Origin of the sequence: Pelomonas sp. CA6 (genome assembly GCF_022549225.1) — a bacterium.
In the GTDB taxonomy this organism is placed as follows: domain Bacteria; phylum Pseudomonadota; class Gammaproteobacteria; order Burkholderiales; family Burkholderiaceae_C; genus Roseateles.
Map to the genome: position 1 here is coordinate 1 of NZ_JAKZFD010000009.1, position 56,505 is coordinate 56,505.

47 protein-coding genes and 3 pseudogenes (1 of these 50 only partly in view) are annotated in these 56,505 nt (G+C 69.8%); 23 read left to right on the forward strand and 27 right to left on the reverse strand.

The genetic code is table 11. The features are described 5' to 3' along the window. Nucleotides 1-55 precede the first annotated feature (55 nt). The 3 genes and pseudogenes from LZ017_RS22335 to LZ017_RS15200 form a co-directional block, all read left to right on the forward strand. Nucleotides 56-136, forward strand: a pseudogene (locus LZ017_RS22335) (hypothetical protein); the annotation flags it as partial. 111 nt (nucleotides 137-247) lie between these two features. Further along, the gene (locus tag LZ017_RS15195) at nucleotides 248-8,494 is read left to right on the forward strand and encodes a hemagglutinin repeat-containing protein (protein ID WP_241397742.1); all 8,247 of its coding nucleotides are present in this window, start codon (nucleotides 248-250) and stop codon (nucleotides 8,492-8,494) included. Beyond that, nucleotides 8,491-9,315, forward strand: coding sequence for an Imm49 family immunity protein (locus LZ017_RS15200; protein WP_241397743.1), 825 nt, complete (start codon nucleotides 8,491-8,493; stop codon nucleotides 9,313-9,315). The genes LZ017_RS15195 and LZ017_RS15200 overlap by 4 nt, the downstream gene beginning before the upstream one ends. 19 nt (nucleotides 9,316-9,334) lie before the next feature. On the opposite strand, the pseudogene LZ017_RS15205 reads toward LZ017_RS15200, so the two are convergent. Both LZ017_RS15205 and LZ017_RS15210 read right to left on the reverse strand, forming a co-directional pair. Next, nucleotides 9,335-9,541: pseudogene (locus tag LZ017_RS15205) on the reverse strand (transposase); the annotation flags it as partial. Next, nucleotides 9,529-10,358: pseudogene (locus tag LZ017_RS15210) on the reverse strand (IS3 family transposase); the annotation flags it as partial. The pseudogenes LZ017_RS15210 and LZ017_RS15205, both read right to left, overlap by 13 nt. Nucleotides 10,359-10,372: 14 nt before the next feature. Between LZ017_RS15210 and LZ017_RS15215 the strand changes: the two are divergent. Continuing rightward, complete coding sequence (locus tag LZ017_RS15215; RefSeq protein ID WP_241397744.1) at nucleotides 10,373-10,852, forward strand: hypothetical protein; 480 nt, start codon at nucleotides 10,373-10,375, stop codon at nucleotides 10,850-10,852. A 199-nt stretch (nucleotides 10,853-11,051) separates the two neighbouring features. Continuing rightward, nucleotides 11,052-11,519: a hypothetical protein gene (locus LZ017_RS15220; protein WP_241397745.1), complete on the forward strand. Its 468-nt coding sequence runs from the start codon at nucleotides 11,052-11,054 to the stop codon at nucleotides 11,517-11,519. A 22-nt stretch (nucleotides 11,520-11,541) separates the two neighbouring features. On the opposite strand, the gene LZ017_RS15225 is transcribed toward LZ017_RS15220, so the two are convergent. From LZ017_RS15225 to LZ017_RS15235, 3 genes are all read right to left on the reverse strand, one after another. Then, a complete protein-coding gene (locus LZ017_RS15225) occupies nucleotides 11,542-12,120 on the reverse strand; it encodes an HAD-IIIA family hydrolase (RefSeq protein WP_241397746.1) in 579 nt (192 codons plus the stop codon). Then, complete coding sequence (locus LZ017_RS15230; protein ID WP_241397747.1) at nucleotides 12,111-12,908, reverse strand: SDR family oxidoreductase; 798 nt, start codon at nucleotides 12,906-12,908, stop codon at nucleotides 12,111-12,113. The genes LZ017_RS15225 and LZ017_RS15230 overlap by 10 nt, the downstream gene beginning before the upstream one ends. A gap of 125 nt (nucleotides 12,909-13,033) precedes the next feature. After that, entirely contained in the window at nucleotides 13,034-13,504 is a 471-nt protein-coding gene (locus LZ017_RS15235) for a hypothetical protein (protein ID WP_241397748.1), read from the reverse strand. Between the two features lie 184 nt (nucleotides 13,505-13,688). Between LZ017_RS15235 and LZ017_RS15240 the strand changes: the two genes are divergently transcribed. The 6 genes from LZ017_RS15240 (at nucleotide 13,689) to LZ017_RS15265 (ending at nucleotide 16,633) form a co-directional block, all read left to right on the forward strand. Next, nucleotides 13,689-14,216 (forward strand): hypothetical protein, encoded by a 528-nt coding sequence (locus LZ017_RS15240; RefSeq protein ID WP_241397749.1) that lies wholly within the window; start codon nucleotides 13,689-13,691, stop codon nucleotides 14,214-14,216. Nucleotides 14,217-14,289: 73 nt separating this feature from the next. Further along, nucleotides 14,290-14,559 carry a GlsB/YeaQ/YmgE family stress response membrane protein gene (locus LZ017_RS15245; protein ID WP_241397750.1) on the forward strand — a complete coding sequence of 90 codons (270 nt, stop codon included), beginning with the start codon at nucleotides 14,290-14,292 and terminating at the stop codon, nucleotides 14,557-14,559. 88 nt (nucleotides 14,560-14,647) lie between these two features. Then, nucleotides 14,648-15,094, forward strand: coding sequence for a hypothetical protein (locus LZ017_RS15250; RefSeq protein ID WP_241397751.1), 447 nt, complete (start codon nucleotides 14,648-14,650; stop codon nucleotides 15,092-15,094). Next, entirely contained in the window at nucleotides 15,091-15,585 is a 495-nt protein-coding gene (locus tag LZ017_RS15255; RefSeq protein ID WP_241397752.1) for a hypothetical protein, read from the forward strand. The genes LZ017_RS15250 and LZ017_RS15255 overlap by 4 nt, the downstream gene beginning before the upstream one ends. Further along, nucleotides 15,582-16,118: a hypothetical protein gene (locus tag LZ017_RS15260; protein WP_241397753.1), complete on the forward strand. Its 537-nt coding sequence runs from the start codon at nucleotides 15,582-15,584 to the stop codon at nucleotides 16,116-16,118. The genes LZ017_RS15255 and LZ017_RS15260 overlap by 4 nt, the downstream gene beginning before the upstream one ends. 14 nt (nucleotides 16,119-16,132) lie before the next feature. After that, nucleotides 16,133-16,633 (forward strand): DUF421 domain-containing protein, encoded by a 501-nt coding sequence (locus tag LZ017_RS15265; RefSeq protein WP_241397754.1) that lies wholly within the window; start codon nucleotides 16,133-16,135, stop codon nucleotides 16,631-16,633. Between the two features lie 59 nt (nucleotides 16,634-16,692). On the opposite strand, the gene LZ017_RS15270 is transcribed toward LZ017_RS15265, so the two are convergent. The 4 genes from LZ017_RS15270 to LZ017_RS15285 form a co-directional block, all read right to left on the reverse strand. Next, nucleotides 16,693-17,148, reverse strand: coding sequence for a PA2169 family four-helix-bundle protein (locus tag LZ017_RS15270; protein ID WP_241397755.1), 456 nt, complete (start codon nucleotides 17,146-17,148; stop codon nucleotides 16,693-16,695). A 105-nt stretch (nucleotides 17,149-17,253) separates the two neighbouring features. Further along, nucleotides 17,254-19,521, reverse strand: a complete 2,268-nt coding sequence (locus LZ017_RS15275; protein WP_241397756.1) for an ATP-binding protein — start codon at nucleotides 19,519-19,521, stop codon at nucleotides 17,254-17,256. 168 nt (nucleotides 19,522-19,689) lie between these two features. Beyond that, nucleotides 19,690-20,814, reverse strand: coding sequence for an AI-2E family transporter (locus LZ017_RS15280; protein WP_277604721.1), 1,125 nt, complete (start codon nucleotides 20,812-20,814; stop codon nucleotides 19,690-19,692). Nucleotides 20,815-20,847: 33 nt separating this feature from the next. Further along, nucleotides 20,848-21,165 (reverse strand): BON domain-containing protein, encoded by a 318-nt coding sequence (locus tag LZ017_RS15285; RefSeq protein ID WP_241397758.1) that lies wholly within the window; start codon nucleotides 21,163-21,165, stop codon nucleotides 20,848-20,850. A 453-nt stretch (nucleotides 21,166-21,618) separates the two neighbouring features. Between LZ017_RS15285 and rpoN the strand changes: the two genes are divergently transcribed. Then, nucleotides 21,619-23,046: an RNA polymerase factor sigma-54 gene (gene rpoN / locus LZ017_RS15290; RefSeq protein WP_241397759.1), complete on the forward strand. Its 1,428-nt coding sequence runs from the start codon at nucleotides 21,619-21,621 to the stop codon at nucleotides 23,044-23,046. A gap of 10 nt (nucleotides 23,047-23,056) precedes the next feature. Here the strand turns inward: rpoN and LZ017_RS15295 are convergent, their stop codons facing one another. Then, complete coding sequence (locus LZ017_RS15295) at nucleotides 23,057-23,440, reverse strand: hypothetical protein (RefSeq protein ID WP_241397760.1); 384 nt, start codon at nucleotides 23,438-23,440, stop codon at nucleotides 23,057-23,059. Between the two features lie 161 nt (nucleotides 23,441-23,601). Here LZ017_RS15295 and LZ017_RS15300 point away from each other — a divergent pair, with 161 nt between their 5' ends. After that, nucleotides 23,602-23,790 (forward strand): hypothetical protein, encoded by a 189-nt coding sequence (locus LZ017_RS15300; protein WP_241397761.1) that lies wholly within the window; start codon nucleotides 23,602-23,604, stop codon nucleotides 23,788-23,790. A gap of 399 nt (nucleotides 23,791-24,189) precedes the next feature. Here LZ017_RS15300 and LZ017_RS15305 read toward each other — a convergent pair whose 3' ends face one another. The 3 genes from LZ017_RS15305 to LZ017_RS15315 form a co-directional block, all read right to left on the reverse strand. Further along, nucleotides 24,190-24,999, reverse strand: a complete 810-nt coding sequence (locus LZ017_RS15305; protein ID WP_241397762.1) for a PRC-barrel domain-containing protein — start codon at nucleotides 24,997-24,999, stop codon at nucleotides 24,190-24,192. A gap of 74 nt (nucleotides 25,000-25,073) precedes the next feature. Then, nucleotides 25,074-25,577, reverse strand: coding sequence for a CBS domain-containing protein (locus LZ017_RS15310; RefSeq protein ID WP_241397763.1), 504 nt, complete (start codon nucleotides 25,575-25,577; stop codon nucleotides 25,074-25,076). A 45-nt stretch (nucleotides 25,578-25,622) separates the two neighbouring features. Further along, on the reverse strand, nucleotides 25,623-26,342 hold the full coding sequence (locus LZ017_RS15315) for a DUF4142 domain-containing protein (RefSeq protein ID WP_241397764.1): 720 nt from the start codon (nucleotides 26,340-26,342) through the stop codon (nucleotides 25,623-25,625). A 104-nt stretch (nucleotides 26,343-26,446) separates the two neighbouring features. On the opposite strand from LZ017_RS15315, the gene LZ017_RS15320 reads away from it, so the two are divergent. Further along, a complete protein-coding gene (locus tag LZ017_RS15320; RefSeq protein WP_241397765.1) occupies nucleotides 26,447-27,544 on the forward strand; it encodes a mechanosensitive ion channel family protein in 1,098 nt (365 codons plus the stop codon). Here LZ017_RS15320 and otsB read toward each other — a convergent pair. The 4 genes from otsB to LZ017_RS15340 all read right to left on the reverse strand — a co-directional run bounded on the left by otsB (nucleotide 27,536) and on the right by LZ017_RS15340 (nucleotide 32,272). Then, nucleotides 27,536-28,300 (reverse strand): trehalose-phosphatase, encoded by a 765-nt coding sequence (gene otsB, locus LZ017_RS15325; RefSeq protein WP_241397766.1) that lies wholly within the window; start codon nucleotides 28,298-28,300, stop codon nucleotides 27,536-27,538. The genes LZ017_RS15320 and otsB overlap by 9 nt on opposite strands. A 538-nt stretch (nucleotides 28,301-28,838) precedes the next feature. Beyond that, nucleotides 28,839-31,085 carry a trehalose-6-phosphate synthase gene (locus tag LZ017_RS15330; protein WP_241397767.1) on the reverse strand — a complete coding sequence of 749 codons (2,247 nt, stop codon included), beginning with the start codon at nucleotides 31,083-31,085 and terminating at the stop codon, nucleotides 28,839-28,841. Continuing rightward, entirely contained in the window at nucleotides 31,085-31,573 is a 489-nt protein-coding gene (locus LZ017_RS15335; protein ID WP_241397768.1) for a DUF2243 domain-containing protein, read from the reverse strand. Before LZ017_RS15335 ends, LZ017_RS15330 begins: the two co-directional genes overlap by 1 nt. A 24-nt stretch (nucleotides 31,574-31,597) precedes the next feature. Next, nucleotides 31,598-32,272, reverse strand: coding sequence for a hypothetical protein (locus LZ017_RS15340; RefSeq protein WP_241397769.1), 675 nt, complete (start codon nucleotides 32,270-32,272; stop codon nucleotides 31,598-31,600). A gap of 437 nt (nucleotides 32,273-32,709) precedes the next feature. Between LZ017_RS15340 and LZ017_RS15350 the strand changes: the two genes are divergently transcribed. The 3 genes from LZ017_RS15350 (at nucleotide 32,710) to LZ017_RS15360 (ending at nucleotide 36,067) form a co-directional block, all read left to right on the forward strand. After that, a complete protein-coding gene (locus tag LZ017_RS15350; protein ID WP_241397770.1) occupies nucleotides 32,710-33,741 on the forward strand; it encodes an SDR family oxidoreductase in 1,032 nt (343 codons plus the stop codon). Nucleotides 33,742-33,831: 90 nt separating this feature from the next. Beyond that, the gene (locus LZ017_RS15355; RefSeq protein WP_241397771.1) at nucleotides 33,832-35,037 is read left to right on the forward strand and encodes a glycosyltransferase family 1 protein; all 1,206 of its coding nucleotides are present in this window, start codon (nucleotides 33,832-33,834) and stop codon (nucleotides 35,035-35,037) included. Nucleotides 35,038-35,515: 478 nt separating this feature from the next. Next, nucleotides 35,516-36,067, forward strand: coding sequence for a phosphatase PAP2 family protein (locus LZ017_RS15360; protein WP_241397772.1), 552 nt, complete (start codon nucleotides 35,516-35,518; stop codon nucleotides 36,065-36,067). A 30-nt stretch (nucleotides 36,068-36,097) separates the two neighbouring features. Here LZ017_RS15360 and LZ017_RS15365 read toward each other — a convergent pair whose 3' ends face one another. Then, nucleotides 36,098-36,952: a DUF2334 domain-containing protein gene (locus LZ017_RS15365; RefSeq protein WP_241397773.1), complete on the reverse strand. Its 855-nt coding sequence runs from the start codon at nucleotides 36,950-36,952 to the stop codon at nucleotides 36,098-36,100. 265 nt (nucleotides 36,953-37,217) lie between these two features. Here LZ017_RS15365 and LZ017_RS15370 point away from each other — a divergent pair, with 265 nt between their 5' ends. Both LZ017_RS15370 and LZ017_RS15375 read left to right on the forward strand, forming a co-directional pair. Then, nucleotides 37,218-38,291, forward strand: a complete 1,074-nt coding sequence (locus tag LZ017_RS15370) for a HAMP domain-containing sensor histidine kinase (protein WP_241397774.1) — start codon at nucleotides 37,218-37,220, stop codon at nucleotides 38,289-38,291. Between the two features lie 95 nt (nucleotides 38,292-38,386). Next, nucleotides 38,387-39,010 carry a hemerythrin domain-containing protein gene (locus tag LZ017_RS15375; RefSeq protein ID WP_241397775.1) on the forward strand — a complete coding sequence of 208 codons (624 nt, stop codon included), beginning with the start codon at nucleotides 38,387-38,389 and terminating at the stop codon, nucleotides 39,008-39,010. 70 nt (nucleotides 39,011-39,080) lie between these two features. On the opposite strand, the gene LZ017_RS15380 is transcribed toward LZ017_RS15375, so the two are convergent. Continuing rightward, entirely contained in the window at nucleotides 39,081-41,498 is a 2,418-nt protein-coding gene (locus LZ017_RS15380; protein WP_241397960.1) for a catalase, read from the reverse strand. A 237-nt stretch (nucleotides 41,499-41,735) separates the two neighbouring features. Here LZ017_RS15380 and LZ017_RS15385 point away from each other — a divergent pair, with 237 nt between their 5' ends. Together LZ017_RS15385 and LZ017_RS15390 are read left to right on the forward strand one after the other, a co-directional pair. After that, nucleotides 41,736-41,921: a DUF6496 domain-containing protein gene (locus tag LZ017_RS15385; protein ID WP_241397776.1), complete on the forward strand. Its 186-nt coding sequence runs from the start codon at nucleotides 41,736-41,738 to the stop codon at nucleotides 41,919-41,921. A 217-nt stretch (nucleotides 41,922-42,138) separates the two neighbouring features. Further along, nucleotides 42,139-44,103 (forward strand): AsmA family protein, encoded by a 1,965-nt coding sequence (locus LZ017_RS15390; RefSeq protein WP_241397777.1) that lies wholly within the window; start codon nucleotides 42,139-42,141, stop codon nucleotides 44,101-44,103. Between the two features lie 23 nt (nucleotides 44,104-44,126). Here LZ017_RS15390 and LZ017_RS15395 read toward each other — a convergent pair whose 3' ends face one another. The 5 genes from LZ017_RS15395 to ctaD form a co-directional block, all read right to left on the reverse strand. Next, nucleotides 44,127-45,524 (reverse strand): NAD(P)/FAD-dependent oxidoreductase, encoded by a 1,398-nt coding sequence (locus tag LZ017_RS15395; RefSeq protein WP_241397778.1) that lies wholly within the window; start codon nucleotides 45,522-45,524, stop codon nucleotides 44,127-44,129. Continuing rightward, the gene (locus LZ017_RS15400; RefSeq protein WP_241397779.1) at nucleotides 45,521-46,180 is read right to left on the reverse strand and encodes an OmpA family protein; all 660 of its coding nucleotides are present in this window, start codon (nucleotides 46,178-46,180) and stop codon (nucleotides 45,521-45,523) included. The genes LZ017_RS15395 and LZ017_RS15400 overlap by 4 nt, the downstream gene beginning before the upstream one ends. A gap of 134 nt (nucleotides 46,181-46,314) precedes the next feature. Beyond that, nucleotides 46,315-46,515 carry a hypothetical protein gene (locus LZ017_RS15405; RefSeq protein WP_241397780.1) on the reverse strand — a complete coding sequence of 67 codons (201 nt, stop codon included), beginning with the start codon at nucleotides 46,513-46,515 and terminating at the stop codon, nucleotides 46,315-46,317. Nucleotides 46,516-46,525: 10 nt separating this feature from the next. Next, nucleotides 46,526-47,053 (reverse strand): DUF2244 domain-containing protein, encoded by a 528-nt coding sequence (locus LZ017_RS15410; protein ID WP_241397781.1) that lies wholly within the window; start codon nucleotides 47,051-47,053, stop codon nucleotides 46,526-46,528. Between the two features lie 3 nt (nucleotides 47,054-47,056). Then, complete coding sequence (gene ctaD / locus LZ017_RS15415; protein WP_241397961.1) at nucleotides 47,057-48,652, reverse strand: cytochrome c oxidase subunit I; 1,596 nt, start codon at nucleotides 48,650-48,652, stop codon at nucleotides 47,057-47,059. Nucleotides 48,653-48,895: 243 nt separating this feature from the next. Between ctaD and LZ017_RS15420 the strand changes: the two genes are divergently transcribed. After that, on the forward strand, nucleotides 48,896-49,759 hold the full coding sequence (locus LZ017_RS15420) for a c-type cytochrome (protein ID WP_241397782.1): 864 nt from the start codon (nucleotides 48,896-48,898) through the stop codon (nucleotides 49,757-49,759). Between the two features lie 14 nt (nucleotides 49,760-49,773). On the opposite strand, the gene LZ017_RS15425 is transcribed toward LZ017_RS15420, so the two are convergent. Continuing rightward, nucleotides 49,774-51,603: a carbamoyltransferase C-terminal domain-containing protein gene (locus tag LZ017_RS15425; RefSeq protein ID WP_241397783.1), complete on the reverse strand. Its 1,830-nt coding sequence runs from the start codon at nucleotides 51,601-51,603 to the stop codon at nucleotides 49,774-49,776. A gap of 74 nt (nucleotides 51,604-51,677) precedes the next feature. Next, nucleotides 51,678-52,244 (reverse strand): cysteine hydrolase family protein, encoded by a 567-nt coding sequence (locus tag LZ017_RS15430; RefSeq protein WP_241397784.1) that lies wholly within the window; start codon nucleotides 52,242-52,244, stop codon nucleotides 51,678-51,680. A gap of 125 nt (nucleotides 52,245-52,369) precedes the next feature. Here LZ017_RS15430 and LZ017_RS15435 point away from each other — a divergent pair, with 125 nt between their 5' ends. Further along, entirely contained in the window at nucleotides 52,370-53,899 is a 1,530-nt protein-coding gene (locus LZ017_RS15435) for a UDP-glucose/GDP-mannose dehydrogenase family protein (protein ID WP_241397785.1), read from the forward strand. On the opposite strand, the gene LZ017_RS15440 is transcribed toward LZ017_RS15435, so the two are convergent. Continuing rightward, on the reverse strand, nucleotides 53,849-56,505 hold the 3' portion of the coding sequence (locus tag LZ017_RS15440; RefSeq protein ID WP_241397786.1) for an ATP-binding cassette domain-containing protein. Its footprint extends 43 nt past the window's final position; 2,657 of the gene's 2,700 nt are visible here — the last part of the coding sequence; its start codon lies beyond the right edge, outside the window; the stop codon is at nucleotides 53,849-53,851. The genes LZ017_RS15435 and LZ017_RS15440 overlap by 51 nt on opposite strands.

Here is a 56,505-nt window from a genome sequence, read left to right on the forward strand (position 1 = left end):
CAGGGGTGGGCGCTGGCTCAGTGGTGGAAGTACCAACATCGTCGTCCAGGGGCTGCTGGACAACCAGGGCGGCAGTATCCAAAGCAATCAGGTACTGCGACTGCGTGCCGGCGCAGTGAGCAATGACGCTGGCCTGCTGGAGTCCGGCCAGGGCGTTGTGCTGGATGTACTTGGAAATCTCAGCAATCGCCAGTCCGGTCGCATCCGCTCGGGTGGCCAGCAGGCCCTGGATTTGCACGCGGGTTCGGTGAACAACAGCGGCGGTGCACTGACCAGCGATGGCGCTCTGACCCTATCAACTGGAACGCTAGACAACACGGACGGCACCTTGCTGGCCCGGCGCGATCTTGGCCTGCAAGTGAGCAGCGCAACCAATCTGCGCGGCCAGATGGGCTCACTGGAAGGAGGACTCACGCTGCATGCCCAGGGTGCCGTGGACAACACGCAGGGTAGGCTTCTTGCAGCACAAAGCCTGCAGATCGAAAGCGGTCTCTCCGGAACGGGAAGGTTGATCAACCGTCAGGGGGAGGTGGCCGCTGAGCAGGTTGACGTGGACAGCCACGGCCAAAGCGTGGACAACACCCAGGGGCGCCTTCTTGCCTCCCGACAACTGCAAGTGCGAAGCGCAAGTCTGGACAACAGCGGGGGGCTGTTGCAATCGGGAGAGGGTTTGGTTCTGCAAGCGCAGGGCGACGTGATCAATGCGCGGGACACGGGATGGAACTCGCCCCAGGGCATCCACGCTGGAGGCAGTCTCACGCTTGGTGCCATGCAGCTGACCAACGGATCCGGAGTCAGCGCGGGCAGCGAGGCTACCTTGCTGCTCGCTAGCCTGACTAACCGAGCCGAGCTGGCGGCGGTCGGGTCCATGCAGCTGACCGTAGCGGGCCAAGCGGACAATCAGAGCGGACAAATCAAAGCGCTCCAGTCGCTTGCCCTAAGGGCCGGTCAGATTCTCAACCAAGGTGGCCTCATCTACGGTGGCCAATCGACAGACCTGGGCTCGGCAGGCAACATTGACAACCGCGACACGCGCGCCTCCGACCTGGGTATCCAGGGCGGATCAATACAGATCAGTTCGCAGAACCTCGACAATACTCAAGGGCAGATCCTCGCGAATCAGGCCTTGACACTCACGGTTTCGCAATCGCTGCTCAACGACCGGGGTCAGCTCAGCAGCCAGGGGCGGCTTGTGATCCAGGAAGGGGCAGGGCAACCCCAGGCATCGACGCTGCAAGTGAGCAATGCCACAGGCCGGATGTGGGGGGCGGAGGGCCTTGTGCTTTCGGCCAAGGAATTGGGAGCCGGCGGACGCCTGGCCTCTGGGCGCGACCTGTCATTGACCGTCGCGGGTGACCTGACGATGGATGGCAGTACCGAACTGGCGGCCCAAGGCGCCGTGGCCCTGAACGCTGGTGGCGCTTTCACCAATGCGGGACGGTTGAACTTGATGGGCAATCTGGACATCAGTTCAGCGACATTCAGCAACCTTTCCGGAGCCGAACTCAGTGCGGCGCGCACGACCATCACCAGTACCGGAGCACTGCGCAATCAAGGGCTGATTGACGGCGACGTGGTGACGCTGAATGCCGCGCAGATCGTTAACGAAGGCACGGGGCGAATCTACGGGGGCGACATCGCGCTGTCGGGAGGCAGCCTGAGCAATGGCGCGCTGTCGGGCACGTCCGCCACCATTGCCGCACGCTCCAGTCTGACCGGCCGTTTCACCCAATCGGTGAGCAACACGGGGGGCGGGTTGATTTTCGCAGATGGCGCCATGAGCCTGCAGGCAGCCTCGCTTCTCAATGAGAACGCCAGCATCGAAGCCAGCCGCGGGCTGATTCTGAACATCAGTGGCGAGGCCGTGAACCGCTCCGTCTACACCGATGGTGAACTGGCAGCGATCACAGCTGCTGGGGGGCCGACCTCGGCGCTGCTGGACACGCGGGCCTTCATCAGTTCCGGTGGTGGTGCTTCCATCACTGCTGGTCGCCTGATCAACAGTGGCGCGACGATTGATGTGCGCGGCAACTTGGAGCTCGCGTCGGCTGATATTCGGAATCTGAACCCTTACCTGCAATGGCAGCTTGTTAACGGAGCATCCACTAGCGGATTTGAGTTCGGTCTCATCGGCAACACGGTTCGCTATAAGCCAGAAGATATACGCATTGTTTGGTCACCAGACAAAGTGAGGGATGGTTGGCTTGGTTATTGGAGTAGCCTAGCTCAGAGTTCATTGGTTCCCTTCATCGCGGCGTTCGAACCAGGACGAGACAACTGGTCAGCTGACACTTACAACAGAAAGTTAGTTCTGGATTCGGAGCGATACCCCTTCGCGGTGTTTGGGCGGTATTTGGGGAATTTCTCGGGTGGCGAGTACTTCGTGCGGCAAAGCAGTGATTACTATGGGCTGCCGCCAGGCTGCTCTCGCATCATCGATTGCGACTTGGTTCTGCTACCCGGGGCGCACTATGCGGCGGACGACCGCATCTGGAGTGATTTCAAGGTCACTCCCGGCGATGATGCAGCTCTGGACGCCGCGATTCAGGCCTTCTACAACGATCTGGCCAGCCGCTCATATGGTGATTTCATGGCCTATGAATTCACACGCAAGACTCAGCAGGCACAAGTTAGCCGCAGCTTGGCAGGTCGTATCGTGGTGGGCGGAAGTTTGTTCGTGCAAGGGGGGCAGATCACCAACGAAATGAGCCAGATCGTAGGCCGTGATGGCGTGGCGATCACGGGAAGCTCGGTGCGCAATGTGGCATACACCGTAACGGTCAATGAGGTGGAGTCCGGTGCTGCCTACCGCTCCTATAACGCCGGTAGCGGCAATCCTAACCGAGGTATCGGCTACGCTGCCTATACCGATAGTGTGAGCCGCACAGTGACTTTGGAGCTCCCCACGCTGGGTAGTTCGGGTAGCGGTGGTGCCGGGGTGCGGCCGCAGGATCGCTCCGACGGTACTGCCGTCACGGGAGACGGATCGGGCCAGACCCAGCTGGTACGCAATGCTGCGCAAGGGGAGGCGAGTGTGCTGCATGCGGCCCAAGCCGGTTCGGGGGGGGCTGTTGATGCCGTAGACGCCGCTGCGGGGCTCGCCCCTTCTGGCGGTGCGCTGGCCGCCTGGCGCAACGCGAGTTCTGGGACAGCACGATCCGTTGAGGCTGCGGATGCGGTAACCCCGTCCGCCGCTGCCCGGGCCGCCTGGCATAGGGCGGATACAGAAACCTCTCAGTCTGCGGTGGCGGCAGGGGCCGTAAACGCAAACACCTCGGCCCGAGCTGCGTGGCACAGTGCAGATCTCGCGTGGGGTCAGTCTCCGCAGGCGACGGACGGAGTGAATGCCGATGCCTCGGCTCGGGCCTCCCAACGCAGTTCAGATATAACCTCAGCCCAAACCGCCCAGGGTGCCAATGCAGTAAATGCTGGAGCTACTGCCCGGACGGATTGGCGCAGCGCAGGGGGGGGCTCTGCCCAGCGCGCCCAGGCCGCAGGCGCGGTCACGTCCAGTAGCTCAGCCCAGGCCACCTGGCGCGCAGCTTCGCCGGGAGCCGCTGAGTTGGCCGATAGCGCCCAAGGCGCAACGTTGCAGTTGAGCGCTGAGGCGGCTTGGCACACGGCTTCCTCCCCGGAGGTGCGGTCACCGACAGTTCGCGTTGACGATCGTGAAGTTGGAGTGCGTGCAGAGCAAGCGGCCATCACTCGCCAGCAGAACCAGGTCGTCGAACAGGCACAGGAGGGTGGCGCACCCACGAGGGTGGCGGTCGATCCGCGGTCCGCGGCCTCGGCACAGCGAGTCAAGCTGAGCGATCCTGGCCTTGCGGGTCCCTTGGTGCCTAACCCGACCACCGCGATATCGACCAGTGCGGCTGCTCGCATGATTGCGGGGCAGTCCGTTCATGCGGCGACGCCCAACTTGCAGCTGCCTGGCAACAGCCTGTTCAAGGTCCACCGCGAACCGGGCTCGCGTTACCTGGTTGAGACGGACGCTCGCTTTGCCGACTACCGTCAATGGCTGTCCAGCGACTACCTGATCTCGGCCCTGAGCTACGACCCGGCCACGGTGCAGAAGCGGCTGGGCGATGGCTATTACGAGCAACGCCTGGTGCGCGAGCAGATTGGCCAGTTGACCGGTAGCCGCTACCTGGCCGGCTACGACAGCGACGAAGCCAGCTACCGTGCGCTGATGCAGGCGGGTGCCAGCTTTGCCAAGTCTCATCAACTCACACCAGGTGTGGCCCTCAGTGCCGAGCAGATGGCGCAGCTGACCACGGATCTGGTGTGGCTGGTTGAGCAGAGCGTGACGCTGGCCGACGGCAGCACACAGCGCGTGCTGGTGCCGCAGGTCTATCTGCTGCCGCGCGACGGTGACTTGACGGCGCAAGGCGCGCTGATCGGTGGGGACCGCGTGAGCTTGGCTCTTTCCGGGGACCTGGACAACAGTGCGAACATCGAGGGCACGAAGAGCGTGGCTGTTCAGGCCAACAACATCAACAACACCGGCAGCGTGCGGGGAGCCAGCGTGGCGCTGAGCGCGCTGCAGGACCTCAAGAACCTGGGCGGGCAGATCGCGGCCGACGACACCTTGAGCCTGAGCGCCGGACGAGACATCGCCGTTGAAAGCAGCATGGCCAGCGGTCAGACCGCCACCAACCAGCGCACGGTGCTGGACCGCGTGGCGCAGTTGCAGGCAGGTGGTGTGATGTTGGTTCAAGCGGGCCGAGATGTCACGCTGCGGGCGGCGCAACTCAACCAGGGCAACGACGCCGCGCCTTTGGGTGGCCAAGGGGGCGTACTCATTCAGGCAGGACGTGATTTGCAGCTGAGCACCGTGCAGACCGCCTCTTCTCAGCAACTGCGCTTCGATGCGGACAACTACCGCAACACCGCCCAACAGCAAGACGTCGGAACCGCTATCCAGGCGAAGGGCAGCATTGCGCTGCAGGCCGGACAAGACCTGACCCTCAAGGCGGCCAGCGTCAATGCGCAAGCGGCAGTGGAGCTCAAGGCCGGTCGCGACCTGCAACTGCTGGCCGGCCAGGCCCAGGAGCACATCGAGGACGCGGCCAAACACACCCACAAAGAGTTCCTGAGCCGTACGACCACCACCAGCTATCTGAACCAGACCCAAAGCACGGCCTTGGGCAGCACCATTTCGGGCCAGACGGTGGACATTGGAGCGGCGCGGGACATGGTGGTGCTGGCTTCCAATGTGGTGTCGGACGAGGGCACGAAGCTGGTAGCCGGACGTGACTTGACCTTAGGCACGCAAACGCTGGACAACCACCGCGCCTCCAGCAGCAGCCGTGCGCAGAGCGGCATCTTCAGTTCCGGCGCGGGCGTGAGCATCGGCAAGCAAAGCCAGAGCCAAAGCGAGCAACGCCAGGTCACCGAGCAGATCGGCAGCCAGATCGGCAGCCTCACGGGCGATGTGATCCTGGGCGCAGGGCGGCAGGCCACGCTGAGCGCCAGCCAGGTGCTGACACCGCAGGGCAGCGTGGACATCCAGGCGCAGAAGGTGCTGATCCAGGCCGCGACCGAAACCGCCAGCGGCCACGAGGAGCAGCACTTCAAGCAGAGCGGGCTGAGTGTGAGCCTGTCCAGCCCGGTGATCAGCGCGTTGCAAGGTGTGGCGCAGGCGGTCGAGGGCGGCGCCAAGACCAGCGACCCGCGCATGAAGGCGCTGGCCGCGGCGCAGGCGGCGCTGAGCGTGAAGGACGCGGTGTCCAGCGTGCAGACCCTGGCCAAGAATCCCAGCGCCGGGGTGGGCTTCAATATCAGCCTGGGTTCCAGCCGCAGCGACAGCCAGACCGACACCGCCAGCACCACGGCCGTGGGCAGCAAGATTGCCGCGGGCGGCAACGTCAGCATCAAGGCCACCGGCGCCGGTGCCGACAGCACGCTGGCCGTCATCGGCAGCGACGTCAGCGCGGGCGGCAAGGCCAGCTTGAAGGCCGATGGCGCGATCCAGCTGGAAGCGGCGAAGAACACCCTCGAGCAGCACAGCCAGAACAGTGGCAAGTCAGGCTCGGTGGGCATCGGCATCAACATGGGCGGCAGCCACAACGGCGTGAGCCTCAACGCCAGCGTGAGCCAGAGCCAGGGCCGCGCCGACGGCAGCGACACCACGTGGGCCCAGACGCGCGTCAGCGGCGCCCAAGTCAGCCTGGAATCCGGCGGGGACACCACGCTCAAGGGCGCTAGCGTCACGGCCAAGCAGGTGCAGGCCCGGGTGGGCGGCGACCTCAACATCCAAAGCCTCCAGGACACGAGCCAGTACGACGCCAAGCAGCAAAGCGCGGGAGCAGGCGTGAGCGTGTGCCTGCCGCCACTGTGCTACGGGGCCAGCAGCGTCAACGCCAGCGTGAGCAGCGCCAAGGTGAAGGGGGACTTTGTCAGCGTCAGCGAGCAGAGCGGGATCAAGGCGGGTGACGGCGGCTTCCAGCTGGAGGTCCGGGGCAACACCGATCTCAAGGGCGGGGTGATCAGCAGCAGCCAACGGGCTATAGAGCAGGGCAAGAACAGCCTCCAGACGGCCAGCCTCACGGCCAGCGACCTCCAGAACCGCGACGACTACAAGGCCAGCGGGTATGGGGTGAGCGGCGGCTTGAGCAGCAAGCTGGGTGACCAGAGCAGTGCGCAGGCGCTGGGCCAGATGAGCGAGGCGGACAAGGCGGCCGCGAAGGCGGGGGAGAAGAACGCGGGGCCCAACGTGGCTCCCGGCCTGGGCCGGGCCAGTGGCAGCCAGGGCAGCGTGACGCAGAGCGGGGTCAGCGGGGCGGTGATCACCATCACCAACGAAGCCCAGCAGAAGGCGCTGACGGGCCAGGACGCCGCCACCGCAGTCGCCAGCCTCAAGCGCGAGGTGACGAGCGAGAAGGACGGTAGCGGTGCGCTGAAGAAGGCTTGGGACGGCGCCCAGCTCATGGGCGAGGTGCAGGCGCAGGTGCAGATCACACAGCAGGCGCTGCCCCGGCTGGCTCGGGAGATCGGCGATCGCATGGGGAGCCAGGCCGAGGCCCTGCGCGAAAAGGCCCGGGGCCTGCCCGACACCGACCCGAACAAGAAGAAGCTGCAGGACGAAGCGGCCAAGTACGACGAAGGCGGGGCGTACCGCGTGGCGGCGCACGCGGTGCTGGGCGGACTCGCCGGCGGGGTGGGCGGCGCACTGGGGGCGGGGGGCAGTGCGGCGGCGGCGCAGCCGCTCAACGAACTGCAAGCCGAGCTGCAAAGCCAACTGGCCAACGCGGGCATGGGTGCAGAAGCGGCCCAGGGGCTGGCCAAACTCGTGACCGGTGCCGGGGCTGGGCTGGTGGGAGGAGCCCTGGGCGGCACGGCCGGGGCGGTCGTGGGGGCGAATGCGGACTTCAACAATCGGCAGTTGCATCCCCAAGAGCGCAACCTCATCGAGAAGCTTGCCAAGGACAAGGCCGCGCGGGCTTGCAAGCCTGGTGATACCGACTGCGTGACCAGCCAAACCCGGTTCTGGACCGACACGCTGGAACGCGTGGCCAACGGACTGGTGGACGACAAGGCCAACGCCGAGAACATGGCTTACCTTGCGCAGTTGGCTAAAGCCTCCAGCGACCCCAACAGCGAAGGCGCGCGTGGCCTGCTGCAGAACTATGTCGATGCGCTCAAGACCGCGCAAGGCATGCTGACGCCCTACATGGGCAGGACCGTCACCGTCAACGGCCAGACGGCGACCGCCGATGGGAGCCCGCAGACCTACTTCAGTGCGACCGCGGCACAGAAGGCTGACCCGTACGGCAACTACTTCCTTGGCTCCAAGCCTGACTCCATCGCCCCGCTGAAGAACCTGCGCGACGAAGAACGCGTAGAGCGGTTAGGCGCCTTGAACGGGGCGGCCAAGCCGGACTACACCGCGGAGGAACTGTTGCTCGGCGGCAAGGTGGCCGAGAAGGCGATTGGCGTTGCAGGCAAACTGCTCGGCAGCGAAAGCGATGTAGCACTCGCAGGAACCGTTGAGGCTTCAAGAGGCGGCAATATCAGCGCCAGCAAGGTCACCAACGAGGGCATGCCGGCCAAACTCACGCAAGCCGAGGCGAATTTACTGAAGCAGCTCGATACGCTGCCCACCACGCAAGCACAGGGGACTTTGCGCGAATATGTGGCCGACAACTACTACTTGCGCAACGGCTATACAAGCCTGGACGGGAAATGCGGGAGCAACTGCTTTGATGGCGTGTATTTGAAAGACGGCAAGCTCTTCATTAACGAGGTCAAACCGCTCAATGCCGATGGGTCGATCAAGTTGAGTGGGCCGAGCGGAACTCTACCAACTCAAATGGACAGGGCTTGGATAGAGAGCAGAGCGAAAGAATTGGCAAACGGTACGCCAAGTCAAAGAGAAGTTGGAAACCTTATTCTGAAAGCCATGGAGCCCGGAGGAGGCGGTGTCACGCCTATCGTCACTGGCGTGAACTCCAGTGGAATCACCGTTGTTAAATTGCCTGAAATAAAGCTATGAAGCAGGAAGAATCTTTTAGGCGGCTAGATAGGATGATTGAGTACGCGAATAAATCAATGCCGCGTCTCATCGAGTACCTTCTGTCACGGCGCAGTTCTTCGCAACGTTCTCTCGCCTACATGCGCCTCGCAACAGAGCAACGCGTGCTAGCCATGAGAGCTAAGTACATTGAAGGGGACGAAGAGCAGTTTCGCCAGAACATGTACGTAGTGTGCAAGCTCGAAATCGAGTCGATTCGATTAAACGAGCAACATGCCCGATTCGAGACTGGCGCAGAGTTGTGGCATGCGCTGCTGTCTGACAGCCCTCGAATCATCGAAGCGATGGCCCGATTCGCGCCCACTTACTACGCGGAAGGTCGCCACGCCCCTTTGAACCCGCAATTCCTGGTCCACATGTGGCAACTCGCCATCCTGGGCGACTACGAGGCGCTGCAGGCCAAGGTCGACAAGCTCGCAAAGAATGGCCGCAAGCCGTGGCGCAAGGACTGCGCGGAGAGCAAAGATTTCTTCTCGTTGTTGATGCGAGGTGACAAGGCGGGCCTTGAAGCGCGGATTACGCAAGACATCAAGCTCGGCAACGACGACCCCATCACGGGCGACTTTTTTGCGTACATCGCCACCTTTGAGGCCAAGCTGTGCTGGCATAAAGGCATTGAGGTTCAGATCGACAGCCCTCGTGTGCCGATGGACCTGATGCCTGTTCGGCCCCTTGCACACTACGACGACGTGTACGACTTCCTCAAGCCCGGTTGGGTACCACCCGAGCCAGGTCTGTTGGGCAGGATCGAACGGCTTTTCGGCAGGCGGTCTCAAATCTGAAGTGCAACCCCCGGCAGTTTCAATGAATCACTGAGGTGGACTTTTGGTCGAGCACTCGCATTATCTCGACGAAGACTTGAATCGGGCTGCGCCAGTCGTGGGTGGCGCGAGGCCGGCTGTTCATATCATCAGCAATGGCGTCGAGATCCTCCTGGCTGAAGACCGACAAGTCAGTGCCCTTGGACAGGTACTGGCGCAGCAATCCGTTTGTGTTCTCGCTACGGCCATCATCAGCGCATCGGCCACGAGCTGGCTGGTCATGCTTGACTGCATGGACCACCCCACAATGCGTCGCGAGAACAGGTCCAACACCACAGCCACGTAAAGCCAGCCCTCGGCCGTCCAAATGTAGGTGAAGTCGGCCACCCACTTCTGGTTGGGCGCGTCGGCCTGGAACTGACGGTCCAGCACGTTGGCGGCAATGGCGCTGCGCTCGCCATGGTCCTGGGGTAGGCCACGCCGGCGCGGGCGGGCGCGCAGCGCTTGTGCCCGCATGAGCCGTTCAATGCGATGTAAGCCGCAGCGTCGGCCCTGCGCCAGCAGGTCATGCCAAACACGCCGTGCGCCGTAGGTGCGGTCGCTGGCCATAAAGCTCTGGCGCACCTGCGCGCCCAACTGCTCGTCGTCCAAGCTGCGCTGGCTGCGCGGGCGCGTCACCCACGCATAGAAGCCGCTTCGCGAGACACCGAGCGCCTCGCACAACAGATTGACCGGCCACGCCCCTCGGTGCTTCGCGACGAAGCCGAACTTCACATCGACTCCTTGGCGAAGAAGGCCGTGGCTTTTTTCAAGATGTCGCGCTCCATCTTGAGCTTCGCCACTTCCTTGCGCAGCCGCTCGATCTCGGCCTGCTCGGGCTTCATCACGCCCTTGCCTGGGAATGCCTGGTGCGGGTCCGCCGCCAGTTCCTTCATCCACGCTCGCAGGCGGGTCTCATGCACATCGAGATCGCGCGCGGCCTGCGCCACTGCAACGCCCCGCTCGGTCACCAGCTTGACCGCCTCGACTTTGAATTCCCGACTGAACTGCCGTCTCGTCTTCATCAACCTTCTCCGGTTTGAACTTCCACCTTACCAAGGTGTCCTTCAAACCGGCAGCAGCCCATAATGCTGCCGCCGAAGAAAAAACCGGCCGGAGGTGGATGATGTATGACTTCGAGAATGATCGCTTCTCTGACGAGGACGAGCGGCGGACTTACAAGATTATCCGCTGGTGGCTGCTCGACTGCTACTACACATATTGCCGCAGCCATCTCCACGCACGGAAGCTAGGTAAGGGTGGCGGTTGGGCGCCGGATGAGCACGAGATCGGTTACGCCTATGAGCAGTGCGAGGACTCCTTCCGTCTGCCGATTGAGCAGGTAATGTTTGAAGTTCTGGCGCTTGTGCTCAGCGGTGGGCGCGGGTCCGAAGAATACCCTCGCGCCAAGATCGCGACGATCCTGGCCAAGCACGACCTGGGGGAGATGCTAGCAACGCTGCAAGGCGAGGAGCTGAGGGAATTCACGCACGACCTGAAGTTGCTGGGGCTGATGTGATATGTCGACCGGCATACGCAAGGCAGCTTCAAAGCTTGCTCCACTCTTGCTACACGATCAAACCATATTTGGTTGAAGTAGCCGTCCCTGCCGAGGGCTAAAGTGCCAACTCAAGGCAACAGGCAAGTTTTAGATTACAGGCCAGGTTGCTCACAGCGTGGGGCCCCGACGTGAGGTCAACGAGCACAACGGCTATCACGTGCTCAAGCAAATAACCCTTGGTGAGACCAAGCTGGTGCTGCGATCGGAAGGCAGTCCGGCACCGGTGGGGTTCTCCATCAGTTCGGCGTCGCAGAACTGCGAGGGGTTTTCGGCGCAGGAGTTCGTGCGGGACAACGGGCACGGCGTGTTGCTGCCGTGGATTGCCAAGCTCACCGCTGGGCGTGGCTTCATCGACAAGTCCGTCGCGCCGGCGCAGCCCGTCCAGGTGCGGGCCTACAGTAATTGGTCCAGTGCCACGGGGACGGGAGCCCCCGGCTCGGTGGTCTCCGTCGCGGGCGGTCGTTGCGGTCCGCTGGTTCTGAAGTTCACTCCCGCTCCGAACCGGAATTACCTAGCCAGGCTGTCGTATCCCGGCGATCAATGCAGCCTGGCCATCATGGACGCCACCGACCCGGATGCACCGACGCCGGTGGACGCCGAAGCGCTCAACTGCCCGGTGCCTTGAACAGGATGGTCAGCGAACGGGCCTACCCCAGCACCAGCGCCTCCACCTCTGCCCAGTCCTGAACGCGGTGCTCCGGCTCGCGCAACGGCCCGCGCCGCCAGACGGTTTCGCCGCCGCTGTCGAAGAGCAGGCTGCGGCAGCCGGCGCGGTGGCCGGCCTCGACGTCATCCAGCGTGTCACCCACCATCCACGAGCGCGGCAGATCCAGCTGCCATCGCGCGGCGGCCTGCAGCAGCATGCCGGGGGCGGGCTTGCGGCAGCGGCAGGCGGGCGCGCCGTCCGGCCCGGGCTCATGAGGGCACAGCAGCAGGCCGTCGAGCTCGACGCCCTGTTCGGCATGCAGCCGCGCGCGCAGCGCATCCTCCAGCCGCTGGAAGTCCTGGCGCGTGAACAGGCCGCGCGCCAGGCCGCTCTGATTGGTCACCACCACCAGCGCGAAGCCGGCCCGGGCCAGCCGGGCCAGTGCCTCCGCCGCGCCGGGCATGAGGCGCAGCAGGGCCGGATTGACGTTGTAGGGCACGTTATCGACCAGCGTGCCGTCCTTGTCGATGAACAGCGCCGGACGCGACCGGGCCGCCGAGGGCGGCGCGCTCAGGGCCACGAGCTTTCACGCTGCGGCAGCACCATCAGCTCGGGAATGCAGGTGGCGGGCGGCTGTTCCAGCACATAGCGCACGGCGCGCGCCACATGCAGCGGGTCCTGCAACCGGGTTGCGTCGATGTCGGGAAAACGGTCGAGCAGGAAGGGCGTGCGCATGCCGCCGGCGATCACGGCGCAGACGCGTATGCCCTGGTCGCGCAGTTCGGCGTGCAAGGCGTGCGACAGGCCCAGCAGCCCCCATTTGGTGGCGTGGTAGGCGCTGGCATTGGGCCAGGCGCGGCGGGACGCGGTAGAGGCGATGTTGACGATCTGGCCGCCGTCGGACTGCTGGGCCATCAGCGCGGCGGCGTATTTGCTCATCACCAGTGGGCCGGACAGATTGGTGCTCAGCACGCGCAGCCAGTCCGCTACCTCCAGCTGGGCCAGCGGCGCAGTGACGTCGACGGCGGCGTTGTTGACCAAGGCGTCCAGGCGCCCGAAGTGGTGCTGCACCTGTTCCACCACGTTCTGGCACTGGGCCGGGTCGCCGACGTCCAGCGGCAGCGGCAGGGCTTGGATGTCGCGCTCGGCCAGCAGCGCCGCGCGATCCTGCGCGCGCTGCAGATCCAGATCGGCCAGCACGACCCGCGCTCCGCGCTCGCCGACGACTTGCGCGATCGCCGCGCCCAGTCCGCGGCTGCCGCCGGTGATCAGCACCACGCGGCCGCGCAGCGAGATGGCCTCGGTGTCGGCCTCGGCTGTGAAGGCGGAGGACCAGGAATCAGAATTCGAAGAATGGGAGGAGGTCATGTTGGAAAGCGGCGCTAAGCCGAGGAAAGCAAGGGGGGAGGAGCGGGGGAGGGAGGCGAAGACGAGTCGGGGCCGGGTCGGGTCGGGGCGGGACAGCGGAAGGCGGGGCGCGGCCGGACCGGCGCTCAGCGCAGTGAGGGATCCGCCGAGATCCAGCTGAGGCAGCGCAGATGGGCGGCCACGCACAGTGCGAAGCACTCGTCCCAGATGGGCTGGGCACCGCTGGCCGCGACGACGATGCCGTCCAGCCAGACGCCGCCCCACAGCGAACCTTCGTTCAACGCGAGCCGGTGCGGATACATCAGCTGCAGCAGCCGGCTGTCCATGCGGTGGCGCCAGCTCAGGCGCGCCTTTTCGCGCGCGTATTCGGCGTAGTCGACGTCCCAGCGCGCGCCGTCGCCGATCGACAGCTCGGCCAGCACCGGCGCCTCGGAGTCCTGTCGGGCGGCGGGGTCGAGCACGACCAGATGCAGCACGCCTTGCCCGCTGACCTCGGGGTCGCCCAGCCGGCTGGCGATCATGGGCAAGGCCAGTTCGATCGCGCGGCGCGCGGCTTCGGCGGTGGCAAACCGCCCTTCGCCTCGTTCGATGTCCATCATGAATCCTTGGCCGGTCGGTCCGGCGGGTCGATCGGGCTTGCAGCAGGAATTGCCGCGTCCGCCGCAATGGCGTGCCGCCCTCGTGGCAGCGATACCTGGCAAGGGACGTGCCCGCCGTCGGGCGGCGGGGCAGGCATCGCGCTTGCTGCGGCCAGGGCCTTGCCTGTTCCGGAGATCGACCATGGCCATGGACAAACCGGCGGACCCATCCGCGGTCCCTCAGCATCCCACCAGCTTTGGTGCGTTCAAGCCCGTCGGGCAGGTGCTGCTGAGCTTTGCGTCGGCGCGCGACTGGGACGCAGCCCGACAGGCGCTCACGCAGCAGGGCGGCGTGTCCGCCGAGGACATCCGCTCCTACACCGACCGCCAGATGCTGGCGCAGGTGGAGGAGGACCTGCGCCAGGCCAGTCCGATCGCGGCGCTGGGTCAGGAGATGAACCTGCTTCGGCAGCACCAGAAGCTGGCCGAGGCCGGCTACCACTGGCTGCTGGTGAAGGCGGCGGACGATGAGCGTGCCGCCCGCGTGGCGGAGCTCGCGCGCCGCCATGGCGCGCAGCAGGCCCAGCACTACGGCAACTTCATCATCGTCGAGCTGATCGAACAGCCCGCCGATGGCCGGCAGAGCGCCGAAAGCCCGGCGCGCGGCCTGGACGTTGCCAAGCCCAACGACCTGGGCGCGGACGCTCCGGACGCTTCCGGCAAGACCTGACCCTCCGTGGGCGGCGGCAGATGGCATGCCACTTGCCGGAATCGGTGGTCAATCGCAACCTGGGGTAATGACCATGAACTTCATCATTTGGCTTGTCGTCGGCGGCTTGATCGGCTGGGTGGCCAGCATCCTCATGCGCACGGACGGGCAGCAGGGCCTGTTGCTCAACGTGGTCGTGGGCATCGTTGGCGCCATGATCGCCGGCGCCTTCGTCTCGCCGCTGGTGGGCGTGCCCACCATCAATCAGGGCGTCTTCAGCTTGGGGGCGCTGCTGGTGTCGCTGGTGGGCGCGGTGCTGCTGCTGGCGGTCGTCAATCTCTTCCGGCGCGGCTCGGTGCGCTGAGCTCTGCCTGGGCCGCTCCCCGGGTGCGGCCCGCTTCTTCCGATCGTCCCTTTGTCTTTCGTTTGCCTCTCCACTTGAAAGGACTTCGATGAACAGCAACCCTAGCAGCCCCGCCCCGGGCTCGGCCTCCGGCGCCGGCCGTGCGGGCGCATCCGACCCGTCGGGCCAGCCGGCCCCCTTCCTCACCTCCGAACAGGCCGGCGCGGCCGCGGAGGACGCCACCGGCGGCACGCGCTCGTCCTCCACGGGCACCACCACCACCTCGGGCCAGCAGGCCGCCGATCTGGTCCAACGGGCCGCACAAGGGGCGCATGCCACCATTGATCGGCTGGCCAGCCAGGCGGCTCCCGCCGCCCAGCATTTGCAGAAAAGCCTGGAAGAAACCGGCGACATGCTGCACCAGCGCGCCGACCAGGCGCGCGAGATGGGGCGCGAATGGACCGAAAGCCTGCGCTGCAGCGTCCGTGAGCATCCGCTGGCGGCGGTGGCGACGGCCTTGGCCGTGGGCCTGCTGGTCGCCAGGCTGTCGCGGTGACGAACAGCAGCGCGGCACCGCCTCCCGCGCCTCCCGGCGAGGCCGACGCCTCGCCTCCCCTCGACACCGCGGCTGGTTGGCTGGGCGGGTTGCAGGCCCTGCTCGCCCATGTCCTGGGCTTGCTGGGGGATGGGCTGGACCTGTTGTCGCTGGAGCTGCAGCGCGCGCTGCGCGTGCTGGAGCGTCTGCTGTGGCTGGCACTGCTCGGCGGCGTGGCCTTTGCGACGGCCTGGCTGTTTTTCTGGGCCGGGCTGGCATCGGTCTTGTTTGATGTCGGCATGCCGCTGTCCCTGGCCTGCGCGCTGATCGTGTTTGCGAATGCGGCTCTGCTGACCTGGGCCCTGGGCCATGCCCGCCTGCTCAAGCCGCTGCTGGCGCTGCCCGCCACGCGCCGACAGCTGGGCCTCGGCTCTCGGGTGGGCGAACGCCCGGCCGCGCCGCCCGCCGCGGCTCCCGCCCCCCAACCGCCGCCCGGAGGAGATCCAAGGTGAGCAAAGACCACGCCGGCGACGGCGCTCGGCCGACCGGCCCCGGACCTCGGGGGGCCCGGGGCGGGCTGTCGGCGCTGGAACTCGAACAATGCATCCTCCTTACGGAGCTGCGCATGCTGGACCGGCGTCTGCGTATCCTGGGTCAATGGGACGCCCTGGTCCATGGGCTGGAACACCTGCTGTCGCCCCGCCGCGTGCTGGCGCCGCTGGCCTGGAGTGTGGCGGCCTGGGGCTTCTGGCGCTTGGTGAGCGGCCGCAGGCGCCGCCGCCGCCGTGAGGCCGAGGCGGGCGACGGGCCTTCATCGTCGACGCTGGCTTCCCGGCGCGGCAGTCGCGCTGGCTCTGCCTCGTCGGCCGCCGCTGAGCGGGACCTCGCCCAGGGACCGGCCGCCCTCGATGCGCTGTGGCTCGCGGCCTGGCCGCTGCTGGGCGAGCTGGTGCCGCCGCCGTGGCGCCGCCATCTGAGTCCGGAGCTGATGCGCGCGCTGCGGCAGGCCGCGCCGCTGCTGTGGGCGCGTCGCCCGCAAGACTGAGGTCGTCGCAGGCCATGCCGCCAACCCCGGACTGGGGCTCGCTGTTCGAGCTCACCGTTCATCCGCTGGAGCTGATGCTGCGTGGCAGCACCGTGTACTGGGTGCTGTTCCTGATGTTCCGCTTCGTGTTGCGCCGTGATGCCGGCTCCATCGGGCTGGCCGACGTGCTGCTGCTGGTGCTGATCGCCGATGCGGCGCAGAACGCGATGGCCGGCGAGTACCGCTCCATCAGCGACGGCATCGTGCTGGTGCTCACCATTGCGGGCTGGAACTGGCTCATCGACTGGGCCGGCTACCGCAGCGAACGCCTGCGGCGCTTCCTGCAGGCGCCGGCCATCCTGCTGGTGCGCGACGGCGTGCCGCTACCGCGCAACCTTCGGCGCGAGATGATCACGCAGGACGAGCTGATGAGCGCGCTGCATCAACAGGGGCTGGAGCGCCTGGATCAGGTGCGGCGCGCCCAGCTGGAAAGCGACGGCTCCATCAGCGTCGTGCCACGCAAGGAAGACAAATAAAAAGCCCCGGACACCTGAGACGCGAAAGGGATGTCCGGGGTGGGGCAAGCTCAGACAGGTTAGCCGTTGGTGGCCCGCGCCTGGTCGCGCAGCTGGCGGATCTGGTCGTGGTTGCGCTGTACGCCGGCCATCTGTCGTTGCACGACCAGCAGCACATCGGCGGGCAGCTGTTCCTGCAGGGCCTTGCGGTAGCGCGCCAGCGCGGCATCCTCGCCGCGCTCGCATTCCTCCAGCATGGCGAGGTCGCTGTAGCCGGTCAACGCGCCGCGCACGGCCACCCAGCCACGGTGCATCGCGCCGGTGGTGCTGCCTTCATCCTCGGCGGTGCCGCCGTGCTGGCGGACCAGTTGCTGAAGCTCGCGGGCCGCTTCGCGGCATTCGGTGGCCCGGGCTGAAAAGACCTGACGCAGGCTGGGACTGCCCACATGCTCGGAGCAGCTGAGGAATCCATACTCGCCGTCCTTGCAGGTTTCGATCAGGGTGTTCAAGGTATCGACGACATCTTTGTTGTCCATGGCGGCCTTTCGGAGTGGTTGAAGAAAGCGCCGACCGATGCCGGCGCGCTCACTCCTCCTCAGCAAACGGCATACCCGGTCGAACCCGCTCTGAGGCCTGGGTGCTCAGGTGTCCGCGCCGCGGGCAGGACGGGGTGTCGGCGCGGGAACCGGCCCCTGGCCGGCCATCGCCCGACGCAGCCCGTCCAGCAGCTGAGCCGGCGAGCAGGGCTTGCGCAGCACGATGAAGGAGGGCTCGTCCGTCAGCGCCGCGCTGTAGCCGCTGATGAGCACCGCCGGCAGCCCCGGCCGCAGCGCGCGCAGCGCGCGCACCAGCGTGGCGCCGTCCATGGCGCCGGGCATCATCACGTCGGACAGCACCACGTCGATGCCGGCGCCGGTGCCGAAGCGGCGCAGCGCGTCATCGGCGTCGTAGGCGCAGATCACCTGGCAGGAAAAGGAGCGCAGCAGGGTCGCGGTGACCCGGCTCAGATCCTCGTTGTCTTCGACCAGCAGCACGCGCACGCCGGCCAGCGCGCTGAGGTCAGGCGCGCTGGCGGCGGGCGTTGGGCCGGCCGCGCTGCCGCGCGCTGGCAGCAGCAGGGTCACCGTGGTCCCGCCGCCCGGCGGGCTGGCGATGCGGGCGCTGCCGCCGGCCTGCACGCAAAAGCCCATCACCTGGCTGAGCCCCAGCCCGGTGGCCTTGCCCATGGGCTTGCTGGTGAAGAAGGGCTCGAACACGCGCGGCAACATGTCCTCGGGTATCCCGGGGCCGTTGTCCGTCACCGCAATCAGCGCATAGTCGCCCCGGGCCAGGCCCTCGGTCTCCTGGGCGAGCGCGTCGCGGACCTCGATGCGCACGCGGCCCGTGCCGTTGATCGCGTCGCGCGCGTTCAACGCGATGTTGATCAGCGCCAGCTCCAGCTCGGCGGGGTCGACGGTGACCATGCGCGTGGCGGGCTGCAGCTCCAGGGTCAGCTCCACGCGCTTGCCCAGCACCGTCGTGAGCAGCTCGCGCAGATCCTGCAAGGTGCTGACCAGGTCCAGCGCCTGCGGCCGCACCGGCTGGCGGCCGGCGAAGCGCAGCAGGTGCTGGGTCAGGCGGCTGCCGACCTCGACCGAACGCAGGATGGCGCCGATGGGCACCTGCAGGGTCTCGTTGCTGGTGTGGCGCTGGATCAGGTGCGCGCTGTTGCTGATGACGCCCAGCAGGTTGTTGAAATCATGCGCGACGCCGCCGGTGAGCCGGCCCAGCGCGGCGATGCGCTGGCTGCGCGAGCTCAGCTGCTCGGCCTCGCGGGTGCGTTCGACCGCGTCGTTGACGCGCTGCTCCAGCTCGATGCGCGCGCGGTGCACCGAATCGCTGGCGCTGGCCAGCGCGCGCGCCACGTGGTCGCATTCGTCGATGCCGGTGGGCTGCGACTGGACCTGGCGGCCCGACTGCAGCGCCTGGGCCATCGACGTGAGATCGTCCAGCGGCCGCGTGATGCGCAGGCCGACCCACAACGCGCCGGCCAGCCCCAGCATCAGCAGCACCAGCGCGCCCATTAGCACCGGCGTCAGTGCGCGCATTTGCCCGCCCGACAGCAGCTCCCGGGGCACGGTGATGATGAAGGTCCAGCCCTGCGGCGAGGTGCTGAAGTAGGCCATCACCGGTTGGCCGTCCAGGTTTTCGCCCTGGAACAGCGCCTCGTCGTAGCGCTGCATCATCGCCGCCAGCTGGGGCGAGATGCTGCGGCCGCTGTGGCGCAGCCCACCGGGCGAGCGCGCGACCACGGTGCCGCGTCCGTCGACCACGGCGGCGGTCCAATCCGCCGGCAGGCCCTGGTGGTCGATGATCTGCTGCAATTCCTGCGGAAGAATCGTGACCAGGAAATTGGCCAGCGTACGTCCGCCGCGCTCGACCGGTTGCACGATGGCGGCGCGCATGGGGCCGCCGGTGGGATCGGATTCCAGGCCCCCGATCATGGGCCGGTCCAACAGCGGCGGCGATCCCGGCGGGCGAGGGCGCATCAGGCGCAGCGGGCCGCCTGGGCGGGGCTGGTCGCGGGTGCTGAACATCTCGAATTCCTGCGTGTTCAGCGTCACCCAGCCGTCCAGCCCCTGCATCGCGCGGCGCGCCTGTGCCTCCAGCAGCAAGAGCTGGCCGGGGTCAACCTCGGGGGCGCTGTCCAACATGCGCGACAGCGACAGCACGCGCGCGATGGTGGCGCGCTGCGCCAGTTCGCGGTCCACCACCATGGACAGCGCGCGCGCGTTGTCGCGCATGTGGCGCACCAGCAGGTCGCTGCCGTCCTGCCAGGCCTGCCAGGCGACCCACAGCGCCGCGACCATGCCGGGCAGCAGGACGGCCAGCACCAGCAGCATCAGCCGCGTGCGTATCGACAGCGTCATCGGAGGCGGCCGCCGCCCCCCTTCGCCCGGCCTGCGCGCGCTGTGTCCCGGCCAGCCCAGCCTGAGGAGCGGCAGGCGTCCCCGGTTGCTTTTCAGAGGGTCCCGTTGCGCCATCACCCGGCTTCCGTCAGCGGAGGAGTTCATCGTCACGATCACGACGCCCCAGTCCTAGGGCTGCGTGCGGCCGCATCGCAGCAGGCTGCCCAGACTCAGGGCCGGACGGGCGCTGCCCTCCAGATACAGCGCCATCACGTGCAGTTTGCGGTTGCGCCGGCTGAGGCTGCGCAGCCCAATCAGCAGCGGTACGGCGATGACCGCGCCGGCCACGCCCCACAACCAACCCCAGACTAGCACCGACAGAAAGACCGAGAGCGGGTTCATGGCCAGGCGTCGCCCGATGAACCAGGGACTGACGATGTTGCTCTCGAAAGCGTGGATGGCGAGGTAGGCCAAGGGCGGCATCAGCGCTTCCAGACCGGTGGCTCCGGCCATGGTCGCGGCCAGGGCCAGCGCGGTCATCGTCAGCACCGGCCCGATGTAGGGCATGAAGTTGAGCAGCGCCGCGACCATGCCCCACAACCCCGGGCTGGGCAGCCCCAGCCAGGCCATCGCCAGCGTGGTCACCAGGCCCACGCCCAGGTTCACCAGGGCCAGCGCCATTAGGTAGCGGCCGATGTCGCGCTGCGCCGCGCGCAGCCCGGCCAGCACCAGCGCGCGCAGGCGCGGGCGCGGTGGCAGAACCTCGATGCAGCGCGCCAGCATCCAGTGTTCGGAGGCCAGCAGCAGGTAGAGCAGGATCACCGTGGCGACGGCGGACAGCGTGAAGCGCGCGCTTTCTCCAAGCAGCGAGCCGGTGAGCGCGATGCCTTCGCTGGCCAACCTGGCCTTCACCGGATCGCTGCCCTCCGCGCTGGCGTTGCGCCGTGTGCCGGAGGCCGGGCCCAGCACCGGCAGGTCGGCGCGCCAGCGATCAATGCGCGCCAGCACCGCGGCGACCGTGCTGGGCGCGCGGTCCCACCACTGCGCGGCCGGTTCGGCGAGCAGGGCCACGACCGGGATGCTGCTGCCCAGCAGCGCGCTCACCAGCAGGGCCGCGCCCACGGCCTCGCGGATGCCGTGGCGGCGCAGCAGACGGACGGCGGGCGTCAACACAAAGGTCAGCAACAGAGCCATCACCACAGGAATGAGGAGCGCGCGGGCTTCGCGCAGAAAGAAAACCAGCGCGATCAGAAAGAGACCGCGCAGCGCCCATGCGTTGAGCAGGGCGACGCGCGGAGCATCCCTGGGTGGCAAGATGAAAGCGCCGACCTCGGGTCGCCGTCCTTCTTACTTCTCGGGAGGACGGATGACGATGTTGTTGCGGACGCTCTTCACGTCCGGCACCTTGGAGGCGATGTCCGCCGCGCGATCCTTCTCGGTCTGGCTGGTCGCAAAGCCGGACAGCTGCACCGTGCCCTTGAGCGTCTCCACATTGATGCGCATCGCGGCGACGGTCGGATCCTCGGCCATGCGTGCCTTCACGCGCGTCGTGATGGTCGCGTCGTCAACATACTCGCCCACCGAACTCTGACCGCTGGTGACGGCGCATCCCTGCATGCTCAGGGCGGCCAGCGCCATCATCGAGGCGACGAGAACCTTTTTCATGTCTTATCTCCGGAAGTTGTTTCGGGGCGCGGGTCCATCCCGCGCGCTGTCTGGGCAAACCACGTGCCCGCCGGCGGCCGGGGGGCGATCACGGGGCAGCTGTTTTTGCGGCAAGCCCTGCCGGCCGCGGGAGATTCCACGCAGACCCGGGCGGGAACAGGGGTGCACCCGTGCGCATACCGGACCAAAGAATCCCGCTACAGCCTGTTGCGATTTCAGCGGCGGCGCGATCCTGCCGGGCGTCGGTGCGGGTTGCCGGCGAGACGACAGGGCGCGCGCGCCGGAGTTCGGCACACAACTTGCAGACAGCACAGCGCCGACGGCTGCGCGCACCCTGTTGCGCGGCCGTGTCGGGAACCGGAGACCGTGCGGCCGGTTCGACGCCCGGTGCCGGCTGCGCTTGACGCACGCGGGCGCTGGGCGCTCCTGCACACGACACGAGGAGTTATCAAATTGGGAGCCCTGGAACTTCGCACCGAACACCGACAGACACAGGCCTTGTCGCCGCGCCTGCAGCATGCGGTCAGGCTGTTGCAGATGTCCTCGCTGGACTTCAGTGCCATGGTCCATGACATGGCGGGACGCAATCCCTTTCTCGAGGCCGCCGAGGCCGGCGAGGAAGGGGCGCCCGCGGTCACGCAACTGGGGGGCGAGGGGGCGCCGGCCGAGCCCGCTGAACTGCCGTCGACCCTCGAACCTCTGCTGCCGGACGACCGCGAGCTGTGGCGCACCGATGGGGGCGCCGGTGTGCGCCGCGCCGAGGATGGCGAGCTCAGCGCACTGGACATGACGCCGGTGCAGACCTGCCTGCGCGACCATCTGCGCAGCCAGCTCAACGTGCTGCGGCTGCCGCAGCGCGATCTGCTGCTGGCCACCATCGTGGCCGAGTCGGTCGACGACGACGGTTATCTGCGCACCCCCTTGGAGGAGCTGGCGCCGCTGGCCGGCCTGGACCCGGCGCCCGAGGCGGTGGAGATGCAGATCGCATTGAAGCGCGTGCAGGCGCTGGACCCGCCCGGCGTCGGGGCGCGCACCGTGGCCGAGTGCCTGCTGCTGCAGTTGCCGGGCATCGACTGCGAGAAGACGCGCGCGCTGGCCCAACGCATCGTCAGCGAGCACATCCATCTGCTCGCGGCGCGCGACATGCAGGGCCTGGCCCTGCAACTGGGCGTGACGGCGGCCGAGGCCGAGGCCGTGTGCCTGCGCCTGCGCCGCCTGGACCCGCGGCCGGGCTGGCGCTTCGAGACCACCCAGGCCGCCTACATCGTGCCGGACGTGCTGACCACCAAGGTGCGCGGGCAATGGCGGGTGCAACTCAATCCGGCGGTGATCCCCCGGGTGCGCATGAACCAGGTCTATGCCGAGCTGTTCCAGCGCCATCGCGGCAGCGGCCATGGTGAGATGGCCAACCATCTGCAGGAGGCGCGCTGGACCCTGCGCAACATCGAGCAGCGCTTCTCCACCATCCTGGACGTCGCCGCCGCCATCGTGCGGCGCCAGCGCCACTTTCTGGAGTTCGGCGCGATGGCGATGAAGCCACTGGGCCTGAAGGAAATTGCCGACGAGGTGGGCATCCATGAGTCCACCGTCTCGCGCGTGACCAACAACAAATACCTGGCGACGCCCACCGGGGTGTACGAGCTGAAGTACTTCTTCTCGCGCGCCATCGTCAGCAGCAATGGCAGCGCGTGCTCGGGCACCGCGATACGCGGGCTGATCAAGGACATCATCGACGCCGAAAAACCCGAGCAGCCCCTGTCCGACGCCGAGATCACCCGCCAGCTGTCCCGCCAGGGCCTGGTGGTGGCGCGGCGCACCGTCACGAAGTATCGGCAGATGCTGAAGATCGAATCGGTGGAACGACGACGCCAGCACGGCTGACGCCCAGGGGTCAGGTCTGATCGTCGTGGCCATCATCATCGTCGTCGTCGCTCCGGCGGGGTGACCGGCTACCACTGCCCGGCGCGTTGCCCAGCAGCTTGTGGCGCTGCTGGGCGTCCAGTCCCGGTGTGGTGTGCAGATCGGTGTCCACCTGGCCGCTGGCCAGATCGGCGGCCGCTTGCTTCATCACCTCGCGCTGAGCGACGGCGGCCGCGTCCTCGCCCATCTGGCCCGTGGAATCCGCCCCGGCGGATTCATCGCGCTCATGGGGCAGGGCCAGGTCGGCGTCGGCGGCCTCGGGGGGCGAACCGGGGGCGATGGGGCCCTTGTCCAGGACCTCGTTGACGTCGGTCTTGCCGACCTTGGGCGGCAGATGCGGTGACGATGTGGCCATGTCCCTCTCCTTGCAACCGGTCTGGGTGTGAGGAGGGCGGCAAACCGGGGGCCTGCGCGGCGCGATCCGAGTGAGGGAACACGACTTGCCTCTGCAGGTCGGCGAAGAGGGGCATGCCCCTTGTTTTCCGATTTTTCTTCACTCCATCAGAGGAGCTTCCGATGACTTCACGACATGCTTCCCGACGGTTGGGCGCGGCGCTGCTGTGCGCCGTGGCGCTGATCACCCTGTCTGCCTGCGAGCGGCGCGCCAGCGACCCGGCGGCGACCAACCGCAACGCCCCCGATTCGCCCCAGACCACGCCGGCGCCGCAGCCGCCGGCGAGTCCGGCGAGTCCGGTGGGGCCGTGAGGGCAGGTGGGTGGAGAGGGGGCGCCGTTGTGCTCTCTGCGCTGGTGCGCCTTTGCGCGGGGCGCAGAGCCCGCCGGGTCCCGGCCCGGCAGCCGGGTAACTTTTCCTGCTGGCCCAGGAAAAGTCACCAAAAGGAGGGCCTGACATGCGATTTGACCGAGCCCCGCGCTTCGCACTGAGTGCCGGCCCGACCACCACCCGTGCGGCTCCACCACTCAGGATGTAAGTCGCTCGCCGAGTACGGCTCGACTCCACATCGGGCCTCTTGCATCGGCTCGCTGTCCGCTGCCTGCCACTGGGGAGGTTTGGGCGGGTGCAAAAGACAAAGCAGGCGGGCATGGCCCGCCTGCTTTTCCGCTTCCTGCGGGGATCGCCCAAGGGACGCCTTGGGCGGGGGCTTTACTTCCTGAAGTTGGGATCGTTCACATCCGGCCACTGCTTCTTGTCGAAGCCTTGCTTGGTGTCCAGCTGCTCGCGCGGCATCAGCAGCACCAGGTCGGCGCGGCGTTCGGCGGGGAAGCGCAGGGACTTCATCGGCAAGGGGAACAAACGGTCCTTGAGGCTCCAGGCCTTGTCGAACTCGAGCACGACATAGCGCACGCGCGAATTGGCCATGGAGACGACGATGTCGTTGATCTCGCCAGCGTCCTTGCCGGCCTGGTCGTCCACGTTCTTGCCGATCAGTTCGCTGGCGCGCAGCAGATGCTGGTTCTTGCGCGGCGCGATGCGGCTGGTGGGGCCGAAATGGCGTTCGACCGAGGCCGTGTAGTCGGACGAGGACCAGTCGGGCCAGCGGTTGCGCTCGAAGCCCGGGGCGCGCTTCAGACGTTCCTTGTCCACGTCCAGCACCAGCTCGTCGCGGTCCGAGGCATGACGGAAGACGGACAGCGGGTAGGCGAACAGCTTGTCGCCCAGGCCCATCACGCCGCCGAAGGAGAGGATGGCGTAGTGGATGACCTCGTTGTTCACGTCAACGATCAGGTCGTTGATCTCGCCGAGTTTTTCGCCTTGCGGGTTGCGCACTTCCTTGCCGATGAGCTGGCTGACCCGCGCATCGCGGGCCGCGGCCGCCTGGGACTGGGCGCTGGTGCCGCTGCCCGAGGGGCTGGTCTGCGCGACGGCGGGAAGGCCGGCCGCCGCGAGCAAGGCGCTCAGCAGCACAGAGACGCCGACCGTACGACCGCGGGTCCGAAGGGCTTGTTCTTGCATGGAGAACTCCAAAGTTAAGGGCTCCAGCTTCCGGCAAGCCACGTGCCTGTGCGCGGGGCCCGCGCGGGCCGGGCTCAGGAGCTGAGCTGCTGCGAAGGGTCCTCGGCCGTGCCGCCTCCGGCGGTGCCGCTGGCGCGCGATTGGCCCGAGCGGTCCGGCCGGGCCGGCTGGGAGATCTCCGCCAGCGCTTCGCCCGCCTGCGGCGACTCCGTCTTGGCCGCCACGTCGCCCAGCGTCAGGATGCCCACCAGACGCTCGTCGCGATCCAGCACGGGCATGCGCCGTATGCCGGCGTCGCGCATCTGCTGCAGCACCTCATCGACCGCATCGTCCTCGTGGCAGCACTGCACCTGACGCGTGATCAGGCCGTCCAGGCGCGTGTTCTCGGGCGTGTAGCCCTGCGCGATGCCGCGCAGCACGAGATCGCGGTCGGTCACCATGCCGACCAGACGATCGTCGTCGCAGACCGGCAGGCTGCCCACATCCAGCGCCTCCATGGCTTGCGCGGCCTGCAGCATGGTGTCCTCGGGGGTCAGCGTGCGCACGCCGCGCGTCATCAGATCGGAAACCTTGTCCATGATTCTTCGCCTTTCTGGCTCAGGGTGAGGCCCGTGAGGGCCGGCTCATCGGGAGGGCTGGCTGGCCGCGCTTGCGCCACCGTGGCCGCTGCCTGAACGCGGGTTGGTGGCGATCCGGTCGTTGAGGCTGCGTGCCATCTGCAGGTGCTCCTGCAGCGCCGGCAAGGTGCGCTGCGCGAAAGCCTTCAGTTCGGCGTCCTGCGCCGAGGCCCCGGCCTTCTGGAACAGCGCGACATCGGTCTTGTGTTGGCTGACCATGGCCTTCATGTATTCGCGGTCGAAGTTGGCGCTGCTCACCGCTTGCAGCCGCTGCAGCTCGCGCTGCGGAGAACCCGCGTCGTTGCGCGCTGCGGCGTCACGCTTGCCGGTGCCCGGCGCGGCGTCCCCGTCCCCCGAGGCGGGCAGGGCCAGCCCCTTGGTCGCGGCCAGCGTCCGCAGTTCGTCGTTGACGCGGCCGTGGTCGGTCACCATGCGTGCCGCGAAGCGCTTCACCTCGTCGTTCTGCGCCCGGTCCTGGGCCAGACGACCCAGCTCGACCTCCATCTGCCCGCCCATCGAAGCCTTGAGCACGAAGTCGTGATCGGCGCGCGACAGGCTGCTGGCCCCGGTGGCCGTGGAGGCCGGCGTGGCACCGCGCTGCGCCGCAGAGGCCGGGGAGGCCTGATCCTGGGCCTGCGCCCAGGCCGAGCTGCCGGCGACGGCCATCAGCGCCGCGACCAGCGGCGACAGCACGTGGAAACAGCGGGCGGGGGTGGATAGCTTCATGGTGAAACTCCTTGATCAAAGTGGACAGACAAGTCCATCCGGCAAACGGTGTGCGTGCGTCCCGCGGCGGATCGGTGGGAGCCCGGATTGCCCTGGTGCGCCTCATGCTCTGGCAGACGATCCGGGAGTGGGGCTTGGCACTGGGCGTGGATTTGGTGGTCTGGGCCCAGCTGCTGCTGGGCGCTGCGGTGGTCGTGTCGGCGGAGTTGCTCGTCCATCGCCTGCTGCGGCCGGTGGTGCTGCGCGTGGTGCGCTTCTCGCGCCTGGCCACCGCGATGCTGGAGCAGATGGACCGGCCGCTGCGCGTGGCCATGCCCTTGCTGGCGCTGACCCTGTTGTCTCAGGGCGTGCCCGATACGGTGATGGGCATCGCGTCGGTGCAGCACCTGCTGGGCGTTCTGTCGATCGCGGCGCTGACCGCGGTGGCCCTGGCCGCGGTGCGGGGCGTGGTGCTAGGCATGACGCTGCTGCATCCGGCCGACGTGGCCGACAACCTCAATGCGCGCCGCATCCAGACCCAGGCGCGCGTGCTGGCGCGTATCGCCAGCAGCGCGGTGCTGCTGACCGGGCTGGCCTTCATCCTGATGACGTTTCCGCGTGCGCGCCAGCTGGGCGCCAGCCTGCTGGCCTCCGCCGGCCTGGTCGGGCTGGTGGTGGGCGTCGCGGCGCGGCCGGTGTTCGGCAATCTGATCGCCGGGCTGCAGCTCGCGCTGGCCCAGCCGCTGCGGCTGGACGACGTGCTGATCGTGAAGGGCGAGTGGGGGCGGGTGGAGGAGATCACGTCCACCTATGTGGTGCTGAAGCTCTGGGACGAGCGGCGGCTGATCATCCCGCTGCAGTGGTTCATCGAGAACCCGTTCGAGAACTGGACGCGCACCAGTTCCTCCATCCTCGGCACCGTGATGCTGTGGGTGGACTACCTGTTGCCGGTCGCGCCCCTGCGTCAGCGCGTGCGCGAGCTGTGCGAGGCGTCGCCGCACTGGGACGGGCGCGTCTGCTCGGTCCAGGTCACCGACAGCACGCAGCAGGCCATGCAACTGCGCGTGCTGGTCAGCTCGCGCGATTCCGGCCGCAACTTCGACCTGCGCTGTGAGCTGCGCGAGGCGCTGATCGCGCACATCCGCACGGCATATCCGCAGGCGCTGCCGCGGCTGCGCCTGGTGGAGGAAGCGGCCGTGTCGGCCGAGCCGCCCTCAACCTAGCGCCACGAGCATGCGCTCCAGCAACACGCGCACGTCCGGCTGCGTGGCCACGAAGAAGCGCGCGGCGGTGGCGCGTTCGCCCGGCGCGACGCAGACCGTGAGCCACTGCGGGTCGGCTTGCTCGAACACCGGTTCGTCGTTGAGGTCATCGCCGACATAGATGGCGGCGTCGCTGTCATGCAGCGCGACGACGCGGCGCAATGCCTGGGCCTTGTCCGGCGCGCGCGCCGGCAGCAGGTTGATCACCTTCTTGCCCTGCTGGACGAGGATGTCTTCGCGCCGTGCCGCGCCGGACAGGCGCCGCAGCAGCGCGTCGCGCGCGGCGTCCGGATCGTGGCTGCGGCGGTAGTGCAGCGCGATGGAGGCGCCCTTGTCCTCCAGCTGCACGCCGAGCCGGGCCCAGGCCTGGGCCTCCTCCCGCAGCAACGGGCGCAGCGCGTCCAGCGTGCGGACGATGCCGGCGGGCAGGCCTTGCTGCGCGTCCTCCGCGCCGTGGTTGCCGATCAGGTGTGCCGGCGTGAACGGCAGCCGACCTCGCAGATCGGCGACGCTGCGCCCGCTGATCACCGCGATGGGCAGGCGGTCGGCCAGCGTGCGCAGCAACGCGCCCAGGTCCGCCGAGATCTGCGCCTGCGCCGGGTCGGCGACGATGGGTGCCAAGGTGCCGTCGAAGTCCAGGCCGAGCACCGGACGGGCGAGGAGGGTGGCTTGGAGGGCGGCGTGGCCGGCGGGGGTGAAGAGAGGGAGGGGGGGCATGGGGAGGGGGGCTTTGGGCTTTGTGGTTTAGGTTTTGGTTTGGCGTTGGTTGGGTTTGTTGTCTGGAGGGCCGGTTCCGGCCTGGCCGGCCGGGTCACTTTCTTCTGGGGGCCCAGAAGAAAGTAACCAAAGAAGAGGGCCTGAAATGCGATTTGACCGAGGCCTGCGCTGGGCAGAAAGTACGGGCCCGACCACCACCCGGACGACTCCACCGCTCAGGCCTTGAGTCGCTCGCCGGGTACGGCTCGACTCCACATCGGGCCTCATGCCAAGGCTCATGCAGGGCCTCATGACGGGCCTCGTGCCAGGTCTCCTGCTGGGTCTCCTGCCGATGCGGGCGGCTGGATGCCGCCTGCATTGGCGCCCCCTGGGGGGCAGCCCAGCGGACCCGCTGGGCTTGGGGGGTGTTTGGGGGCCGAGCGCCGGGCCGCCCCAAGCCGGCCCAGATGGCGATGTGCGAGCGGGGCCAGCCCCGCGAGCATCGCCGTCCCCTCGGGGGACCGCCCAGCGTACCCGCTGGGCGAGGGGCCCAGGCCACTCACGCTACGGTCTCGGGCGCCTCGCGCTGCCGCTGCACCCGCGCCACGATGCGCTGGCGCAGGCGCCAGCGGCCGGCGTCGGCGAGCATGCGGCCGGCCCAGCGGTAGACGTTGAATTCGCGCACGGTCATGCGCAGGCTGGCCATGCGCTCGCGCTGCTCGGCCTCGGGCATCAACGCGGCGCGGTGCAGCGCGTCGGCGGTCTCCTCGACGTGGTAGGGGTTGACGATCAGCGCCTCGGTCAGCTCGCGCGCGGCGCCGGCAAAGCGGCTCAGGATCAGCACACCGCGCTCGTCGTCGCGGGCCGCGATGAATTCCTTGCAAACGAGGTTCATGCCATCGTGCAGGCTGGTCACCACGCAGATGTCGGCGGCGCGGTAGAGCTCGTTCACCGCCACGCTGTCGTGCTGCTCGGCGAGCAACACGACGGGCTGGTAGCGCCCGGCGCCGAAGCGACGGTTGATGCGCTCGGCCACGCGTTGGATGCGGTGCTGGAAGTCCCGGTATTCCTCCAGCACGCTGCGCGTCGGCGCCGCCACCTGGACGAGTACGAACGATCCCTGCCATTGCGGCCGCTTCTCCAGCAGACGCTCCACCGCATGCAGGCGCTCCAGGATGCCCTTGGTGTAGTCGAAGCGGTCCACGCCCACCGCCAGCACCGTGTCGCGCGGCAGCTGCAGCCGCTCCAGCACCGCGCGCCGCGCCTCGGCCGGGGGCGGCCAGGCGGCCTGCTGTGCCTCGCTGGGCCAGGCGATGGAGATGGGATAGCTTTCGATCAGCGTCTGCGCACCACGGTAGGAGATGGTGGAGTGTTCATGCTCGATGCGCGCTTCCAGGAAACGGTCCACGGTTTCCAGGAAGTTCTTGCAGTGGAAGCGGGTGTGGAAGCCCAGGATGGTGCTGCCCAGCAGGCCTTGCAGCAATTCGCGCCGCCAGGGGCAGATGCCGAAGGACTCGGGGTTGGGCCAGGGGATGTGCCAGAAGGTGAGGATGGTGGCCTTGGGCAGGCGCTGGCGCACCATCGCGGGCAGCAGCGCGAAGTGGTAGTCCTGCACCATCACCACTGGGTCTTCGCCGCGCGCCTCGGCCACCACCGCGTCGGCAAAGCGTTGGTTCACCGCGCGATAGCAGGCCCAGTCGCTCTCGCGGAAGACCGGCCGCACATGGGCCACGTGGCACAGCGGCCAGAGGCCTTCGTTGGCAAAGCCGTAGTAGTAGCCCTGCTCCTCCTCGTCGCTGAGCCAGATGCGGCGCAGCCGGTATTCGCCGCTGTCCGGCGGCACGGCCACACAGTCCTGCGCGTCCACGACCTCGCGGTCCGCGTCGCCGCTGCCATGGGCGATCCAGGTACCGGAACAGGCCCGCATCACCGGCTCCACCGCGGTGACCAGGCCGCTGGCCGGTCGCCGCACGACGATGCCGTCCGGCCCGTGCTGGTGGATGTAGGGCTCGCGGTTGGAGACGATGATCACCTGATCGCCCCGCAGCTGGGTCTTGAGCAACTGGCGCAGGCGTTCGGGGTCCCATTCGGTCAGCGGGCCTCGCTCGCGGTAGAACTCGTCCTCCAGGTCGCGCAGGCGCTCGCGCACTTCCAGCGCCAGCGGCTGCAGCTCCGGTGCCTGCACCAGAGGGCGAAGAATGCCCTCGCCGCGCAGGATGGCGCGCATACCGGAGACCCAGCCCCGCCAGCTGATCTGCGCCACCGCCATCGTGATGCCGGCCACCGCCAGCCCCAGCAGCGTCATGAAGGCGAGCAGGTAGCGTTGCGTGTCCTCGCTGCGCCTTTCGGTGAAGCTGAGGTCCTGCAGCAGCACCAGACGGTCGCCGGGCTGCTGCTCCGGGTTGACCGGATAGACGCCCACATGCACCGCGCCGGTGGCCAGCGTCAGCCGCGGCGCGCTGCGCTGCGCCTGCTGCGCCGCCTGTGCGCAGCCCAGGCTGGAGGGGTAGCCGCGCGTGGCCAGCACGCGTTCGCCATCAGGCGAGCACAGCGCGATCGCGACCAGGCGCTCGTCCTGCACCACGCGCTCCAGCAGCGCGCGCAGCTGGGTCAGCCGGTTGGCGTCGTCGGACTGGTCCAGCGCGGCCGCCAGCGTGCGCGTGAGCAGCAGCCCGCGGTTGTTCAGGTCCCGGGCGAACCAGCGCTCGGTCATGCGGTCCATCAGCGGCAGCGCCACCAGGGCCGCCAGGGCCAGCGTGACGAGGAGGGGCAGCAGAAAGCGCAGCTGGAGTTGGAAGCTTTTCATCACCGCGCGTCCGCCGGCGATGGGCGTCCGGCGCGGCGGATCAGCAGCAGACCCAGTCCCATCATCAGCAGGCCCACGCCCAGGTAGATCGCGTCGGGAATGCGCGGATCCGGGGCCTGGTCGATCACATGGTGCAGGCCCAGCATGTGGTGGTTCACCAGGCCTTCCAGCACATTGAACAGCCCCCAGCCCAGCAGACCGGCGCCCAGCAGACTGCGCCCCGACCACCAGCGCTGCGGCCCCCGCCCGGCGGCGTAGAGCAGGGCCACGCCCAGCAGCGTCAGGGTCCAGGTGAACAGGTGGAACAGTCCGTCGATGAACTGGTTGACCTTGATGTCCAGCAGATTGCTGGGCGGCAGCCAGCCGGACAGCATCTGGTGGGTCTGCATGATCTGGTGGAAGAAGATGCCGTCGGCGGATCCGCCCAGGCCGGCGCCGAGCAGGAATCCGGCGGCCAGCAGCGGTCCGCGGCGTTTGTCGGTTTTCATGGGGTCGCGCTCCGTGGGGCGGGCTCAGGCGCCCCGGAAGAAGTCCTGCCAGCCCGGGCCGCGTGCGCGTTCACCGTGCTGGGACGAGGAGCCGAACCAGTCGCCCGGCGCGCGTGCCAGCGTGGCACGTCCGCTGGCGGCCAGGCGCTCAGCGGCGTTGGGGGAATCGCTGGACAACCCGGCGTCCGTGCCGGCGGGGTCGCGGCGGGGCTGCCAGGCCCCCGGCGGGCGCGGGCGCGTCGGTGCCAGCAACCCGCCCAGCGCCAGTCCCAGCGCAAAGCCGCCATAGACCATGCACAGGCTGCGTGGCCTGAGCCGGCGCTCGAAGCCTGGCCGCAGTCGCGGCGGCACCAGCACCAGATCCACGACGGCCGCGGCCGCGCTGACGGCCACGGCGTCACCCAGCGCATTGGCGGTCGTGGGCCGGGCCCGGCGGCGGCGCAGGGCGTCGTAGCACAGGCCCCAGAACATGGACGCGCCATAGTGCACGACCGCGCCGGTCAAGGTGTGCCTCAGGCTCGGCGCATCGGCATGCAGGGCGGTATGAGGCCACAGCCAGTGGCTCACCGCGTTCACCGGCGCGGCCGCGCTGCCGACATCCTTGCGCCCGCGCAGCAGCAGAAGCAGGCCCGATACCAGGCTGGAAAAGAAGCCATGCACGGCGACGCGGCGCAGCATGGAAGAGGGCGAAAGCGGCATGGAGTTCCTTGTCCGGACGACGGCAATGCCCGGTGTCAGCAAATGCCGTTCCCCCGGTTTGCTAGCACCACCGGTAATTCCTGCCGCAGCGACCAGGCCCGGCCCGGCGCCGCGTCCCCGCGGCGGCCCGGCACCAAGCCACCGGGGGCGGCATATGCGGCGGTTCGCGCATCGGCGGGGGCATTTCGATCGGATCGGGCTCCTGGATCTCCGGCGGCAAGGGGTCGGGCGAACGCTGGGGGCCATGCGGCGGCGGGGGCACGGGGGGCATCTCGGGCGGAATGGGCGGGGTGATGTGGGCGTAGGGCATGCGCTTCTCCTGACGGGTGCCGGGTCCTCTGCAATCGGCGGGCCCGGTCCGCGGTTTGCCGCGCCGAGGGTCAGCCAGGCAGCCGCCCGGCGCCTTCCCGGTCCCCCCGACATTTCAGGAGCCCTTCATGCCTTCCAGCGATTCCGATTCCCCAGCCTCCGGCGCGCGCGACGACGGCCCGTCGGCCGCTCCGGCGGTGCATGACACCGTCGAGCAGCAACGCCGCATCCAGCGCGAGCAGGACGGCCGCGATGCCCAGTCCCCTGCGACGGACAAGGAGCACCCGCCGGTACAGGCCGGCGCCGTCGAGCAGCCCACGCAGATGCCGGCCCAGCATCTGCAGAAATCCGGCCGCGAATCCGAGCTGGACCTGCCGCCGCGCTTCATGGCCGAGGCCTATCGCGGCAGCGGCAAGCTGGAAGGCCGCGTGGCCTTGATCACCGGCGGCGATTCGGGCATCGGCCGCGCGGTGGCGGTGCTGTTCGCGCGCGAAGGCGCCGACGTGTGCATCGTCCACCTCAGCAGCCGCGACGACGCCGAAGAGACGCGCCAGCATGTGGAGGCTGAAGGCCGGCGCTGCCTGGTCGTCGCCGGCGATGTGCAGGAACCCTCGTTCTGCGAAGAGGCGGTGCAACGCTGTGTTGACACGCTGGGAGGGCTGGATGTGTTGGTCAACAACGCCGCCTTCCAGCAACATGCCCACACGCTGGGCGACATCAGCGACGAGCGGCTGGAGCTCTGCTTCCGCACCAATGTGTTCGGCTATGTGCGGATGGCGCGCGCCGCGCTGCCGCATCTGAAGGAGGGCAGCTGCATCATCAACACCGGCTCGTCCACCGGCTTGCGGGGCAACGCCCAGCTGCTCGACTATTCGGCCACCAAGGGGGCCATCCACGCCTTCACCAAGGCGCTGGCGCAGAACCTGCTGCCGCGCGGCATCCGCGTCAACGCGGTCGCGCCCGGGCCGGTGTGGACGCCGCTGAATCCGGCCGACGCGCCGGCCGATCAGGTGGCGGAATTCGGCAAGCACACCGACATGAAGCGGCCGGCCCAGCCGGAGGAGCTGTCGCCGGCCTATGTCTTCCTGGCCGCGCCGGTGTGCTCGGGCTACATCACCGGCGTGGTCCTGCCGGTGACGGGCAGCGTCGGGGCGATCTGACACCGACGGGGCAGGCGCCGCAAGGGCCGTGGCTGGTCCGCCGTTTGCCTGCTGCGCGGACACACCACCATCGCCCCCGAGGAACCGCCCGTGCGCATCGCCTATGTCACCGAGACCTATCCGCCCGAGCTCAACGGCGTCGCACTGGGCGTCGAACGGACCGTGACCCATCTGCGCGAGCAGGGCCATGAGCTGGACCTGCTGCGGCCGGCCCAGCGCCACGAGGCGACGGGGCCGGCGGGGCCGTGGCAATGGCTGAGTGCGGGCTGTCCGATCCCGGTCTATCCCGACCTGCGTTTCGGCATGGCCACCAGCGCGGTCCTGCAGCGACGGCTGCGCGAGCAGCGCGCCCAGCTGGTCCATGTCGCCACGCCGGGGCCGCTGGCCTGGGCGGCGGTGCATGCGGCGCGCCGTCTGGGGCTGGGCCTCAGTTCCGACTTTCGCACCAACTTCCATCAATACAGCCGCTACTACGGCCTGGGCCTGCTCGCGCCGGCGCTGCAGGGGGGCCTGAGGCGCCTGCACAACCTGACCCAGCGCACCTTCGTGCCGACGCGCTCGGTGCAGCGCGAACTCGCGGAGGCCGGCTTTCTGCGCCTGCAGCGACTGGGGCGCGGCGTGGACGCGGAGCAGTTCTCCCCGCGCTGGCGCAGCGAAGAACTGCGCCGCGAATGGCAGGCCCGGGAGGCGCCGGTGCTGCTCTATGTCGGCCGCCTTGCTGCGGAGAAGAACGTGGGCCTGGCCTTGCGCACCCATGCCGCGCTGCGCCATCTGCGGCCCGACATCCGCATGGTGGTGGTGGGCGACGGCCCGCAGCGCGCGGCGCTGCAACGCCGCTTCCCGGGCGTGCGCTTCATGGGCGTGCAGCGTGGCGAGGCGCTGTCGCGCTGCTATGCCAGCGCCGACGTCTTTCTCTTTCCCAGCCAGTCCGACACCTTTGGCAACGTGACGCTGGAGGCCATGGCCTCCGGACTGGCCGTGCTGGCCTTCGACATCGCGGCCGCGGGCGACCTGATCGCGTCGGGCGTCAACGGCTTTCTCGCGCCTCCTGGCGACGAGACCGCCTTTGTCGACGAGGCGGTGCGCTTCATCGCGCCGCCGCAGACCCTGGACGAACTGCGCCGCCGCGCGCGCCTGGCGGCGCAACAGCAGTCCTGGCCCACCGTGCTCGGCCACTTCGAGGCCGCGCTGTCCCAGGTGCTGGAAGCGCAGCGCATACGCGCGAGGATGGCGGCCATAGACCGTGCCCCTCGCCCAGCCGGTACGCTGGGCGGCCCCCCGAGGGGTCGGCGATGAAGGCGGCGGGGCTGGCCCCGCTCGCACATCGCCAGCTGGGCCGGCTTGGGGCGGCCCAGCGCTCAGCCCCCAAACACCCCCCGAGCCCAGCGGGTCCGCTGGGCTGCCCCCCAGGGGGCGCCAATGCGGGCGGCATCCAGCCGCCCGCATTGCCAAGAGACTCGGTACGAGACCTGCACGAGGCCCTGCATGAGCCTTGGCATGAGGCCCGATGTGGAGTCGAGCCGTACCCGGCGAGCGACTTACAACCTGAGTGGTGGAGTCGCCCGGGTGGTGGTCGGGCCAATACTGGCTGTCCAGCGCAGGCCTCGGTCAAATCGCATTTCAGGCCCTCTTCTTTGGTTACTTTCTTCTGGGCCCCCAGAAGAAAGTGACCCGGCCGCCAGGCCGGAACCCGGCGCCCCCAGCAATCCACCCAACCCAACCCACTCAAACCCACTCAAACTCAATCAACCCCAACGCCATGCCCTGAACTGACATGCCCAAAGCCCTCGTCCGCTTCCCCCCCGCCTGGCGGCACCACGACCACGCCTGCCTGCTCGCGCTGCACCGCGGCGCCCGGCAGCCGTGGATCTGCGCGTCGCTGTGCCTGGCCAGCCGCGCCGGCGACGGGCTGCTGTGGGGCGTGCTGATCCTGTCGCTGCCCTGGCTGGGCGGTCCCCAGGGCTCGCGGGTCGCGGCGGTGATGGCGGTCATGGGCGTGCTGCACGTGGTGCTGGTGCGCTGGCTGAAGCAGCGCGTCGCGCGTCCGCGTCCCTTCGAGTGCTGCGAGGGCGTGCGCGCCTGCGCACCGCAGCTGGACCGGCACAGCTTTCCCAGCGGGCACACGCTGCATGCGGTGGCCTTCAGCACCGTGCTGACGGCACAGGATCCGTTGTGGGGCTGGCTGCTGTGGCCCTTCAGCGCGGCGGTCGCGCTGTCGCGCATGGTGTTGGGCCTGCACTTTCCGAGCGATGTGCTGGCGGCGGCGCTGCTGGGGCTGCTGGGCGGCGGCGCGGCGCTGGCCGTGCTGCGCAGCCTGGGCGCCTGAGATCGACGTGCGGCGTCGGCGGCGCCGTGATCAGGGCAGGGGGTCGAGCGGCAGCGGCCGGAGGCTGCAATGGGCCAGCAACTGCGCGACCGCGGCCAGCACCACGGGCTGGCGCTGCTGGGCAAGGGCGGTTTCCGCGACGCGACGCCAGGACTGCAGCGTCCCGCCATGGCGCGCGTCGCCGGGATGCAGCTCCAGCCGCAGCAGTGGATGGGTCGCCTGGGCCTGCAGCAGCGCCGCGTTCCACCAGGCGGAGGCGGTTCGCCGCCAGCGGCTGCGTGTGCTCCAGACCTGGGCCTGGCAGCGCAGCGTCGGACCCTGAGGCAGCAGCACCACCTGGCGCAGGGTGCAGGTGTACAGAAGGGGCTGGTCCACCAGCGCCTGCCAACTGCCACGGCTGAGCAACCAGGCCGGCGCGACGAAGCCGGCCGGCCGCAGGCCCAGCGCGTCCAGCCAGGCCCGGCCGGCCTGCAGCCGGGTCTGCGCCTCCCATCGCGTGAGCGCGGCAAACTCGCCTTCGCCTCGGGTGTAGATGCGCCGTTGCAGGCGCTGCCAGGGCCCCCGCAAGGGACTGGGGTCGCGGTGCTCATAGCCATGCAGCAGAACCTCGTCGCCGGCCTGCGCGCGCTGCACCAGCCAGCGCTCGAAGGCTGGGCTGCGCGCGGCGCCGTGGTAGCGCGGCACGGCCAGCAGGCTCAACGGGGCCAGCCCCAGCCGCTCCAAGGCTTCGACCAGGCGCTGACAATCGCGCCAGGTCGGCGGCGCCACATCATGGATCACCGCCGCCACCATGCGCCGCGGCGGCAGCTCGGCGCTCACGCCGGCGATCGCGGCCGGGTCCTGTCGCCCGCCACCGGGGGCGGGCGACTGGGGCGACAGCGGCAAGCCGGAAGGGTGGGCGGGGGGCGGGACGGCCGACATGCGCCTGGCTTGGCAAGCGGCGCGCCCGGGACGGGCCGCGGCGGCCCGGCATCCCGCTTGCCTGACCGCGGCACCCCCCCGTCAGCAGCAAGCCCTCGTGAACCCCCTCGAGACCGCGAACGCCCCCCGAGCGACCGGCCCGTCCGCCCACCCGGCGGATCACCCGGCGGATCACGCCCCGGCATGGCCGGGGCCGGCCCCTCAGACCTGTGGCGGCCCCCGGCGCGAGGTGTTCTGGTGCGCGGACCCGACCCGGCAGCGGCTGCTCTACGTCAGCCCATCGGTCGAGACCCTGCTGGGCCTGCGCGCCGAGGTGCTGCTGGCCGAGCCCATGCAATGGAACCATGCGGTGCTGCCTTCGGACGCCGACCGCTTGCCGCGGCCCTTTTTCGCCGAGCCGCTGGCCCAGCCGGCGCAGGCCGTGCGCGAATACCGCATGGTTGGGCCAGACCTGCACGTGGGCTGGATTCGCGACCGTCGCTACCTGTGGCGCGACCCGCACAGCGGCGCCTGGCGCCGTTGCGGCATGGCCGAGGACATCTCCGAGCTGCACGCCTGGCGCACGGCGCGCCTGCTGCTGGACCCGGGCTGGCATGCGCAGCTGGCGCATGAACTGCGCGGGCTGCTGCATGCCGTGCTGGTGTGGAGCCGGGTGCTCAGGCAGACCCTGAACGCCAGGCCGCTGCAGCGCCAGGCCCTGGACACCATCGAGCGCAATGTGCGGGCGCAGTCCGGGTTGATCGGCGAGCTGCTGGACGGCCAGCTGCTGATGAGCGGACGGCTGCGTCCGGCGCTGCGCCTGTTCCGGCTGCCGCGTCTGCTGGACGAGGTGGTCGCCACCCTGGACGCGCTGGCCCGGCCGGCCGGCGTGTCGCTGATGCTGCAGCGCGACCCCGGGCTGCGCCTGATCCGGGCCGATCCGGAACGGCTGCGCGCGGTGCTGCTGCGCCTGATGACCCATCTGCTGCAGCGCTGCGCCGGCGGCGCCGCGCTGGTGCTGCGCCTGACGCGCGCGCGTGGCGAGCTGTGGCTGTCGATGACGACGCAGCCCGACCCCACGGCGTCGCCGCAGCAATTGGTGTTGGGCCTGGAGGAGGGCGGGCCACGGCGGCCCGCCGAGGCCGGCCGGCGTGGCCACGCCGGGCTGGAGATGGCCGCCGAGCTCGTCGCGCTGCAGGGCGGCCGGTTGGAGACGCGGCTCGATGGCCAGGGCGAGGTCGCCGCGTTTGTGCTGTGCTTTCCCGACCCTTGCCCGCTGCCGCCCCAGGCCGCCGCCGGGCGCGCCGGCGCGCCGGTGCCTTGACCCGGTCCGCGTGCGGCCGCCAGGGCATGGCACTTGCCGTCATGAGGTCCTGTCCGCGTATTCCGCGCGGCCTAGCCCCCATCCAGGAGACCGATATGCCGCAAAGCCAGTCCCACGCCCGCAGCAGCCAGCACCACGCCAGCAGCCGTTCACGCAGCGAAAGTCGCCGCGACAGCGAACAGGCGCGCGAGGAGGTGCTGGGTCTGTTGATCGAAGACCACAAGCGCATGAAGAAGGTGTTCCGGGCCTTCGAACGCATGGACCGTGACGCCCGGCCCGACGAGGCGCAGGCGCTGGTGCGGGCCACCTGCGTGGCACTGATGATTCATGCGTCGCTGGAGGAGGAGGTGTTCTACCCCGCCGCCCGCGAGTGCATCGACGAAGAGTCGCTGATCGAAGAGGCCGAGGTGGAACACGCCAGCGCGCGCAGCCTGATCGAGCAGTTGCTGCAGCTCGACCCGCAGGACCCCAAGTACGCGGCCAGCTTCACCGTGCTGGGCGAGTACACCCTGCACCACATCAAGGAGGAAGAAAAGGAGATCTTCCCGCAGCTGAGCCGCACCGACATGGACTGGCCGGCACTCGTCCAGGCCATGCACGAGCGGCGCCAGGAACTGCTGCAGCAGTACCGGCTGGCCGGCGAGGACACCGGCCAGGCCCAGGAAGACGACGAAGGCGATGAAGAGGCGGCGGAGGCCGAACGCCAGCGCGATGCCTGAGCTCGGTTGACCGGGCCACGGCCCGGTTCCGCGAAGCGGAGCCGGGTCGTGGTGAGGCCTGAACCCGTGCTCAGTGCTCGCGGTTGAAGTAGCGGTGCCGCGCCAGCCCGGCGATGAAGGCGCTGACGGTGTCGGCATCGGTCAGCAGGGCAGGGTCCATCGGGGCCTCGCAGCGGAAGACGCCGCGCTCGGGGTCGCCATCCAGCAGGGACTCGGGCAGGCCGGCGGCGCGCAGCAGTTCGACGCAGGGGCCCAGCAGCAGCATGGGCTTGCAGTGGCGGAACTGGTCCTTGACGAAGTCCACCGCCGCCGGCAGACGCGCCAGCGCCGGCTCGGCCAGGCCGGTGCCACCGCCGGTGGCCGGCGGCGGCCGCAGGTCGGGCAGCACCACCGCGTCCCACAGCACGGAGGGCGCGGCCTCCATCGTCACCTCCACCTGCAGGGCCTCGCCGCCGGCGCCCGGCTGCACCTCGCCCAGCTGCGGGCCCACGAAGCGCGGCACCGCGCCGGCCGCCAGCAAGGCGGCGTGGACGGCGCGCAGGCTGGCGCTGTCCACGCCGTCGTGCACCAGCAGCGCGATGCGGCGGCCGGCCACGCTGGGCTCGCCGGGACGGGCCATCAGCGACAACCCGGCCGAGGCCTGCAGTTCCGGTTCCGGCGGCGCCAGCTGAGGCAGCACCGGCGGCTGCGCCGCGGGCGGCGGCAGCCCCAGGCCCTGGGCCACGGCATCGGCCAGCTGGCGGTCCACGCTCGCCAGCAGCGAGACCATGCGTTCCCGGATGGCCGGCACCTGCACCCGCGTCAGCTCGAAGCGGAAGGCGGCGATGATGTGCGCCTGCTCGACCGCGGTCTGGCTGTTCCAGAACAGCCGGGCCTGCGCGAAATGCTCGGCAAAGCGCTCCGGCTTGGCGCGCAGCTTTTCGCCGTGGACCGGTTCGGGAAAGCTGATGAAACCGGCGCGGCCGGCCTGGAACGGGCAGCCGCCGCCCAGCGAATTGGGCTCGTAGGCGACGCGTCCGCGCGCGATGGCCTGGCGGTGCAAACCGTCGCGCTGGTTGTTGTGCACCTGCGCGATGGGGGTGTTGATCGGGATTTCATGGAAGTTGGGGCCGCCCAGCCGCGTCAGCTGGGTGTCGACATAGGAATGGATGCGGCCCTGCAGCAGCGGGTCGCTGCTGAAGTCGATGCCCGGGATGATGTGCGCGGCACAGAATGCGACCTGCTCGGTCTCGGCGAAGAAATTGTCCGGGTTGCGCGTCAGCACCAGCCGGCCCACCGGGCGCAGCGGCACCAGCTCCTCGGGCACGATCTTGGTCGGGTCCAGCACGTCGAAGCTGAACTGCTCGGCCTCGCTGTCGCTGAAGACCTGCAGGCCCAGCTCCCACTCGGGATGCAGTCCCGCCTCGATCGCTTCCCAGAGGTCGCGGCGGTGGAAGTCCGGGTCGGCGCCGGCGATCTTCACCGCCTCGTCCCACAGCAGCGAATGCGTGCCCGCCACCGGCGTCCAGTGGAACTTGCACAGCCGCGACTCACCCTGCGCATTGACCAGGCGGAAGCTGTGCACGCCAAAGCCCTGCATCATGCGGTAGCTGCGCGGGATCGCGCGGTCGGACATCACCCACATCAGCATGTGGGTCGACTCCGGCATCAGCGACACGAAGTCCCAGAAGGTGTCGTGCGCGCTGGAGGCCTGCGGCATCGCGTGGTGAGGCTCGGGTTTGAGCGCGTGCACGAGGTCGGGGAACTTCATCGCGTCCTGGATGAAGAAGACCGGGATGTTGTTGCCCACCAGGTCCCAGTTGCCGTCCTCGCTGTAGAACTTGACCGCGAAACCGCGCACGTCGCGCACGGTGTCGGCCGAGCCGCGTTCGCCGGCCACGGTGGAGAAGCGCACGAAGACCGGCGTGCGCTTGCCCGCGGTCGCAAAGGGGGCGGCCAGGGTCAGATCCGCCAGCGGGTCGAAGCACTCGAAGTAGCCATGGGCCCCCGAGCCGCGGGCATGGACCACGCGCTCGGGGATGCGCTCATGGTCGAAATGGGTGATCTTCTCGCGCAGGATGAAGTCCTCCAGCAGCGAGGGGCCGCGCAGCCCGGCCTTGAGCGAATTCTGGTTGTCGGCGATGCGCACGCCCTGGTTGGTGGACAGCGCCTGGCCGCTGGAATCGACGCGGACCCGGTCCAGCGATTCGTTGGTGGCGTTGTAGCCGCTCTCCAGCAGGCCGTCGCCGACCTTGTGCGAGGCCTGGTCCTCGCTGACCGTGCTGGCCGTGGTCTCGTCGTCCGGCGCCGCGATCGGGACCCCGGGCAGCGGTTCGTCGGCATGGCCGCGGCCATGCTCGGCGGCCTTCAGCGGGTTGGCCGGCATGGCCTTGGCCAAGGCCTGCGCGCCGGCCGCGCGCCGCGTCAGACGAACCTGAGCCTCGGTCTGGGCCGCCTGGGCGGCCCCCGGATCCAGATCGGGTTGCGAGGGGCCCGACAAGGTGCTCATGGCCGAGCCCAGCGCCTGCGGCGGCAGCGGCGCTGCCACGGGGGGCTTGGTGGCGGCGCGGCGCGCCCGGGCCGGCGCGGCGGTCACGGGAGACGGGGGTTGAGACGGAGTCTTGCGGCTGGGCATGGAGCGTCCTTGATGGGTGGTCAGTGGAGCCAGGCGGGCAAACGCTGTGCCCCGGCACCGCGATTGCCCGCAACAGACCGGGGCGCAGCGGACAGCGCCCGGGAGCCCACGATGGCCAGGTATGGAAAGAAGGCCCATCAGGAAGTGGCCAAGGCCCTGCACGAGGAAAAGCGCGGCCAGCTCAAGAGCGGGCGCAGCGGCAAGAAGTTCACCGATCCCAAGCAGGCCATCGCGATCGGCCTGTCCCGGGCCCGCAAGGCCGGGGCCAAGGTGCCCGAGCCGCCTTCGCGGCACTGAGTCGCTGCTGCCGCCAGGGCCGGCCCGAGGAATCTTGGGGCTTGCCCCCGTGCCCATGCCTCCACCCCACACCGCCCATCCCACCCCGGAACCGCCCCCCGCAACGCCGCGCCGCCGCCGCTGGCGTAAGGCGTCGTGGCTTGGGCTGCCGCTGCTCGTTCTGCTGAGCGGGCTGCTGGTTTGCGAAGCGGCGGGCTGGCCCTTCTTGCGCGCGCCCATGGAGCGCTGGTTGAGCGAGCGGCTGGACCGGCCGGTCCGTTTCGAGCCGCCGTCCGGCGCTCCGCCCGGCCCGGACGCACGGCCCTGGCGCCTGCGCCTGCTGGGCAGCGTGCGCCTGCGCGCGCAGCATCTGGAGATCGCGGCGCCAGCCTGGGCGGGACGGGGCCCCATGGTCCAGCTGCAGGGACTGGAGCTGCGTCTGGGCTATGCCGATCTGCTGGCCTGGCGGCGCGGTGGCGTGCTGCGCGTCGAGCGGCTGCGCGCCGAGCAGCTGACGCTGTTGCTGGACCGACGCGAGGACGGCGGGAGCAGCTGGTCCGGGCTGGGCATGCGCCAGGCCGGACCGGCGGTGGGGGTGCTGGACGACGGCCCCCAATTTGGCCTGCTCAGCGTGCGCGAAGGCCGGGTTTCGCTGGACGACCGCGTGCTGGACTTGCAGGCCCAGGCGCGCTTCGCGCTGCGCGAGGGGCCGGACCTGCCGCCGCCCCCGGGGGCCGGTCCGCCGCCCGCGCTGGGCCTGGTGGCCGAGGCCCAGGGCCGCTACCGCGGCAGCCCCTTCACCGCGAACCTGCGCACCGAGGGTTCGGCCCTGCCGCTGGTGCAACGCGGCTACGCGGGGCCACCGGTCGCGGCGCGCATCACGCTGGACGCCGGGCAGGCCGGGCTGCGCTTCGAGGGGCGGCTGCACGATCTGCTGGGTCGGCAGGCGCTGGACGGCGCGTTCTGGCTGCGCGGCGAATCGCTGGCGGCCGCGGGGCGCCCGCTGGGCGTGGTGCTGCCCAGCACGCCGGCCTTCGAGATGCGCGGACAGCTGCGCCGCGACGGGCCGCGCTGGTCCGTGGCGGTGGCGCAGGCGCGCATCGGGCGCAGCCGGCTCGCGGGTGATTTCGTCTTCGTCCGTCCCGAGGTCGGCGGCGGCGGGGAGGTCCTGCCGCGCAGCGTTCTCAGCGGCCAGTTGCGCGGCCGGGTGCTGTGGCTGGCCGATCTGGGCCCGGCGATAGGCGCGGCGCGCCCCGGCGAGGTCCGGCCGCGGCGCGAGCCGGGCCGTGTGCTGCCGGACCGGCCCTTCGACCTGCCGGCGCTGCAGCGCATGGACGCGGACGTGCAGGTCGCGCTGGACCGGCTGGAATCGGGCATCGCCGGTCTGCAGGCGGCCGCGCCGCTGCGCGCCCGCGTGCAGCTGACGCAGGGCGTGCTGCGCATCGCCGGGCTGGACGCCCGGCTGGCCCAGGGCCGGCTGCGCGGCGACATGACGCTGGATGGACGCGAGGTGCCCGCAGCCTGGCAGGCGCAGCTGGCCTTGCGCGGGGTGCGGCTGGAACAGTGGATAGGCGCGTTGGCTCGGCGCGCTCAGGGGCCGCCCTATGCCAGCGGCCGGCTGGACCTGACGCTGTCGCTGCGCGGCCGGGGCCGCTCCACCGCGGAGCTGCTCGCCGGCGCCGATGGCGGCGCGCAGCTGCTGTGGACGCGCGGGCAGCTGTCGCACCTGGTCGTCGAGGCGGCCGGGCTGGACCCCGTCCAAGCCCTGGGCCTGGTGCTGGGCGGCGACCGCAGCCTGCCGGTGGGCTGCGCCGTGGCCCGGCTGGTGCTGCGGCGCGGCCAGGTGCGCCCCGAACTGGCGCTGATCGACACGCCCGACTCCACGCTGAGCATCGACGGTTCGTTGTCGCTGGCCAGCGAGCGCCTGGACCTGGTGGCGCGCGCCCACCCGAAGGACTTCAGTCCGCTGACGCTGCGCAGCCCGCTGCATGTGGAAGGCATGCTGGGTGCGCCGACCGTGCGGCTGGACCGCGCGCTGCTCACGCGCCGCCTCGCGCCCGCGGCCGCGCTGGCGCTGCTGCATCCGCTGGCCGGGCTGCTGCCGCTGCTGGACCCGGGGGACCCGCTGATGCGCGAGGAGCTGGCGCAATGCCGTGCCGAAGCACGGCGCGGCGGAGCCCGGGCCGAGCCCGGCGTCAGGTGATGGCGGCGTTGGCGTTGGCGCGCTCAGTGCAGCTTGACGCTGGGCTGGCTGCGCTTGAGCAGCCAGCGCCCGAGCAGCGTCGCCAGCGCGGCTGGAATGCCATGCAGTACCGCCAGGTGGCGCCAATGCAGCGTGGCATAGGCCAGCATGGCGGACCAGCCATGCAGGCGCAGCCCCAGACCCGGCCGGCGCGGCAGCAGCAGACCCACGGCGCGGCGGCCCCCCAGCGTGACCAGGCTGCCGCGGTCGCGAAAAACGAAGGGTTGGGGCATCACTTCGCCATGCAGCCGTGCGTCCAGCGCCAGCGCGAGGTAGGTGGCCTGCTGTTGGGCCAGCTGGGCGCGCGGCGGCCAGGGTTTGTCCGCTGCGGCGGGCGCGGCACAGTCGCCCATCGCGTAGATGCGCGGATCGCTGATGCTCTGCAGCCCGGCCGTGACGAGAATCTGGCGCGCCGCGTTGGTCGCCAGGCCATCGAGCGCCGGCGTCAGGGCCGGCCCGAGCACGCCCGCGGCCCAGACGGTCAGCGTGCTGTCCAGAATGCGGCCATCGTCCAGCATCACATGGCGCGGCCCGATTTCCACCGCGCGCCGCTGCAGGCACACGGCAATGCCGCGCTGCTCCAGCTCGAACCGCGCGCGCTCGGCCACCGCCTCGGGCAGCGCGGCCAGCAGCCGCGGCCCGCTCTCCACCAGGGTGATATGGGCCGGGCGCTCCAGCTGGCGCAGATGGCGGCCGAAGCGCGCGACGCTGGACAGCGCGCCGTCCAGCTCCGCCGCCAATTCCACCCCGGTCGCGCCGCCGCCGATCACGACGATGGCGACCGGCCCCGCGCCCTGCACCTCGGCGCGCACGCATTCGGCCAGCAGGCGCTGGTGCAGACGCTGCGCGTCCGCGGGGCCGTCCAGCGCGATCGCGTGCTGCCCCACGCCCGGGGTGCCGAAGTCGTTGACGACGCTGCCCAGCGCGAGCACCAGCAGGTCGTACACGATGGTGCGGCGCGGCGCGATCTCGGCGCCGGTGGCGTCCTCCAGCGGCGCGAACCAAGCCTGGCGTCGCGCGCGGTCCAGCCGCTCGAGCCGCCCCAGATGGAAGGCAAAGCCATGGCGCCGGGCCAGCATCAGAAAGTCGGTGCCGGGACCTTCGAGCGCCGCGGTGCCGGCGGCGATCTCGTGCAGCGTGGGTTTCCACACATGGGTCAGCGTGGCGTCGGCCAGAATGAGTTCGGGGGACAGCGGGCGATGGCGGTACTGTCGCGCCAGTCGGATCGCCAGCGCCAGGCCACCGGCGCCGCCGCCGACGATGAGGACGCGCGAGCGGCGGCCGGCGGGCAGTTCGGAGTCCAGCATGTCCGGGTCCGCGACGCCGCGGGGCTCGCCGGGCGGCGCGGCGGGCGCGTTCATCGACAAGGGAGGTCGCGTCATCCCGGTTGCCGTGCCCGGTCGCTCAGGAAGAGCTCCACGCGCCGGTTGCGCGCGCGGCCCTGTTCGCTGCCGTTGTCGGCCAGCGGTTCGCGCGCGCCACGTCCGGCCACGCTCATCTGCGCCGCCGGGACGCCGCGCGCCGCCAGGTAGTCGTGCACGGTCTGCGCGCGCTGCAGCGACAGCGGGCCGTTGATCGCGTCGCTGCCGCTGCTGTCGGTGTGGCCGATGATGCGCACGGTCATGTCGCGTCCGATGCCGGCGGCGAACTGGTCCAGCATGGGACGCATGGCGGGCTTCAGATCGGCTCGGCCGACATCGAACGAAATGTCGCTGGGCACGTTGACGCGCAGCTGGTTGTCCTCGGTGCGGCTGACCTCGACGCCGGTGCCCGCGCTGGCGCGCTCGATCGCGCGCTGCTTTTCCTCCATGCGGCGCGACCACACATTGCCCGCGACGGCACCCAGCGCGCCACCGATCAACGCCCCGGTGCCGGCGCGGCCGCCGGTGACCGAGCTGATCGCCGCGCCGGCGGCCGCGCCCACGGCGGCGCCGGTTGCGGTGCGCCGGTCGCGCTCGTCCATCGAGGCGCAGCCCGCCACGGCCAGCGCCACCGCCAGCACCAGGGCTGTGCCCTTGCTGTCAAAACCTCTGTTCATGCGTCACCTCCGGAATGAATCTGCCCCGGTGTGGCAATCGCGGCGCCCACGGCAGGCGGAGGGGGCGCCAGGCGCGCATGAAAAACCCGGGTCGGGCGACCCGGGTGGGCTAGCGGGGGCTCGGTCAGCCGTGCTCAGCGCTGGCCGCGTTCCTGGGCGTTGCGTCCGGAAGGCTCGTTGCGCTCATTGCGCTCGTTGGGGGCATTGCGCTGCGCATCGTTGCCGCGGTTCCCGGCGCGCTGCTGCTGCTCGCGCTGGCCGCCGCCGGCCTGCACGCCCTCGTTGCGGCCGCGCTCCTGGTTGCCTTGCTGGGGGTTGCGGGTCTGCTGGTTCATGGTCGGGTCCTCATGGTGGCGTCGGGCCCTGCGCCGACGCGCTCGGCGCGGCAATCGCCATGCCCGGAAGCGGTGACGGGCGCCAGGCGCCTGGGGCGGCCCGCAGCGCCTGTTCCAGATCGCGGCGCAGGGCGGCGCGCCGATGCGGCGCCAGATGGCGGCCTATGCGGGCCTGCTGGCGTCCATCGCTCAGCCACAGCAAATCCTCCGCGTGGCGCTGGCGTATGCGCAAGCCCGCCGCTGCAAAGCTCTGGCACCACGCCTGTCCGCCGCGCCGGTGCCTCACCTCCAACCGGCCTGGCTGCAGGGTGAGGCATTCCCGGTCATTGGCATGCCAACCATGCAGCAGCACCGCCACGGCCAGCCCGGCCACCTCCAGCAGCGCGAATGCAAGCACCGGCCCATGGCCCAGCGCCCCCATGACCAGGCCCACCGCGAGGGCGAGCGCCGCCGCGCCGGCGGTGGCGCGATGGAACTGGGCGGGCGTCAGCGCGCAGTTGCGGCGCATCTCGCGCTGCCAGCAGGGCGGCGGCGCCATGGGTTAGCCGATCGCCCCCGCGCGGTCCTCCCGCAGGTCCGGTGGCTGCGCGAAGCTATGGAAAGGCGCCGGTGACGGCAGTTCCCATTCCAGCCCGGTGGCCCCCTCCCAGGGGCGGGCCGGCGCGGGCTCGCCGCGTCCCCGCAGTTGTGGCCAGACGATCGCCAGCACGAAGTAGAGCTGGGCCAGCCCGAAGGCCCAGGCGCCCACGGAGGCGAGCTGGTTGTAGTCGGTGAACTGCAGCGCGTAGTCGGCATAGCGTCGCGGCATGCCGGCCAGCCCGAGGAAGTGCATGGGGAAGAAGGCCAGATTGAAGCTGGCCAGAGACAGCCAGAAGTGGATCTGGCCACGGCGTAGCGGCACCATCACGCCGGACCATTTCGGCGCCCAGTAATAGAAGCCCGCGAACAGCGCGAACAGCGAGCCCGCCACCAGCACATAGTGGAAGTGCGCGATGACGTAGTAGGTGTCATGGACCTGTATGTCGATGGGTGCCACCGCCAGGATCAGACCGCTGAAACCGCCGATCGAGAACACGAAGATGAAGCCCAGCGCGAACAGCATGGCGGGCTCGAAGCTCAACGAGCCGCGCCACATGGTGGCGATCCAGTTGAACACCTTCACGCCGGTCGGCACCGACACCAGCATGGTGGCGTACATGAAGAAGAGCTGGCCCGTCACGGGCATGCCGGTGCTGAACATATGGTGGGCCCAGACCATCATGGACAGCACGGCGATCGCCGCCAGCGCGTAGACCATGGAGGTGTAGCCAAACAGCCTTTTGCGCGAGAAGGCCGGTACGACGTGGCTGATGATGCCAAAGGCCGGCAGGATCATGATGTAGACCTCCGGGTGGCCGAAGAACCAGAACACATGCTGGAACAGCACCGGGTCGCCGCCGCCCGCGCTCTGGAAGAACTGCGTGCCGAAGTGGCGGTCGGTCAGCACCATGGTGATCGCGGCGGCCAGCACCGGCATCACCGCGATCAGCAGATAGGCGGTGATCAGCCAGGACCAGCAGAACATCGGCATCTTCAGCAGCGACATGCCCGGCGCGCGCATGTTCAGGATGGTCACGATGATGTTGATCGAGCCCAGGATGGACGAGATGCCCATCAGGTGCAGCGCGAAGATTGCGGCATCCATGCTCGCCTGCATCTGCAGGCTCAGCGGCGGGTAGAGCGTCCAGCCGGCGGCCGGTGCGCCGCCCGGCAGGAAGAAGGCCAGCACCAGCAGCGCCGCCGCGGGCACCAGCAGCCAGAAGCTGAAGTTGTTCAGGCGCGCGAAAGCCATGTCGCTGGCGCCGATCTTCAGCGGGATCATCCAGTTCGCGAAGCCGACGAAGGCCGGCATGATGGCCCCGAACACCATCACGATGCCGTGCATGGTGGTCAGCTGGTTGAAGAAGTGCGGGTTGAAGAACTGCAGGCCGGGCTGGAAAAGCTCCAGCCGTATCAGCATCGCGAACAGGCCGCCCAGCATCAGCATCGCCAGGCTGAACAGCAGGTACAGCGTGCCGATGTCCTTGTGGTTGGTGGCCAGCAGCCAGCGTCGCCAGCCCCGCTCGGGGGCGTGGTGGTGCTCGTCGGCTTTGGCCATGGAGGCCGCGGGGCGCGCCGCCGGTGACGGCGGAACAGTGGAATCGATCGCGTTCATGGGGCGCTCCGTGCCGGGTTCGGTCGCGTGTAGCGGCAAGCCGCATGCGCGGGTCGGTACCGGCGCGGGCAAATGTTGCGGCAAGCCGCGGGGCGCAGAGGGCCTGGCGCGGACGTCCGGCGGGCGAGGGCAGGCGCTGGATTTGCCGCGCCGTGCCGTCCTTCTTCTTCCGCATGAGGCCCGTCCTTGTCTGCCTATCCGTCCCACAGGTGGCGTCTGCTGCTGATGCTGGCGCCCGCGTTGTTGCTGGCGGCCTGTGAACGCCGCCCGCTGCCGCCACGCGCGGCAGAAGCCGATGGCGCGGCCGTGGCGTCCTCGGCCCCGTCGACGAGGCCCTCCGGGGCCGCGCCGGACGCGCCGCTGGATCCCGCCAGCCCGCAGGCCGGTGCGCTGCTGGCCCAGCGCGGTCTCGGCGCGGTGCCGGCCTGCGCGAGCTGCCACGGCGACCGCGGCGAGGGCCAACCCGCCGCAGCAGGCGCGCCGCGCCTGGCGGGGCAGCCGCTGCACTACCTGCTGCGCCAGCTGGACGGCTATGCCGACGGACGTCGCCACCACGCGGTGATGGCGCCGGTGGCGCAACAACTGACCCCGCCGCAGCGCCAGGCCGTGTCGGCCTACTACGCGATGCTGGTGCCCCTATCGTCCGGCCCGGCCGCCACCGACGCGGAGGCCGCGCCCGCGTCGCAGGCCGAGCTGACGCTGCTGCAGCGCGCGCGCGAGCTGGACGAACGCGGCAGCGAGGGCGCGCGCGTGCAGGCCTGCGTGCAGTGCCATGGCGTGGCCGGGCAGGGCGGCGAACAGGCGGCACCCTCGCTGGCCGGACTGCCGCCGGTCTATCTGCAGAGCGCGCTGATGGCCTGGCGCGACGGCAGCCGCCGCACCGATCCCAGCGGCCAGATGCCGGCGATTGCCCGCGGCCTGACCGAGAACGACCAGCGCGCGCTGGCCTATTACTTCGCCCGCCAGCCGGTGCCGCCGATCGCGGTGGACGCGCTCGCCGCCTGGCAGAAGCGCAGGGATGGCGAGCGGGCCAGCGCCGCGTCGCGCTGATCAGGTCGGCGCGTTCACAGCGTCGGCAGCTGATCGCCCTTCAGCAGCAGGAAGCTGCCGATCACCAGCGCGTCCAGCGGCGTGCTGAAGAAGGCTTCCAGCGCCGCCTTGGGGCTGCAGACCATGGGCTCGCCGCGCACGTTGAACGAGGTGTTGATGAGCACCGGCACGCCGGTGCGCCGGCCGAAGGCCTGGAGCAGGTCGTGGAAGATGGGGTTGGTGGCGCCGCTGACGGTCTGCACGCGTGCGCTGTGGTCGGTATGGCAGGCCGCGGGAATCTGCGCATGGCGGCCCGGTTTCGCGCGGTGCACGAAGAGCATGAACGGAGACTCGCCGCCATTGGCCTGCGCGGGCTCGAACCAGTCGGCGAAGTCTTCCACCGCCACGGCCGGAGCCACCGGGCGGAAGTCCTCGCGGTCCTTCAGTTCGTTGAGGCGCGCCTGCATGGCCGGGTCGATCGGCGAGGCGAGGATGGAGCGCGCGCCCAGCGCGCGCGGACCGAACTCCATGCGGCCCTGGAACCAGCCGACCACGCGGTTGGCGGCGAGCAGCTCGGCCGTGCGTTCGGCGACGTCGTCCAGCCGCTCGTAGTCCAGCTTGGCCCATTGCAGCAAGGCCTCGATTTCCTGGTCTTCGTAGGCCGGACCGAGGTAGGCATGGTCCATCTGCCAGCGCCGCGGCGCCAGCGTGTAAATCAGCCCCGCAGCCATGGGGTCTGCGGGAGGCGGAAGGGCGCCGGGTGGCTCCATGCCCCCGAGCCCACGCCGCTCGCGTGCATCCACCCACAGCGCCGCGCCCAGCGCGGTGCCCGCGTCGCCCGCGGCGGGCTGAACCCAGACAGCGTCAAACAGTCCGCTGTCGCGCAGCCTGGCGTTCATCACGCAGTTCAGCGCCACGCCACCGGCCATGGCCAGCTGCGCCTCGCCGCTGGCCTCGCGCAGCCAGCGTGCCAGCTGAAGCACGGTCTCCTCCAACAGGTCCTGCAGCGACGCCGCCAGATCCAGCTGATGTTCGCCGAGCTGCGCACCGGGCGCACGCGCCGGGCCGAAGGCCTGGACCATGTCCAGCGGCGTCAGCTGGTACTGGCCGCGGGCGTCGGCCTGCAGGTACTCGCGCAGCAGCCCGGCGTAGCGTGGCGTGCCCAGCGCGGCCAGCGCCATCACCTTGTACTCGTCGCTGGAGTGCAGAAAGCCCAGGTGGGCGGTGACGCGCTCGTACAGCAGGCCCAGCGAATGCGGCACGCGCACCTCGCCCAGCGCTTCGTAGCGGCTGTCGCGGTAGCGACCGTAGCAGGTGCTGGCGCGTTCGCCACGGCCGTCCAGCGTCATCACCGCGCAGCGCGCGAAGGGCGCGGCCAGGAAGGCGCTGGCCTGGTGGCACAGATGGTGGGCGACGAAATGCCATTCATAGGGCGCCTGCGTGGCGCGCACGCCGGCGAAGCGCTGGCGCAGGTGGTGCGGCACACCGTCGACCAGCAGCCGCGGCGCGTTGGTCACATAGGCAGCGAAGAGCGGGTCCCAGGGGTTCTCCCAGTCCCCCGCGTCGTGGGCCGAAGGCTCCAGCGGCAGCACGAAGCGGAGCTCCGCGCCGAGCCGGTCACCGACGAAGAGGCGCGGGTCGAAGCTGTAGGCCACATGGTCGACCTCGGCCAGCGTGATGCCGGCCTCGCGCAGGCAGTAGTCGATCGCATGCCAGGGCAGTTCCCAGGCCGTGAAGGGCAGCGGGCGTTTGCCGTGCTTGATACGGGTGAAGCGTTCCTCCTCGGCGGCGGCGATGGGCACGCCATCGCGCAGCAGCGCGGCGGCGGGGTCGTGGTAGCAGGCATTCAATCCCAGGGTGAACATGTGCGATCCAGGCGTGGCGGCGACGGGCTGGGTCGGCAAACCGGATGCCCGCGCCGGGCCGGCCCATGGCGGGCTCAGGGCGCGGCGGGACGCACATCGGCCTTCAGCACGCGGCGCATGTAGGCCAGGGCCTCGGCCTTGTGGCGTGGTTGCTGGGCGGCCGTGCAGTCGGCCGGCACCCAGAGCCGGAAGCCACGCAGATAGGCGTCCATCGCGGTGAACTGCACGCACAGATCGGTGGCCAGACCGACCAGCACGATGCGCCGCACGCGCATGTGCTTGAGCATCAGGTCCAGCGGCGTGCCCAGAAAGGCCGAGTGCCGGGGCTTGAGCAGCGGCAGATCGCCACGCCGTGGCGGCAGTCGGCGCGCGAACTCGGCGGCGGCGCCGCCCAGGCGGTCGCAGCGCGTCAGCAGGGCGCCGAAGTCGGCCTGCCACTGGCCTTCGTTGTCGTTGGCATAGATGGCCGGCACGCCCTCGGCGCGCAGGCGCTTCTTCAACGCCGCGATGCGGCGCGCCACCGGCAGCGCTTCCTGCGCGAGCGTCTCGCCGCCGGGGAAGCGGAAGCTGTTGATCACGTCGACCAGCAGCAGCAGGTCGGCGCTGACGGGCAAGGGCCCGCCCTGGCTGGCGAACTTCATGAGTGCAGAGGGGTAGCGGGGTTGGCGTGCGCGGGCGGCACGGGGATGAATGCAGCGCAGGCAAGCGGTGCGCCGGGCATGCCGCCTGCCCCGGCGGCGGACATCGCATCGAACCGAGGATCTTCATGGCCGCCGCTTCTCCCGCCTCCTTTCCCACCCTCGGCGTGTTCGGCGCCGGCTATGTGGGGCTGGTCACCGCGGCCTGCTTCGCCCACATGGGCCATCGCGTGGTCTGCGTGGACCGCGACGCCGAGCGCGTGCGCCGGCTGCGCCACGGCGAGCTGCCTTTCTACGAGCCGGCCTTGCCGGAGCTGGTGCAGGGACAGATGCGCTCCGGCCGGCTGCGTTTCAGCGACCAGGCCCGCGATGCCGTCGCCCACGGCGAGCTGCTGTTCATCGCCGTGGGCACCCCGCCAGACGAAGACGGCGCCGCGGACCTGAGCCATGTGCTCGCGGTGGCCGACGAGATCGGTCGGCACATGGGCGACGCGCGCCAGGTGGTGGTCAAGAGCACGGTGCCGGTGGGCGCCTGCGAGCGGGTGCTGGAGCGTCTGCGGCGGCGCTTGCGCGAGCGCGGCTTGGCGGCGCTGGAGGTGGCCGTGGCGTCCAATCCCGAGTTCCTGCGCGAAGGCCGCGCGATCTCGGACTTCCTGCGGCCCGACCGTGTCGTCGCCGGCAGCGACGACACGGCCTTGCTGGACCGGCTGCGCCGCCTCTATGCGCCGCTGACCAGCACCGAGAGGCCTTTCCTGGCCATGGGCCTGCGCAGCGCCGAAATGAGCAAGTACGCGGCCAACGCGATGCTGGCGGCGCGTCTGAGTCTGATGAACGAGCTGGCCCTGGTCGCCGAACGCCTGGGCGCCGACATCGAACAAGTGCGCGAAGGCGTGGGCAGCGACGCGCGCATCGGCGCCCAGTTCCTGCGCGCCGGCTGCGGCTATGGCGGCTCCTGCCTGCCCAAGGACTTGCGCGCGCTGCGCCACGGCGCGGCCCGGGTGGGCCAGGAGACGCCGCTGCTGGACGCGGTGGAGGCCGGCAACGAACGCATGAAGCGGCTGCTGGAAGAGCGCGTCTGCGCCGCGCTGGGCGAAGACCTCAGCGGCCGGCGCATCGCGGTCTGGGGGCTGGCCTTCAAGCCGCATACCGACGACCTGCGCGAGGCGCCGGGCGTGGCGCTGGTGCAGGCCTTGTGCGCGCGCGGCGCCACCGTGTGCGCCCATGACCCGCAGGCCGGCGAGGCGGCCCGGCGGCTGCTGGGCGGCACGCCGGGCTTTCAGCTCGCCAATGACGCGCTGGAAGCCGCGGACCAGGCGGATGCGCTGGTGCTGGTCACCGAATGGCCGCAGTTCCGCGCGCTGCGCGCCGAACAGCTGCGCGACCGCATGCGCCAGCCGCTGGTGTTCGATGGGCGCAATGCGCTGGACGCGGCGGCGCTGGCGGCCGCCGGCATGCGCTGCATCGGCATCGGACGCGGCGGCCCGCTCGCGGGGGCGCTGCCGCGCGCTATGGCGGACGCCGGCGGCCTGGCCGGCGCGTCCGGCTGGACGTTGCAGGGGCCGGCGTTGACCCTGGCCGCGCCAGCCGAAGCCGTCCGTGGGGGGCCGTCAAGGCGGCGCGGCGCCGGGCTCCGCCCCTCGCCGGGCGAGCTGGCGTAGCGCGCGCACCAGCGCCTGCGGCGGCACCGGCTTGGCCAGGTGCAGCTGGAAGCCGGCGAGCAGCGCGCGCAGGCGGTCTTCGGGCTGGGCCATGCCGGTGAGGGCCAAGGCCGGCAGGCGCTGCGCCAGCGGCACGGCGCGCTGCGCTTCCAGCTGGCGGATGCTGCGCAGCACCGCATAGCCGTCCTCGTCGCCGAGCGCGATGTCGCAGACCAGCACATCCGGCCAGTCCTCGGCGGCGGCGGCGCGCAGCCAGGCCAGCGCCTCGTGGCCCGACCCCAGGCCTTGGACGCGGGCGCCGTCCTGCTGCAGCAGCAGGGCGAGCGACTGCAGCGCGTCCTCGTCGTCGTCCACGCACAGCAGATGCAGCCCGAGCAGGGGCTGCGGCGGCAGTGCCGTGGGTGGCTCCTCAGCCGTGGGGGCCACCGTGGCCGCCGCGGGCAGCGGCGCCGGGGCGGGCGCCAGCGCTGGCAGTGGCAGGTCGAGCTGGAAGCGCTGGTCGCCGGTCTGCAGGTCCCGCTGGACCGTCAGGCGGCCTTCGCTGTCCTGCACCAGGCCGCGCAGCTCCAGCGTGTCGGGCGGCGCGGCGTCCGGATCCAGGAATCCGCCATGGAAACCCACCGACAACCGGCTGGCCAGGGGCTCGCGGCGCAGCCGTGCCTCCATGCGCCCACCCGGCGCCGCGTTGGCCAGAGCCTGGTGGCACAGCAGCTGCACGACGCGAGCCAGCCGCCCCGCATCGCCCATGATGTGGGCCACGCCCAGGTCGATGTCGGTGTAGAGCGCGATGTCCTGGGCCGCCAGTTGCTCGCGCATGCCGTCCAGGGTCAGCACCAGCAGCCCGGCGAGGTTGACCGGATGCAGGCTCAGGCGGCGCTCCAGGCGCTCGTACTGCTGCTGCTGGCGCTGCAGCTCCCACAGCTGGGCATAGAGACCCTGGCGTTCCAGCAGCGCCTGGTGGCGGCCGCGCTCGACGATGCGGCCGCGGTCCAGCACGATGATCTCGTCGGCATTCACGATGGTGGACAGACGGTGCGCGATGACCAGCGCGCTGCGGTTCTGCGCGATGTGCTCCAGCGCGCCCTGGATGGCGCGTTCGGCGCGCGTGTCCAGTGCCGAGGTGGCCTCGTCCAGCACGATGATGGGCGGGTTCTTCAGAAAGGCTCGGGCGATCGCGATGCGCTGCCGCTCGCCGCCGGACAGGCGCACGCCGCGCTCTCCGACCACCGTGTCGTAGCCTTCGGGCAGCGCGCTGATGAACTCGTCGGCCTGCGCCGCGCGTGCCGCCTCGACGATCTGCGCGCGGGTCGCGCCGGGGCGGCCATAGGCGATGTTGTAGGCGATGCTGTCGTTGAACAGCACCGGGTCCTGGGGCACCAGGCCGATGGCCTCGCGCAGGCTGTCCAGTTGGATTTCGCGCAGGTCCTGGGCGCCCAGCAGGATGCGCCCGTGCTGCACGTCGTACAGGCGCAGCAGCAGGCGGGCCAGCGTGGACTTGCCGGAGCCGCTGCTGCCAACCACGGCCAGGGTCTGGCCGGCGGGGATCTCCAGGCTCAGGTCGCTGAGGATGGGGCGTTCCGGCTGGTAGCCGAAGTCCACATGCTCGAAGCGTATCGGCACATGGCTGTCGCGCAGCGGCTGTGCATGCGGGCTGTCCTGGATCTCGGCCTGCTGGGCGAGCAGGTCCATCAGCCTCTCGGTGTTCAGCAGCGCGTCGCGTGTCTCGCGGAAGACGAAGCCCAGGGTGTTCAGCGGCAGGAAGACCTGGATCAGGTAGGCGTTGACCAGCACCAGGTCGCCCACGCTCATGCGCCCGGCCAGGGTTTCATGACCGGCCAGCAGCATCACGCCCGCCACGCCCAGCGCGATCAGACCGCCCTGGCCCAGATGCAGCCGCGACAGCGCGCGCTGGCTGTCCACGCTGCCATCCACCCACTGCGAGAGCACGCCGGCATAGCGCTGCCGCTCGGCCTGTTCGCGGCCATGCGCTTTGACGGTGTCGTAGTTCAGCAGCGTGTCCACCAGCAGGCCGTGGGCGCGTGTGTCGAACTCGTTCATCAGGCGCTGGCGCTGCACGCGCTGGCGCGTCATGGCCGCGGTATAGGCGGCATAGGCGAGCAGGCACAGCAGGATGATGGCCACGAACCCGAGGCTGTAGCCCCAGGCGATGACCAGCAGCACCGCGCCGAACTCGACCAGTGTGGGCAGCACGGTGAAGACGCCGGCGCCCAGCAGAAAGCCCACGCCCTCGGTGCCGCGTTCCACCTCGCGTACCAGGGCTCCGGTGTTGCGCTGGGCATGGAAGCGCGCGCTCATCGTCAGCAGCTGCCCGAAGGCACGTTCCGAAAATGCCGCCACGGTGTGCTTGGTGACGCGGGCGAAGACCAGGTCGCGCAGCTCGGTGAACAAGGTGCCGCAGTAGCGCAGCAGCGCATAGGCCAGCAGCAGCGCGGCCGGCACGCCCAGCCACGAAGCGGGGTCGGCGGCACCGATGCGGACGGGGGCCGGGCTGCCGGTCAGGCCGTCGATGATGGCCTTGAGCAGCAGCGGCACGCCGACGGCCGACACCTTGGCCAGTATCAGCAGCGCGAGCGCCAGCAGGGTGC

Coding starts and splice junctions, on each gene's coding strand:
- LZ017_RS15270 (WP_241397755.1), bottom strand. CDS start 17,148: ATGGACAACAAAGATGTCGTCGATACCTTGAACACCCTGATCGAAACC.
- LZ017_RS15230 (WP_241397747.1), bottom strand. CDS start 12,908: ATGACCTCCTCCCATTCTTCGAATTCTGATTCCTGGTCCTCCGCCTTC.
- LZ017_RS15245 (WP_241397750.1), top strand. CDS start 14,290: ATGAACTTCATCATTTGGCTTGTCGTCGGCGGCTTGATCGGCTGGGTG.
- LZ017_RS15360 (WP_241397772.1), top strand. CDS start 35,516: ATGCCCAAAGCCCTCGTCCGCTTCCCCCCCGCCTGGCGGCACCACGAC.
- LZ017_RS15350 (WP_241397770.1), top strand. CDS start 32,710: ATGCCTTCCAGCGATTCCGATTCCCCAGCCTCCGGCGCGCGCGACGAC.
- LZ017_RS15265 (WP_241397754.1), top strand. CDS start 16,133: ATGCCGCCAACCCCGGACTGGGGCTCGCTGTTCGAGCTCACCGTTCAT.
- LZ017_RS15240 (WP_241397749.1), top strand. CDS start 13,689: ATGGCCATGGACAAACCGGCGGACCCATCCGCGGTCCCTCAGCATCCC.
- LZ017_RS15305 (WP_241397762.1), bottom strand. CDS start 24,999: ATGCAAGAACAAGCCCTTCGGACCCGCGGTCGTACGGTCGGCGTCTCT.
- LZ017_RS15310 (WP_241397763.1), bottom strand. CDS start 25,577: ATGGACAAGGTTTCCGATCTGATGACGCGCGGCGTGCGCACGCTGACC.
- LZ017_RS15405 (WP_241397780.1), bottom strand. CDS start 46,515: ATGAACCAGCAGACCCGCAACCCCCAGCAAGGCAACCAGGAGCGCGGC.
- LZ017_RS15430 (WP_241397784.1), bottom strand. CDS start 52,244: ATGAAGTTCGCCAGCCAGGGCGGGCCCTTGCCCGTCAGCGCCGACCTG.
- LZ017_RS15425 (WP_241397783.1), bottom strand. CDS start 51,603: ATGTTCACCCTGGGATTGAATGCCTGCTACCACGACCCCGCCGCCGCG.
- LZ017_RS15330 (WP_241397767.1), bottom strand. CDS start 31,085: ATGAAAAGCTTCCAACTCCAGCTGCGCTTTCTGCTGCCCCTCCTCGTC.
- LZ017_RS15315 (WP_241397764.1), bottom strand. CDS start 26,342: ATGAAGCTATCCACCCCCGCCCGCTGTTTCCACGTGCTGTCGCCGCTG.
- LZ017_RS15340 (WP_241397769.1), bottom strand. CDS start 32,272: ATGCCGCTTTCGCCCTCTTCCATGCTGCGCCGCGTCGCCGTGCATGGC.
- LZ017_RS15335 (WP_241397768.1), bottom strand. CDS start 31,573: ATGAAAACCGACAAACGCCGCGGACCGCTGCTGGCCGCCGGATTCCTG.
- LZ017_RS15380 (WP_241397960.1), bottom strand. CDS start 41,498: ATGAGCACCTTGTCGGGCCCCTCGCAACCCGATCTGGATCCGGGGGCC.
- LZ017_RS15250 (WP_241397751.1), top strand. CDS start 14,648: ATGAACAGCAACCCTAGCAGCCCCGCCCCGGGCTCGGCCTCCGGCGCC.
- LZ017_RS15285 (WP_241397758.1), bottom strand. CDS start 21,165: ATGAAAAAGGTTCTCGTCGCCTCGATGATGGCGCTGGCCGCCCTGAGC.
- LZ017_RS15410 (WP_241397781.1), bottom strand. CDS start 47,053: ATGGCGCCGCCGCCCTGCTGGCAGCGCGAGATGCGCCGCAACTGCGCG.
- LZ017_RS15200 (WP_241397743.1), top strand. CDS start 8,491: ATGAAGCAGGAAGAATCTTTTAGGCGGCTAGATAGGATGATTGAGTAC.
- LZ017_RS15320 (WP_241397765.1), top strand. CDS start 26,447: ATGCTCTGGCAGACGATCCGGGAGTGGGGCTTGGCACTGGGCGTGGAT.
- ctaD (WP_241397961.1), bottom strand. CDS start 48,652: ATGGCCAAAGCCGACGAGCACCACCACGCCCCCGAGCGGGGCTGGCGA.
- otsB (WP_241397766.1), bottom strand. CDS start 28,300: ATGCCCCCCCTCCCTCTCTTCACCCCCGCCGGCCACGCCGCCCTCCAA.
- LZ017_RS15235 (WP_241397748.1), bottom strand. CDS start 13,504: ATGGACATCGAACGAGGCGAAGGGCGGTTTGCCACCGCCGAAGCCGCG.
- LZ017_RS15395 (WP_241397778.1), bottom strand. CDS start 45,524: ATGACGCGACCTCCCTTGTCGATGAACGCGCCCGCCGCGCCGCCCGGC.
- LZ017_RS15390 (WP_241397777.1), top strand. CDS start 42,139: ATGGAGCGCTGGTTGAGCGAGCGGCTGGACCGGCCGGTCCGTTTCGAG.
- LZ017_RS15400 (WP_241397779.1), bottom strand. CDS start 46,180: ATGAACAGAGGTTTTGACAGCAAGGGCACAGCCCTGGTGCTGGCGGTG.
- LZ017_RS15375 (WP_241397775.1), top strand. CDS start 38,387: ATGCCGCAAAGCCAGTCCCACGCCCGCAGCAGCCAGCACCACGCCAGC.
- LZ017_RS15385 (WP_241397776.1), top strand. CDS start 41,736: ATGGCCAGGTATGGAAAGAAGGCCCATCAGGAAGTGGCCAAGGCCCTG.
- LZ017_RS15275 (WP_241397756.1), bottom strand. CDS start 19,521: ATGACGCTGTCGATACGCACGCGGCTGATGCTGCTGGTGCTGGCCGTC.
- LZ017_RS15300 (WP_241397761.1), top strand. CDS start 23,602: ATGACTTCACGACATGCTTCCCGACGGTTGGGCGCGGCGCTGCTGTGC.
- LZ017_RS15435 (WP_241397785.1), top strand. CDS start 52,370: ATGGCCGCCGCTTCTCCCGCCTCCTTTCCCACCCTCGGCGTGTTCGGC.
- LZ017_RS15295 (WP_241397760.1), bottom strand. CDS start 23,440: ATGGCCACATCGTCACCGCATCTGCCGCCCAAGGTCGGCAAGACCGAC.